This window comes from Streptomyces sp. NPDC001914 (genome assembly GCF_042891215.1).
Classification (GTDB): domain Bacteria; phylum Actinomycetota; class Actinomycetes; order Streptomycetales; family Streptomycetaceae; genus Streptomyces.
Window position 1 is genome coordinate 267,955 of the sequence record NZ_JBIASW010000004.1, and the last position, 57,256, is coordinate 325,210.

Below are 57,256 nucleotides of genomic sequence, written 5' to 3' on the forward strand. Positions count from 1 at the left end.
CGCCGGCGTCCTCGGCCCCGAAGCCCTGCCGCCCCGCCCGTTCCTCGACCTGCTCAACGAGTACGGCTCGCCGTGGGGCCTGCGCGAGGAAGGCTGAGACCTCGGGCGTGGCCCATGGCACACGGCGGGGGCGCCGTCACAGGCGGAAGGTGCGGTATGAAGTCTGCTGTGCATGATCAGACTCCACCCGCGACCGTCCGCGTGTTCATCGCCCTCGCCCCGCCCGACCACGCGAAGGAAGAACTCGCCCGGGAGCTGCGCCCCGCGTACGGCACCCACCCTCAGATGCGGTGGAACCGCATCGAGGACTGGCACATCACCCTGGCGTTCCTGGGGGAACTGCCGGTCGCCACCGTTCCGCTCCTGCGGCCGCCCCTCGCCCGCCTCGCGGCGGCCCGCCGGCCGCCGTACCTGGCGCTGCGCGGGAGCGGCGACTTCGACGACCGTGTGCTGTGGAGCGGGATCGACGGAGACCTCGACGAATTGCACACGCTCGCCGCGGATGTACGCACGACCGTGAAGGACTGCGGGGTCGTCTTCGAGGAACGGCCCTTCCGCCCGCATCTGACCTTGGCCCGGGCCCGCAGGGGAGACCGGTCCTCGGCCGGCGAAATCGCCCAGGGGCTCGCCGAGTTCAGCGGGGGGCAGTGGCCCGCCGAACGACTGCACCTGGTCGGCAGCAACGTCGGCCGCAGCAGCGGGCCGATCCACTACCGCGACATCGAATCGTGGCCCCTCGGCGACGGGAACTCCCCCGGCTCCTGAGGGGCCGATCCTCCTCGCTACTCGTCGGAGTCCGGCTTGTTCCGCGCCGCCGCGTAGGCCTGCGCCGGAGTCATGGGGACTCCGTTCAGACTGACCGTCTTGTACGGGCTGACCGAGGCGCATTTCTCGGCCCCGCCGGCGGTGGAGGCGTGGGCGTCGGCCACCGCCGCCTTCCTGTCGTCCGAGGCGGACGACGACGAACCGCCGGGGTAGGTGGTGCCGCCGGGCCAGTCGCTGCCGACCACCAGGACCAGCCCCGGGCCCGTGCCCTGCTTCAGATGCGAGGCGGGCAGCCCGAGGGCCTTGGCCGCCGTCTGCGCCCGGCCCTTCTCACCGGTGCCGTAGGTGAGAGTCGTGGTGGTGGCGGAGACCGGCGCGTTGGCCGTGGTCGTGCCCGGGCTGAAGCCCTTCCCGGTGAGCGCGGCCGCGACGACCGAGGCGCGGCCGGTGATCCCCGTGCCGTTCTGCACGGTCACGGCGACCTGCGAGGCGGGAACGGCCGAGGCGGAAGGCTTCTTGGTCGCGGAGGCCGCCGCGGACTTCTTGCCGGACCCGGTGGTCAGCGACTTGTCGTCGGCGATCGTCGCGAACAGGCTCTTCGCGCCTGCCCCCACCACGACACGGTTCTTGTCGTACGGATCGGGGGCCGTCTGCATCGTCGTGAAGGTCATCCGCTTCGCCGGGACCTTGTCCAGGTCGGAGGCGAGCCCGATCAGCTTCTTCACGGTGCCCAGGCCCTCGTCCACGGTCAGGGCCTTGGTGGCGGCGTCCGCGAGGTGGTAAACGGCGCTGGGGTTGGTGAGCGTGCCCGCGCTCTTGAACTTGCGGATCATCGCGCTGAGAAAGATGTGCTGGGAGACGGTACGGCCCAGGTCGCTGCCGTCGCCGAAGCCGTGCCGGGAACGGACGAACTGCAGCGCCGCGACCCCCTTGAGGGTGTGCCTGCCCTCCGACAACTTCAGATGCGAGTAGGTGTCGTACACGTCGTCGCTGACACAGACGGAGACACCGCCGACCGCGTCCGACATCTTGACCACGCCGGAGAAGTCGAGCTTGACGAAGTGGGTGATCGGGATGCCGGTGAGCTGGTGGACCGTGGCCACCTGGCAGGCCGGGCCGTACTGCAGCGCGCTGTTGATCTGGCCGTAGTAGCCGGCCGTCGACTTTCCGCTCTCGCTGTCCTTGCACGCCGGGACACGGGTCATCGTGTCGCGCGGGATGCTCATCACGGTCGCGTTGGAGCGGTCCGCGGACACGTGCACCACCATCTGCACATCGGCGTTGCTGCCGGTCTGCACCCCGGTCCGGGCGCAGCCGCCGCCGAGTTTGCAGTCCGCCTTGCTCGTGCGCCCGTCCGAGCCCATCACCAGGATGTCGATCGGGGTGCGGCCGAAGGCGTCCGCCTTCTCCGTGCCGCCCTTGCCGTCCAGGGGGAGCGTGTCGATGTTGCCGTTCAGGTGCTCGTAGAACCACCAGCCGACGCCCGCCGTGCCCAGGACCAGGAGCGCGAGACATATCCCGGCGACCTTCAGGACCCGCCTGCCGCGCCCCGCCCGGCGCGCCCGCCTGCCGCCGTGCGAGCGGGTGGTGCCTCTGGACGTGAACCTGTCGCCCGGGAGTCCGGTCCCGTCGGGCCGCGTTCCGCGTTGCCCTGGAACCTGGGACGTCCGGTCACGTGTCGTCTGGCCGCCCGAGCCGTCCCACAGGTCGCTCATCTCCCACTCCCATGAACACTCGGGCCCGTCAGCCCCGTCCCTGAGAGGTACGGCGGCGTGTACCGCGGTCTACGGGCGGATGAAGCGGGCGGTCTGTCCGGGTTGCATAGTTGCGCAATCTAACAAGGTGAGTGCTCGGTCGGCAGGAATCCCCCGGCGTTTCGCGGGTGAGGCATGTCATGTCACCGGTGGGGCCCTTGATGGAACCGTCTCCTCAAGGGAGACGTCTGGCCGGGCCTTTTCGTTGCCCGGATGCCGGGATTCGGCCATGCGGGAGCTCTCCATCGCCTCAGAACCGACGGTTCTGGCCACCGTGATGTCCGGGACGCGACCGCCACAGGAGGGGAGCCTCATGCGCTGCATCTGCTCCGGTTCGCGCCTCTACCCCTGTCCCGGTCCCTGGCCCTGCCCCTGTTCCCGCTCCTGCGCTCCTGCCGCTCCTGGCCTACGTTCAGGCCGAGTTGGGCTCAGCCGCCGTTGGCCCGTGCCTCACGCGCGGGCATGTGGGCGGGCTGCGAGCGTGCGGTGAGCTGACGGATCATCACGCGGACCACGGTGACGATGTCGGGATCGTCGACGTAGTAGACCTGCCGTCGGCCCTCACGGCGGGACCGCACGAGGCCGGCGAGCTTCAGTTTGGCCAGATGCTGACTGACCGCGGGCAGCGCGCCGCCGACCCGGTCGGCGAGATGCGTGACGTCGCATTCGCCCTGCGACAGTGCCCACATGAGGTGCAGCCGGGCCGAAGAGGCAAGCAGCCCGAACGTGGCGGCCGCGTCGGCGAGAACCTCGGCGGACGGATCCTCGACACCACCGGCGTTCCCGGTCACAGCCTTCACCCGCTCACTTCACGGCCTCACTCGTGCGCCGGCCCAGTCTAGGACCGGGTACCCGGCAACCCCGGAAGGTCCGGAGCGCGCGGCCTGACGATCCGTCATCGTGCCGTACAAAACGGCGAGTCGTGAGTCTGGAAACGCCCACCGGTGGCTCAACGGCACGCTGTCGCCGAGGCCGGGAGGTATCCCTGGGGGCGTCGATCCACTGGACGAAACGGACCCATCATGCCGACCCGGCTTCCCCGCTCCCTCGTACGCCACCGGCGCGTCTCCGCGCCGGCCCGGCGGCGTTCCCGGCTCACCGTCCTGCTCTCCGCCACGCTGCTGGCTCTGACTCCCGTCGCACCGGCCCTGGCCACACCCACCGCCGTCAGTGACGCGCAGCGTCCGACGGACGGTGCTCCGCCGTTCGCGAAGACCCTGACACCCGATCTGATCGCCCTGATGCAGCGGCTGCGCATCCCCGGGGCGGTGGTGTCGATCCGCACTCCGCAGTGGGGCACCTGGACCAAGACGCTCGGCACGGAGTCCCTCAGGACGGGCAAGCCGATCAAGGCCGACGAGCACTTCCGGGTCGGCAGCATCACCAAGACGTTCACCGCAACGGTGATCCTGGAACTCGTCGACGAGGGCCGGATCAAGCTGGACGCCCCGGTCTCGCGCTATCTGCGCGGTGTACCGAACGGGCGCAACATCACCATCCGCCAGCTGCTCCAGATGACGAGCGGCCTCTACAACTACAGCGAGGACCTGCGCTTCAACCAGGTGCTCGACGACCGTCCCGAGACGCAGTGGACGCCCGAGGAACTGCTCGCGATCGCGTTCCGCCACCAGCCGTACTTCCCGCCGGGGCAGGGCTGGCACTACTCCAACACGAACTACGTCCTGCTCGGGCTGATCGCCGAGAAGCTGACCCACCGGCCTCTCACGTCGCTGCTGCGTGACCGTGTCTTCCGCCCGGTCGGCATGCCGCACACCAACCTGGCCACCGACACGGCCTTCCCGTCACCGCACCCGCGCGGCTACCAGTTCATCAGCAACGTGGACAGCCTCACCGCGCCGGTGCTCACCGGGAAGGACGCCGCCTGGGCCGACTGGTCGGCGGGCAACCCGATGGACGTCACCGATGTGAACCCCTCGTGGGCCTGGGCGGCCGGCGGTGGCATCTCGACGCTGGACGACCTGCTGCGCTGGGCTCCCGCGCTCGCGGACGGAAAGCTCCTCAGCCCGCGGACCCAGCGCCAGCGGCTGCGCTTCGTCCCCACCTCGGACGTGCCGGGCACACCCACGTACGGCCTGGGGATCGTCGACTTCTCCGGATTCCTCGGCCACGACGGTCAGATCCCCGGCTACAACAGCTTCGTGGGCTACGACCCGACGCGGAAGGCGACCGTCGTCGTCCTGGTCAACCTCAACCAGTCGCCCGACGGCACCGCGCCCTCCGACGAGCTGACGAAGCTGATCCTCTCCAAGGTGTTCGACGTCTCGCCGTCCTGAGCCTCGCACCATGACGACACGGGGCCGGGCCGCCGACGCGGCCCGGCCCCGCTCGACTTCCGCCTTCCGTCCGGCGGGGAGACGGGCCTGGACCATCCGGAGCCGGACGCCCCGGAAGACCTGGCCCTCCTGCTCGTTCACCGCATCCTCACCGGTGTGCCGGGTGCCCGTACCAGTCGCCGGCGGCCACGTCTGCCAGGCCGCTGTCACCCGTGGCCGTCGGGCGTACGGCGAGGAACTGGTCCACCCCCATGCGCCGCTCCTCGAAGGCCAGGGCTCCACCCACCAGGTACAGCCGCCAGACGCGGGCCGTCTCCTCACCGACCAGGCCCACGAAGTCGTTCCAGCGTTCCTCCAGCGTGCGGTGCCAGGCATTGATGGTGCGCACATAGTGCTCGCGCAGCGACTCCACCGACCGGACCTCCAGCCCCGCCGCCTCCAGCAGACCGACGGTCTCTCCCATCGGCCGCATGTGCATGTCCGGCGCGATGTACGCCTCGATGAACGCACCACCGCCCGGTGCGGTCACGCCACGCGACATCTGCTGCACCAACACACGTCCCTGTGGACGGACCAGGCGGTGCAGGGCGGCGGCGAAGGCGGGGTACTCGTCATCTCCGACGTGCTCGCCCATCTCAACGGTGGCCACGGCGTCGTAGGCGGAGCCGGCGATGTCCCGGTAGTCCTGGCACACCACCTCCACCCGGTCCTCCAGCCCTCGCTCGCGCACTTGCTCCCGCACGTATATGGCCTGCTCCCGGGCCAGCGTGACAGCAGTGACCTGCGCCTGGTGCTCCTGCGCGGCGTACAAGGTCAGCGAGCCCCAGCCGCAGCCGATGTCGAGGAGGCGGGCGCCGGGGACCAGGCCGAGTTTGCGGCAGATGAGTTCCAGCTTGGCCCGCTGCGCATCGGCTGGGCTGACCTCGGAGTCCGCGCCGGTCCAGTAGCCGCAGGAGTACGCCATGGTCTCGTCGAGGAGGAGGCGGTAGAAGTCGTTGGACAGGTCGTAGTGATGGCTGATGGCGGCCCGGTCGCGGGCCTTGCTGTGCAGGCCGCCGCGCAGCCGGGCCTGCGAGACGGGTGCGGGAAGACGCGGGCCGACAGCTCCGATCCGTGCCGCCTCTGCCACCGCGCGCGCCCAATCGGTCGGCGAGAGCCTCGGGGCGTTCAGCCCCCGCTCTCGCACGACGGCCCACAGGGTGCGCAAGCCCTCGGCCAGATCGCCCTCCACGTCGAGTTCCCCAGTGACGTAGGCCTGGGCGAGGCCGAGTTCGCCGGGCTGCCACAGCAGGCGGCGCAGTGCGCGCTGCGAGCGCACGACGACCACTGGGGCGTGAGCAGGGCCGGCCTCACTGCCGTCCCAGGTACGCAGACGCACCGGCAGCGGGCCGCCGAGCACGTCCTCGGCAAGGGCGGCGAGCCGGTGCGCAGGACTGGTACGGGTGGGGGTGCGGGTGATCGTCATCACGCCGGGTTCTCCTTGGTGAACAGGTAGTCAGTCGACGGTCACTACGACGGAATGCCATCCGCTGGCGCCGTCAGGGATCGTGCGGGTGCGTTGGTCGGTCTGCACGGTGCCGGTACGGTCGGTGGCCCGTACGGTGAGGGTGTGGCTGCCCGGGGTGGCCGGCCAAGCGAGCGACCACTGCCGCCAGGTGTCCCGGGTGTCCTCGGCGGCCAGATGGGCCTGCTGCCAGGGCCCGTCGTCGACGCGGACCTCGACCTTGTCGATGCCCCGGTGCTGCGCCCAAGCGACTCCGGCGACCATCACTGTGCCCGCTTTGGGCCGGGCGAACGGCTTGGGAGTGTCGATCCGCGATTCGGTCTTGATCGGCGCCTTGCGGGCCCAGCCCCGCTTGACCCAGTAGGGGTCGTAGGAGTCGAAGGTGGTGAGCTCGATGTCCTCGATCCACTTGCAGGCCGAGACGAACCCGTACAGGCCCGGGACCACCATCCGCACCGGAAAACCGTGTGCGAAGGGCAGTGGCTCGCCGTTCATGCCGAGGGCGAGCAGCGCATCACGGCCGTCCATGATGTCCTCGACCGGGCTGCCGATCGTCATGCCATCCACGGAACGGGCCACCAGTTGGTCCGCCCGGCCGCCGCGGGACGGCGGCTTCACCCCGCACTCCGCGAGCAGTTCGGCCAGTCGTACGCCAATCCAGCGGGCATTGCCGACATACGGGCCGCCGACCTCGTTGGAGACACACGTCAGAGTGATGTCCCGCTCGATCAGTCGCCTGTGCAGCAGGTCGTCGAAGGAATAGGTGGCCGGGCGACGCACCCCTTTGCCGTGAATACGCAGCCGCCAGGCGGTGGCGTCCACCTTGGGCACCACCAGCGCGGTGTCCACCCGGTAGAAATCCTTGTTCGGGGTGATGAAGGGGCTGACCCCGTCGATCCGCAGCACGGCCCTCTTCGGCAACGGCCGCGCCGACGAGACGGGATTCGGCAGCACGATCTTGTTCCGTGAGACGACGGCGTCCTTGCCGCGAGAGGCGTTCAGTGACCGTCCGACGGCACCCACCACGGCCGAGGCTGCCGCAGCGGAAGCGGCCGCAAGGACGAATCCCCGCCGGTCCCAACCAGCGGAAGCAGGACCTGCCGCTTCCCCGCTCAAGGCGCCGGACTCCCCGGCCCTCGATCGGGCGGGCGCGGTGAGGCGGCCGACCAGAACGTACAGAAGCAAAGCCCCTGCAACCGCTCCTACGAGCGAGGGCAGCGCGTCGGTGAAGCTGGTGGAGTCGGGCCGACTGATGGCGGCCGCTGCCCCGACGAGCCCGAAGAGAGCGACCCCAGCGGCTCCGACCAGCCGAAACCGCACCGCCAGCACTCCCAGCGCCAGGGCCAGCACAGCAAGCACGGCAAGGATGCCGAGCTGCAGTACCAGCTTGTCGTTGGTGCCGAAGTGACGAATCGCCCAGTCCTTGACCGGAGCGGGCGTCGCATCGATCGACGCGCCCCCTACGGCGATGACCGGACTGGACTGCGGACGCACCGCCGCAGCCACCAGTTCGGCCACCGCCAGCGACGCGAAGCCGGCCAGTGCGCCGCACAGGGCGCCCAGCACCTGGCGCGGCCAACCCGGCCGTACTCGCTGATCCTTCTCTTCGTCTCTCACTCAGAGAGTCCGGTTCTGTCCACCGGACGGATTGGTCCCAGACCTGATCAGGTGAAAGAAGACCTCGGACCGATCCAGGGGCCCGTACACCCATCGGACAGCTCTGCCGCGACGGCGCCGGTGCGTCACATCCCGGTGGTGCCACAGGCGTTCCCGAGGCAGGGCTCAGCAAGCCGATCATCCGACGGTGTTGCCGCAGGCGTTGACCGTGATGTCGACCGGGACAACGCATACCGATGCTCACCAAGCCTTTTGTTCTCCAGCTGCGGATTCTCTGCGAGAGATGTCAGTGCGCCAGCGGTTCCCCGAGGAAGAAGGCATCGTGTCGGTCGTACAAGAACAGGGCGGCAAGCCGACGACGTCGGCGTTGTGGCTGCGGCACTGCCCTCGGCAGCCGTGTGCGGCCATCATCACCCTGCATGGAGGACGGGCGGAGGACTGTCAAGCCTCCCAGCCCTGGCACTTGGCCGCACTGAGGATGCGCCCCGTACTCCGCGCAGCGGCCTCCGCCATGCCCCTCGACGACCTCGTTCTGGCACACGTGCGCTACCGCCACCGCGGCTGGAACCAGGAGGATCCCCTGAACGACACCTACCGTGCGCTCAGCGAGCTGCAGCAGGTCGCGGGGCCGGTACCGACCGTCCTCATCGGGCACTCCATGGGAGGCAGGGCAGCCCTGCGGGCAGCATCTCACCCACAGGTACATGGCGTCCTCGCACTCGCACCCTGGCTGCCGCAGAACGAACCCGCCACGCAGCTGAGCGGCAAGCAGACTGTCGTCGTGCACGGGGGACGCGACCGGATGACCAGCCCTCGCGCCTCCGCCGACTACATCGAACGGGCCCGGGCGACCGGGGCCCGCGCCGGCATCATCCTCGTCCGCAACGGCGACCATGCCATGCTCCGCCGCTCCCGCCTCTGGCACCGCACGGTCACCACCCTGGTCACCGACCTCCTGCACCCGCACAGACAACCTTCCGACCTGACAACCGCCAGTTACACAGCAACCGACCCCCTCATGCTTTGACGTGCTCCTCGTCGTGAAGGGCGAGGATTCCGGTCTTCCCCGCACGACAAGGTCCACCTTGACTCAACACGGTTTCATCTGGCTCCTGGCACAGCCGTCACAGCGCCGCGGCCCTGGCGAAGAGACGTTGTGAAGGCCGGCGGAGCGGCATCCCTGGTGTGGTTCCGCCCTGTCCTCTGGGGCCTGCCGTACAGATGAGAGCCGTCGGAGTCAGGGTCCGTCCGAGCCGCCCACGAGGGCCAGCAACTGCGGCCATGTGGACGCGAATCCGGGGTGCAGGCGAAGCGTGCCGATCTCCGCGGGGAGGCACCACCGGTAGGCGGAGCCTTCGCCGTCGCCACGGCGCGGGGAGAACGGCTCGGTGAGTTCCGCGACGACGGTGTGGTAGGCCCAGCCACCATGATCGTCGACGAAGGTGTGGACCGGACGGAGCGCCGGAACATCGCCCAATTCCTCGCCGAACTCCCGGCGGGCCCCGTCCCACGGGCTCTCACCGGCGTGCAGCGCGCCACCCGGAGTGCTCCACGTGCGCCCGTGGTGGACCCGCCAGGACCGGCGCTGGAGCAGGAACCGGCCGTCCTGGCACAGGAGCAGTCCCGCCGCTCCGTGCGGGCCCCAATGGCGGCACCCCCGCCGGTCCCTGACGTATCCGCGACCGCTGTCGGCCATGCTGACTCCCTTGCTCCACGGGACGCGGAGCGTCCCTGATCATCGGTGGGACCGACGGACTCGCCGGTGACGGGCCCGGTCGCGGGCACGCGGGCGCCGGACACACCGTCACCGTCGCGGACGCACACCCCTGGACGCGCATCCCGTGTTTAGGCCACGCGACGCGGGAACTCGGCAGGGGAAGGGGACGCCCGCGGACGACGTCCCGTTACCGGAGGACGCCATGATCATCCTCGGAGTCATCCTGCTTGTCATCGGCCTCATCGCCGGTATCGGAATTCTTTGGACCATCGGGATCATCCTGGTCGCGATCGGCGTCCTGCTGTGGATCCTGGGCGCGGTCGGCCGTGAGGTCGGCGGACGACGTCACTACTACTAGGCGGGCGCGTGACGGGCGGCTCGCGCGCCACTCGGGGCCCGGCACCTGCCGGGCCCCGAGTGTGGCCGGCGAGGACCGTCAGTCGCCGATCAGCTTCGTGTACTGAGCGGCCGAGAGCAGGTCGCCGGTGGAGTCGCCCCCACTCGGCTTGATCTTGAACAGCCAGCAGCCGTAGGGGTCGTCGTTCAGTTCCTCGGGCTGGTCGAGGACGTCCTGGTTCGCCACGGTCAACTCGCCGCTGACGGGAGCGAAGAGGTCGGTAGCGACCTTGACCGACTCGATCGTGCCTACGGCATCACCGGCCTCGACCTTCTTGCCCACCATGGGCAGATCCACGAACACGAGGTCCCCGAGCTGCTTCTGCGCGTGATCGGTGATCCCGACCGTCACCGTCCCGTCGGCTTCGAACCGCGCCCACTCGTGGTCGTCCGTGTACTTGAGGTCCTTCGGAACGGTTGACATGACAGCCCCTTTCAGAACACAGCGTGATCACTCGGTGGCACACTGCCATGCCGTGACGTGCGACAACGGCTTCCACGCGGACCGGCCGCCGAAGGATGGATTCGCCACCACGCGACGGCACGCAGACCCGTCCTCCAGTACGGACCCGATCCTGGAATGATCCGGTGCCATGACCGCGATACCTCCCGCCGATCAGGCCGCCCCGGACCGCGACGACTCGTTCCCGGCCCCGGACAAGGTCCGGGCGGGCCGGACATGGGCCGGCCGGACATGAGCGAGCGGGACGCGAGCGCTACGACCGCGGCGATCGACGCCGTGGACTGGGCGGCCCTCAGGCACGCCTACGGGACGGCCGACGACGTGCCCACCATGCTGCGGAACCTCCGGCGGCCGGAGAAGGCCGCCGAGGCCGCAGACGATCTGCTGACCCACGTCCACCATCAGGGCGGCGGAGTCTATTCGTCGGCACCCGCCGCACTCCCCCACGTCCTGGCGGCCGCCGCGGACCCGGCCGTCACCTCGGACGTCCGGGGTGACCTCCTCCACCTCGTACGGTCCCTGGCCCGGTCGGGCAACAGCGCCGAGCCCCGCTTCGTCACGTCCGGCTGGCCCGGCGCCTGGGACGTCGCGGTCACGGACCTGCTGCCGCTGCTCAACGCCCCGGTCGCGGAGCACCGTACGGCCGTCGCGCGCTGTCTGGCCGAGGCCCGCAGCCGGGCGGACGAGGCGATCGCCGCTCTGCGGGCGCGCTGGGCCGTCGAGACCGCGCCACGGACACGGCTCCAGCTCATGGACTCGGTCGGCTCACTGGCCGCCCACGCCGGTGAGCAGCGCGACGCCTCCCTCGACTGGCTGCGGTCACAGATGAACGGCGCCGCGCCCTCCGTACGACTGACGGCCGTGCAGGCGCTGCGCCGCGCGCTTCCGGAGGCGGATGCCGGCGACTGCGTACGGGCCGTGTCCGACGTCCTGTCAGGCAGCGAACCCGACACCTGGCGGCCGGACGGCACCACCACGGGGACCGTGGTCTGGGCGGTCGGCCTCCTCGGAGACGACCCCACCGCCGTCAACGGCGCGACACGCGAACTGCTCCGACACCGGGACCCCACGGTGCGCGCGGGAGCGCTGCGGGTCGCCGCCCAGGCCATCAGCCGCCGGCGTTCCGCCGTGGCCGATCTGCTGCCGGACGTGGCCCGTTCGCTCGACGATCCCGAACCGGACAACCGGCTCTTCGCCGCGCGGGTCCTGGGCATGTGCGGGCGAGCGGCCCGCCCCTGGGCGGACGCTCTGGCGGCCATGAGCACGGACGCCGGCGAAGCACATCCACAGGCCCGGACCCACGCGCTCTGGGCACTGTCGCGACTCGGTGACGCGCGGTGCATTACGCCCCTGGCGCGGCGCCTGGGCGACGCCGACCCCGGTTTCGCCTTTCACTCGTCCCACGCCGACGGCTGGTGGACATACGCGCTGGGCCTGAACGATGTCGCCGCGGATCTCGGAGCCCACGCCGACGACCTGCTGCCCCCGCTGCGGGCCCGTCTCACCACCGCCACCGGCCTCGACGAGCGCCGCGCGATCTGCCGGTTGCTGACGGCGTGGGGCGACGCCTCCGCGCCCGCGATCCCGGAACTGCTCGCCCTCCTGGACACCGACGCCGCGGTCTGGGCGCTGGACGCCCTCGCCGCGATCGGGCCGGCCGCGGCACGGGCCGTCCCCCGTGAGCGAATGCGCGCCCTGCTCGAAGCCCCGCCCGCGAACCAGCGGTTCGCGCCCCGCTGTCTCGCGCTCGCCTACGGACGGCTCACCGGCGACCGCGATCCCGCGCTGAGGCTGCTCCTTCCCGAGCTGGACGGGCCCTACGGGCAGGAGAGCGCCGCCGCGCTGCTGGCGGAACTGGGCCCGGCGGCAGCGCCGTACGCCGGACGGCTGCGCGAACTGCTGCCCCGGCACGTCCACGGCTGGCTGCCGCTGCGCGTCGGCGAGGCGCTGTGGCGGATCACCGGGCGGACCGACGAGGTGGTCCCGGCCCTGGTCCGGGCGATCGCCCCGTTCGCCGAGCGCGGCGGCGCCTATCCGGCGGTGATCGAGACGGTGAGGCTGCTGGCGCGGATCGGGGCGGACGCCGCCCCCGCCCGGCCCGTTCTGAAGGCGTTCCTCGACGCCGACGAACGGCCCGTGCGGCACGGCACCTGGCGTTCCGTCCCGGAGGACGACGCCCTGTGCGACGCGGCACGCGCCGCCCTGCTCGCCACCTCCGCACCGGGTGGTGACGACCGAGGACTTCCGGGCTGCAGCGACTGAGGGTTTCCGTGCCACGGCGACTGACGGCTTCCGGGCGGCAGGGACTGAGGGTTTCCGTGCCACGGTGACTGACGGCTTCCGGGCGGCGGGCTCCCGCCGGCCGGGGCCTGCCGCACGGATCGGCCCCGGACAGCAAGAAACCCTGTCCTGCTCACCGCGGGACAGGGTTTCGTCAGAGCGCCGGGCAGGCCTTGCACCTGCATTTCCCCGCAGGAAGCGGGGCGTCTTTCCTTGGACCACCAACGCATCACCAACCGGAGCGACTTCCTCCGACCGGCTCTGAACAAATAGTAGCGCACAGATGTACGGGCGATGTCCCCCGCCCAGCCCGGTGCCCCCGCCCCCCGGCTCGGGGAACGGTCAGGGCGGCCCGAGAGGCGTGTTCGTCCACCAATCGCGCCGGTACGACTAATCCGTCGCCGCAGGACGGCGGGCAATCCTGGGTCATACTCCGCATCGCCCCTCACCCGGCATATGCCGTTTTAACCATGCCTCCAGGGCCCAAATGCGCGAGCCCGCAGACGCGACCCGCCCCCGCGAAACACCCTGTTCACAAACCCGGAGGGACCGCGCCGGGCTCGCCCGCACCCGCGACGGCTCGGCGCACCGGTCCGGTCCGGTGATCCGGTGTGCGCCTCCGCGCTGTCGACGATCGACGGCCTCATCGTCACGCCGGGGGCGAATATCTTCGGAAAAGACTTCTTTCGCGCCGTTGTGGTCGAACTATCGCTTTCCCAATACTTCGAGTGGTCGCAGCCCTCCCCAGGGTTCCGGTCACCGCCCAAGACGCACGGCCCGCTCCCGCTCCCCGGGCCGGCGCACCTCCCCGCTCCCCACTCCCCGCTCGCCCTCTCCGCCCTCCAGGCCGGTCGGATCCCCGCTCCCCTGTGCCGACCCGCCTGTAGACGTCCCTGCCCTGAGGAGAAGTCCGATGGACAACCGGTACGAGGCCTACGCCTACGCAGACCCGATCTTCTACGACTCGCCTCGACGCTGGGGCGCTCAGGAGGAGTTCGCGGCCGTCAGCCGGCCGCTGCCCGCCGGCTGGGAGCGCGGCGACCTGGAGATCTGGGCGGTGGTGCGCCCCCAGGACGTTCAACTGCCTTCGCAGGGCTGGAAGATCCACGTGTCCTCGTGCGCGGAGGACGCCGAGGCGGTACTGGAACAGGTCTACGACTACTGCCTGCGCGAGCACATCACGTTCAAGTTCCTGCGCGGGCTGCCCATCCTGCAGATGCAGAACTCCAAGTACTCCCCGCGCGGTTCGAGCGGAAAGTTCTGCACGCTCTACCCCGTGGGCGACGCCGAGCTGCGGCGGTGCCTGGACGGTCTCGGACCGCTGCTCGCCGGCCGCCGCGGCCCGTACATCCTCAGTGATCTGCGCTGGGGCGAGGGACCGCTGTATCTGCGCTACGGAGGATTCGCCGAACGCCACTGCCACAACGACGCGGGTCAGCGGGTGCTGGCCCTCGAGAACCCGGACGGCCGGCTCGTCCCCGACGTCCGCGGCGCCGGATTCTCGGTGCCCGACTGGGCTCCCGTGCCCGACTTCGTGGAGGGAGCCATCGCCGAGCGCAACGCCCCGCAGGCGAGCTCCCTGCCCTACACCGTCGAGCGGGTCCTGCACTTCTCCAACGCCGGTGGCGTCTACCTGGGCCGCAGGAGCGCGGACAGTCCTCAGGTGGTGCTGAAGGAGGCCCGGCCCCACGCCGGGCTGGACCAGCGCGGAGTGGACGCCGTCACCCGGCTGCAGCAGGAGCACGACATGATGGCCCGGCTGGCGGGCCTACCCGGGGTCCCCGCACTGCACGAACTGCTGACCGTGTGGGAACACCGTTTCCTGGTCCAGGAGTTCGTGGAGGGACAGTCGCTGAGCGAGTGGCTGACCGCGAAGTACCCGCTCATCCATCCGGACGCCGACGACACGACGGTCGCCGAGTACACCCGCGAGGTGATCGCGATCGTGGACCGGATCGAGCACGTCCTGCAGGGCATGCACGCCCGCGGAGTCGTGTTCGGAGACCTGCACCCCCGCAACCTGATCATCCGGCCGGACGGCGACATCTGTTTCATCGACTTCGAACTCGCCAGCCCTGTCGACGCGTTCGTACGCCCGGCCCTCGGAGCCGCCGGCTTCACCGCTCCGCGCGGATACACCGGACCGGAGATCGATCTGTACGGACTGGCCGCGATCCGCCTGTGGTTGTTCCTCCCGCTGGCCCAACTGCCCACCCTGGACGCGGGCAAGGGCACCGAGCTCGCCGACGTCATCGAGCGCCGGTTCCCCGTCCCGCCCGGCTACACCGCCGAGATCCGCCGCATGCTGGCCCCCTCCCCCTCGGACGGCCGCACCCCCAGGCCCGAGCTGGGCCTGCGCAGGGCCGAGACACAGGCCCTGCTCAGCGGCCCGCGGGCCGACTGGCCGGCCATCCGCGACTCCCTCGCGGCCGGCATCCGGGCCATGGCCACCCCCGACCGCGTCGACCGGCTCTTCCCCGGCGACATCGCCCAGTTCACCCAGGGCAGTCTGGGCCTGGCCCACGGAGCGGCCGGAGTTCTGTACGCCCTGCACGCCACCGGCGCCGGCACGCAGAGGGAACACGTCCAGTGGCTCGTCGAGGCCGCACGTACCCGCCCGGCCCAGCCGGGTCTCTACACCGGCGGACACGGCGTGGCCTACACCCTCGACCTCTTGGGCGAACGGGACGCCGCGCTCGACCTGTTGGGGCGGCTCGGCCGCACGGCCCCGGACAGCCCGCCGGGCCCTGACCTGTCGTCGGGCCGCGCCGGCATCGCCCTGACCCTGACGCACTTCGCCACGGCCACCGGCGACCAACAACTGCTGGACGACGCCCTCACGCACGCACGGACCGCGGCCGACGAACTGGAGAAGGAGGGCCCGTCGAGCGGGCGCCGCAAGGCCGGCCTGATGAACGGGGCGTCCGGAGCGGCCCTCGCCCTGGTCCGCCTCCACGAACACACCGGCGATCACACGCTCCTCGAACGCGCCCAGACTCTCCTCGAACTGGACCTGGAGCGATGTGTGACCGCGGCGGACGGAACCGTCCAGGTCCTCGACGAGTACCGGGTACTCCCCTACATCGAGACCGGCAGCACCGGCATCGGACTGGTCCTGGACGCCCTCCTCGGCCATCACCCCGACAGTCCGACAGCGCGCTTCCGGACCCCGATCAGCCGCGCCGCCGAACCCGAATTCATCATCCAGCCGGGCCTGTTCAACGGCCGCGCGGGTCTCCTCGGCTACCTCGCCCTGACCCGGCCCCGGTCACACGCTCCGGGCCCGTGGCACTCACCGCGCCCGCGCACCCCGGACGACGCGGAGGCGGCCGCCCACCACCAGACCGCGCTGGACCGCCACCGCAGGCTCCTGGCCCTCCACCAGATCTCGTACCAGGGCCACCTCGCCTTCCCCGGCGACCAGCTCCTGCGGCTCTCCGCGGACCTGGCGACCGGCTCCGCCGGAGTGCTCCTGGCCCTGGGCACCGCCCTGGCCGGCACACCCTTCCTCCCCTGGACCGGCGGAGCGGGCCCGGTCCAGGCGGGCCCGAGCTCCCCTCCGGCCGTGGCGGGCCACCGCCCGGCCCCCGCCGGTCACGCGGTCGGCCCCACCTGACCGCGTGACCGCGACGCACAAGTCGCAGCCGGACAAACCGTGTTGCGCCCTCAGACTCCCGGCCGCCCGGCCGGGTGATCCACCCGTCAGTGAATGAAGGAGAACAGCCATGATGATCCTCGACCTGCAGACGATGGACCTGCCCGAGACCGAGGCCACCCCGATCGACGACACCCTCGCGAGCACCAGCTCCCTGAGCGTGCTCAACTGCGGCACCAGCACCGTGAGCACGATCCTCTGCGTCTAGCGGGGGCCGCCCGGTAGAGGGCGGACGCAGCACAGCCGGCCGGGCCACCACCAGGGGCCCGGCCGGTCGCCCGCCCACCTCCCCGATTCCTCCCTTCGCCAGGGGTGCGCCCCCTCGCGACACCGCTCCGCCCACCAGAGAGGTTCCCCGTGGCCGACGAGCCCGCTCCCCGCGATCACCGCACGACGGGCCCCCTGCGGCTGCGCCGTGAACTGACCGCCGAACCCGGCCCGCTCACCGCCGCACTCCTGCTCGCACTCGCCGCCACCGCCGCCACACTCGCCCTCCCCCTCTTCCTGCAGGACGTCATCACCGACTTCTCCAGCCATCGCCCGCTCGCCGACGACATCGGCCTGATGTGCGCCGCCGCCGCGGCCGGCGCCCTCACCCAGGCCTGCTCCGGCTTCCTGCTCGCCCGGATCGGCGAACGCATGGCGTACAGGCTGCGCATCACCTTGATGGAACACGCGTTGCGGTTGCCGCTGCCCGTCGTCCGGACCCAGGGCACCGGCGAACTCGCCGCCCGGATCACCTCCGACGCCCTGCTGCTGCGCCAAATCGTCGACGTGGCGAGCCAGTTGCCCCTCGCCACCGTGACCATCGCCGCGACCCTCGGGGTGATGGTGTGGATCGACTGGGTCCTCACCGTGGTCACCCTCGTAGCCCTGACCGCCCTCACGCTCATGGTGACCCTGGTCCTGCGCCGGATGCGGGCCAACGTCAGCGGCCAGCAGGACGCGGTCGGACACATCGCCCAGCGCTTCACCGCCAACCTGGAGGCGCTCACCACGATCAAGGCCAACCGGGCCGAACCCCTCGCCACCCGCGCCCTCGCCGAGGACGCGGAACGGCTGCGGTCCATCTCCCTGGAGGGCGCCCGGCTCGGCACACTCATCCCCGCCGTGCTCACCCTCGGCAACCAGCTCGCCATGATCGCCGTGATCCTCACGGGAGGTGCCCGTCTCGCCGCGGGCGACATCACCGCGGCGGCGTTCGCCGCGTTCCTCCTCTATCTGCTGCAGGCGATCCCGTCCGTCAACACGCTGGCCACCGGTCTCGGCCGGCTCCAGTCCGGTCTCGCCGCCCGCGACCGCTGCAACGGCCTGCTGCTCCTGCCGCCCGAGGACGACACGACCGAGGACGACCAGACCGCTCCCACCCCGCTGCCCGACGCCCCGGCCGTCGCGTTCGACTCCGTCTCCTACACCCATGCCGGAGCCGGGCGGCCCACCCTGCGCGGCATCTCGTTCAGCACCGCCCGCACCGGGCTCACCGCCGTGGTCGGCGCGTCCGGAGCCGGGAAGACGACAACCCTCTCCCTCATCGACCGGTTCATCCGGCCCTCATCGGGCACCATCACCGTCCTCGGTCACGACATGCGCACCTGGCCCCTGGACGCCCTCCGCGCCCGCATCACGTACGTCGACCAGGCCTTCACCCTGCTGGAGGCCACCGCCCGCGAGAACCTCCAGCTCGGCCGCGCCACCCCCGCCACCGACGCCGAACTCGCCACCGCCCTCGACGCCGTCGGACTCACCGACGACATCACCCGCCTCCCCCAGGGACTGGACACCCTGCTGGGCCGCGAGACCGACCTGTCCGGCGGCCAGAGGCAACGCATGGCGCTGGCCCGGGCCCTGCTCTCCGACGCCGACATCGTGCTGCTCGACGAACCCACCAGCCAGCTCGACGGCCTCAACGAACAACGCTTCCGGACCATCATCGAGAAGCTGGCGACGACCCGGGCGGTCATCGTCGTCGCCCACCGGCTCACCACCGTGCAGCACGCCGAACACGTGATCATGCTCGACCAGGGAACCGTCACCGACACCGGCGACCACCCCGCGCTCCTCGCCCGCTGCGCCCCGTACCAACAGCTCATCGCCAGCCAGGCCATCGCCGGATCCTGATCCGGCGGAGGGCGGCACCGCATCGAGGCTGAGCGCCTTTGGACGGCACCGCCCGGCGCGGCACCGCATCGAGCAGGATCGGAGAAGCCGTCGACGCCGAGCCGCGACTAGCGTGATCCGCATGACTTCCATCGCAGCCATCACCCTCGAAGTGGACGACACGACCGCCGCCGAGCAGTTCTACGCCACTGCCTTCGGACTCGGCTCCGGGCTGCGCCTGCGCGCCGCCGAGGCGCCCGCGGCCGGCTTCCGCGGCTTCACCCTGGCGCTCACGGTGTCCCAGCCGGGCGACGTCGTGAGCATCGTCGACGGCGCCCTCGCGGCCGGCGCCACATCGCTCAAGCCCGTGTCGAAGTCCCTGTGGGGCTACGGGGGCGTGGTCCAGGCCCCGGACGGCACGATCTGGAAGGTCGCGACCTCCGCGAAGAAGGACACGGGTCCGGTCACCGGCACCATCGACGAGCGAGTGCTCCTGCTGGGCGTCGCGGACGTGAAGGCGAGCAAGCGGTTCTACGTCGAGCAGGGGCTGACCGTCGCGAAGAGCTTCGGCGGCAAGTACGCCGAGTTCACCGCGGACGGGCCGGACCGGTTCAAGCTGGCGCTGTACAAGCGAGCCGGCCTGGCCAAGGACCTCGGCGTCACCGACGACGGCAGCGGCGCGCACAGGCTCACCCTCACCGGTGCCACCACCGCCTTCACCGACCCGGACGGCTTCACCTGGGAAGCCGCCTCGCTGACACCCACGCGGTCCTGACCGCCGCACCGGGCGCGTCGGCCCTCGGCCGGCACTCCCGCGCGTACGCCACGGGGCCGTACGCTGTCGGCGTGGCACGCAGGACACCGCCGCGCCCCGTGGACGTGGAGAAGCTGTTCCCCGAGGTGGCGCCGCTCCGCAGAGAGACCGTGAGGCTCCACCCGCGTGCGGGTGAACCCACCTGCCGGGACAGCTCGGTCGGCGGTCCTCTGCTGTGGCCGGCCGAGGAGGCGTGGCCCATGTGTCCCGAACACGAGGGTTCGCCGCTGGTGCCGGTCGTCCAGATCTTCCGCGACGCGGTTCCCGGCATCGTTCCGTTCCCCGACGGGTGCGATCTGCTCCAGGTCCTGTGGTGCCCGCGGAAGCACGGTGGCGGTCGCTGGGTCGTTCCCGAGGTGCGCTGGCGTGAGGCCGGAGCGGTCGGCGAGGTGCGGGCGGCTCCCCCGGGTCCGGCCGAGAAGAGGGAGAGTTACGTCCCGCGTCCGTGCGTCGTCCATCCGGAGACGGTGACGGAGTACCCGTACTGGGACCTGGACGACGACCTCTGGGACGAACTGGAGTTCAGGTTCCTGGACTTGGACCAGGAGACGGGCTGGGACTACCAGAGCCACCTGTCCACGGCACCGGGCACGAAGCTGGTCGGATTTCCCGGCTGGAGCCAGGACCCGAGGTGGCCTGACTGCGCGGAGTGCGGGACGCGCATGGAACACCTTCTGACCGTGGAGAGCACCGAGGGCGACGCACTGTCCCGGCGCGCCTGGACCCCCGTCGAAGACGAAGGGGTGCGCTACGAGGGGCCGGGTCTGGTGCTCGGCGACCTCGGTGGCGTGTATCTCTTCGAGTGCCACGCCTGCCCCGGCCGCCCGTTCAGCCACCGCTACGACTGCCCATAGAGAGCTACTGGCCCTGTTGACAGGGGACTTGGCGACCGGAGGGATCCGGATAGCCCGGAAGAATCCGGAAGAATCCGGAGGGGTCCGGAGGGATCCGAAGGGGTCCGGAGAGCCATACTGTCCACCGCCCGCCGCTCCGGTCAGGCGACGCGTTCCAGGCCCGCCTTCACCGACTGACGGGTGCCGTCCCGTTTGGTCGTCTCGTAGGCGAAGTCGACCGTGTCGCCGGGGCGCAGCGTCAGGGTGATGCGGCCGTTCGTGACGCAGTTGCCGGACTGGATGCTCTCTCCGAGAATCACCTGGTCCGTGCCGCCGACCGCGGTCAGGGTCACGGTGCCGTAGCAGTCGGTGGACTCCATCGCGTAGTGGACGCTGCCGACCCGCTCCCGCAGTGTGCCCTGGTCGAGCTCCACGGTGACGCGGTAGTGGTCGGTCTTGGTCGCGTCGACCTCCTCGGCGTAGCCCTGCCAGCGTCCGAGGAACTTCTCGGGCAGGCCGGCGGGCGTCGGAGCGGTGGCGGTCGGTGCGATCAGGGCCCCGTCCGCCTCGCCGGGGGCTCCGGACGCCGCGGGCGTGTTCGGAGGGACCGAGCCACTGGGAGCCACGGAGGCGTCGGGCACGCCGGGCGTGTCCGAGGCGGGCGACGCGCCGCCGAGCGACGGGCCGGAGGCGCGTTGCTCCACATCACCGCTCAGCTGCACGAACAGTCCGATCAGGGCCGCGACGATCGTGGCCGCGGCGCCGATGAGGGCCACGAAGAGCGCGCTCCGGTGGGAGTCACCAGGGCCCTGACGGACGGGGCGCCGCAGCCTCGCGTAGGGATCCGGCGGGGACTGCTGTCTGGACATGGCGGGGCCTTCGATGCGTGGTTCAGGGAAGATCAGGCCATATTGCCGCCTAGACACCGTACTTGTGCGACTTTCAGGCAATTCCACCGAATTGATCATGCCGAATCGATCCGCCTCGGGCGCCGTTCCGGCGGGGAGTCGTACGCCTGTCCCGAGCGACCCAACACCGACCCAACACCGACGGCTCTCAGGAGCCGGCCCCATGGACACGGCATCCAAGCCCGGCCAACGACTGACCGGTGACGGCCGAGGCTGCAAGGATGCGGCCATGGAGCAGATGTTGAGTCGGCAGGAAGCGTCGGAGGCGGTCCAGGAGCACGGGTGGCGCTACTTGCTCGGCACCTTGCGCACGTCGGTCCGCGTCGGATCGCTGGTTCAGGCGACGGGCCTGGCGGCGGACGTCGTCGCGGCGTGCGGCGACGAAGCCGACCGCCACCTTCGGATCGACGTCCGCCCCGACCGGGTCGTGTTCACCCTGCAGTCGTCGGACCGCGCGGCGGTCACCACCCGGGACGTCGAACTCGCGCACCGGATCTCCGCCGCCGCGGACAGGTCCGGGCTTCCGACGGAGCCCGAGATCGCAACGGCGGCGCCCCGGTCCGTCCAGGTCCTGGAGATCGCGATCGACGCACTGGACATCGCCGGGATCCGGCCCTTCTGGAAGGCGGTGCTGGGCTACGCGGACGAGCCGGGCGCCGAGGGACCCGAGGCTCCGCTCGTCGACCCGGTCGGACAGGGCCCGGCCATCTGGTTCCAGCAGATGGACCAGGCACGCCCGCAGCGCAATCGCATCCACTTCGATGTCTGCGTTCCGCATGACGAGGCACAGCGGCGGCTCGAGACCGCCCTCGCGGCCGGAGGCCGTCTCGTGTCCGCGACCCGCGCCCCCGCTTTCTGGGTACTCGCCGACCCGGAGGGGAACGAAGCCTGCATCACCACGTGGCAGGGTCGGGACGGCTGAGACTTCCTGGGCGAGGCGAACCGCTACGGCCTGCCGGACTCCAGCCCGTCAGCGCACCCCGTCAGCGCGCCCGGCCGCCAGGCGGGCCTCGAAGCCGTCGAGGAGGGCCCGCAGCCCGAACTCGAACGACTGGTCGGGGGCTCCGGCGTATTCCGTGGCGGCCGTGGTGTCGAGGCGGCTCCGCAGGTGTGGGAACTGCCGGGCGGTCTCGGTGGCGCGGCTCATGGCTTCGGCCATCAACTCCTCCGCGTCCTCACCGCTCTTGTTCAGCCTGCGGTTCAACGACACCCTTGCGGCGGACCCGAGAGTGCTGCCGAGCACGAAGGCGAGGGCCGCGGCGGCCGCCCGGTCCGCGTCCGCGGCGGCGAAGCCGGCCTTCTCGTAGACGGCCAGGCTGAAATCGTTGTGCCGGGCCTGGGCGGGTCCGTAGAGGAGATGACTGCCGAACGCCTGGACGAGCCAGGGGTGCCGGTTGAGCATCGCGTAGACGGCGGTGGCATGGGCCGCCGCGGCCGTACGCCAGTCCGCGCCGTCCAGGTCGGGCACCTCGGCCTCGCTCCACACCGCGTCACCGGCGAGCCGGACCAGGTCGTCCTTGTTCTTGATGTGCCAGTAGACGGCCGTGGCGGCCGAGCCGAGCCGTTGCGCGAGGCTGCGCATGTTGAGGCCGTCCAGCCCCTCGTCGTCGAGCAGGTCGATGGCGGCACGAACGATCCGGTCCGCGGTCAGCGTGTCTCGTGGCATGACGCCCACCTTACTTGCACTTAGTTCATGAACCGTCTTGCACTTTGTTCAAGTCATCCCTACGCTCCTTCTTGTACTTAGTTCAAGGACCCGAGGGGGAGAGATGTCGCAGGACAGGCTGTCGGAGTTCGTCTCGTCGCAGGCCACGGAACTCGGTGTGCCCGGTGCGGCCGTCGGGGTGCTCCTGAAGGGCCGGGAGATGTACGCCTCGCACGGGGTGACCAGTCTCGCCAACCCCTCGCCGGTGGACGAGAACACGCTGTTCCCCGTGGCCTCGGTCTCCAAGACCTTCACCGCGACCGCGCTGATGCGCCTGGTCGCCGAGGGGAAGGTGGACCTGGACGCGCCGGTGCGGCACTACGTCCCCGAACTGCGCCTCGCCGACGAGCGGGCCGCGGAGCGGATCACCGTCCTGAACCTGCTGAACCACACCGCGGGGCTGGACTGGAATCTGATCGACGACGGCAAGGGGGACCGCTCACTGGCGGGCCTGGTGGAGAAGCTTCCCGGCCTCCCGCTGATCGCGCCGCCCGGGACCCGCGCCTCGTACAGCCAGGCCGGTTACAACCTGGCGGGCCGGATCGTCGAGAAGGTCACGGGCCTGCCGTTCGAACAGGCCATGGCCTCGCTCGTCCTGGAGCCGGTGGGCCTGACGGACACCGTGTACGGACTCGCCGAGGCGATGGTCCGCAAGTTCGCCGTGGGCTACAACCGCTCCGATGACGGCGAACTGCGCGTCGCCCGGCCCTGGAACGCGTTCAAGGAGGGCGCCCGCGGCGACAACCCCGGCGGCGGGCTCGCCTCCTCGGTGAGCGACCTGCTGCGCTGGGCCCGGTTCCAGCTCGGCGACGGTGACGGTGTGCTGCCCGCGGCCGAACTGCACCGCATGCGGGAGCGGACGGTCGCCCTCCGTGGCAGCACCCTCGGCGAGGGATTCGGCATCTGCTGGTTCCTCCACGACTTCGACGGCCTTCAGGGGATCGGCCACGGCGGTTCGGGCAACGGGCAGTTCGCCGAACTGCTCATCGTGCCCGAGCGCGATTTCGCGGTGGTCTCCCTGGCCAGCCTCGGCCCGGACGGCTACCCCTTCAACCAGTCCGTCGTGCGGTGGGCGCTCGAGCGGTACCTCGGCGTCACCGAGAAGCCTGCGCAGCCGCTCCCGTACGACGCGGCAAGGGCCCGGGAGGTCGTCGGCCGCTACGAGATCGACGCCATGAACCTGGACATCGCCGTCGACGGAGCCCGGCTCACCCTGGGCGTCGGCATCAAGCCGGAGCTCCGCGAGGCGTCCGACGAGGAGATGCCGCCGGACCACCCGGCGGCGGCCATCGGCTTCCTTCCGGGCGACGGCGACGAGTACGTGATCACCGAAGGCGGCCTGGAGGGACAGCGCGGCTACTTCTCCCGCGCCGCCGACGGAGCGATCACCGGGGTCGACATCGCGGGCCGGCTGTTCAGCCGGGTCGCGCGGGCATCCTAGGCGGCAAACGGCAGCTCGCGCCGGAAGACGGCCATGTCCCGGCCCGGGCCGTTGTAGTCGTCGGTGATCCTCACGTCGAAGCCGACACTGCGGTGGAAGGCGATCGAGCCGGTGTTCTCGACCGATGTGATCGCCTTCAACCGCCGCGCACCCTGGAGTTCGGCCGCTTCGGCGAACGCCGCGTACAGGCGGCGCCCGAGCCCGCTGCCCCGGGTGTCGTCCCGGGTGGCGATCAGATGGACATAACCGGTGCCGTCCGGCGTGACGAACCCGAAGACGTACCCGCGGATCCCGTCCTCGGCGCGGGCGACCAGACAGGTCGGCCCGAACTCCTGCACCAGCGCCAGCAGATGCAGCGAGCGGAGGTCCCGTTCACCCCAGTAGCGGGAGTGATCGGCGACGACCTGGTGAAAGTCGGCCACATCAGCGGGCGTTATGTCGATTCCCATGAACGACGATCCTGACAGACGCCGGGGGCCCGGCACCCAGCACCCAGCACTCAGCACTCAGCACTCAGCACTCAGCACTCAGCACCAAAAGGATTCGACGCCGGTCGCCGTGGCAGTCGATCATCGGTCCATGCCACTGAGAGACACCCTCGCGCGCGTCGACGCGGACCTGGCCGCGGGCCGGGTTCCCGTCGCGCGTCAGCGCCTGCGCGGGCTCGTGTCGTCGTTTCCGGACGACCTGACCCTGCGGCGCCGCCTTGCCGAGATCTACCGCCTGTACGGAGAGCCCGCGGAGGCGGGGCGCTGGATGTATCTCGAATCCGACCGGGACACGGCCGAGACCTCGGCCTTCGAGGCCAGGTACGAGACCGCCGAGCTGCGCATGCGCGCACTCGCCTGGCGCGGTGCGGAGTCGCTCGCCTCGACGGACTTCGCCAGAGGGCAGTTGGAGGCGGTGCGTACAGCGTGTTCCGACTCCATGGGGCGTCCCGTCGACTGGGACACCGCGCCGCGGGACACGAAGGCCGACAGCACCAACAACCCTGTCGCCGACTTCCTGGCGGGAGCCGGGTGCCTGGTCGCGGTCGTGGCGTTCCTCGCGATCTGGGTGAACGGCCTCGTGGCCCTCTTCGACTGACGGGACCGGATCGGCGGCGGGGTGGGCACCGCGTCGCCGATCCCTCAGCGCGCCGGGTTCAGGCGGTCACAGGAAGCGCCACAAGTGGTCGGCCGTGCCGTTGTCGTCGTACTGGACCACCTGGGCGCTGTTGGCGGTGGACATGCGGTCGACGCCCAGGACCTTTCCGCTGTTCTTGTTGCGGACGCGGTACCAGCCGTCGCCGTTGTCGACGAGCGCCCACAGGTGGTCGTCCGTTCCGTTGTCCTCGAACTGCACGACGATCGCGCTGTTGTCCGTCGACATGCGGTCGACGCCGAGCACCTTGCCGCTGTTGCCGTTGCGGATCAGATGCCAGCCGTCGCCCTTGTCGATGAGCTGCCACGCGTGATCGCCGGTCCCGGTGTTGTCGAACTGCACCACGCGTGCGCTGTTCTCGGTCGACATGCCGTCGACGGCCAGGACCTTGCCGCTGTTCTTGTTGGCGAGTCTGCGGAAGGGCGGCTCCGGCGTCCAGGCCCGCCCGTCCGGGGCCGCCGTGGGGAAGGACGTGACGCGAAGTCGCGCCGCGCCCATGGGGATGAGGGTGACCGTCTCGACCGGCGCGTCGCTGCGGGCGGGCGAGTCCTGCAACGGCGCCACGACATGTTCGTCGTCCGCGACCCACTCCGGGATCCTCCGGGCCCGCGCCGAGATGGACACGGGCGTGGCGCCGGGAGTGAAGGGCTGGTCGGGGACTGCGGTTCCACTCTGCGCCGGGGTCAGTGACGTCTCCGGCAGGAGGCCGTAGTTCCACGGCGTGGTCGCGTGGACCTCGTACGCCGGGAACCTGTCGTCCCCCGCATAACGGTCGTAGCGTTCGCCGATCTTCAACGAGTAGGTGAGGGGCCCCTGTTCGACGCTGACCGCGCCGTGGAGGCCGGGCCATGAACGCAGGTGCGCCTTCTGCGGCAGGCGCAGGCGCACGGTGTCGCCGTCGCGCCAGGTGCGGTCGATCCGTGCCCAGGACGGGCCGTCCGTGGCGGTGACCGGCTTGCCGTTGACCTGCAGTTGGGGCCCCGTGCACCAGCCGGGGACGCGCAGTTGCAGCGGGAAGCGCACCGGACGAGGGGTGGAGACGGTGAGGGTGATCGTGTCCTGGAAGGGGTATCCCGTCTCTTCGGTGACGGTGACGCTCGTTCCGCCGGCGACCGTGGCCTTGACGCGGCTCGGCGCGTAGAGCGCGGCGACCAGGCCGCCGTCCGCGCCGGCGAGCCAGAGTTCCTCGGTGAAGTAGGGCCAGCCCATGCCGTAGTTGTGGAGGCAGCACCGGTACTGGTCGACACCGGCCTGGAAGGCCTGCATGGCGAAGCCGTTCTGGAACTGCCCTTGTGTCTTGGGGCGGTTGTCGAGGTCGACGCTGTTGCCGCTGGTGATGTAGTGGATGGACTTGCCGTCGGGATCGAGGGAGGCCGGGAGCATGTTGAAGGCCAGGTCCTCGCAGCGGTCCGCCCAGACCGGGTCCCCGGTGATCCGGGTCAACAGCTCGTGGCTGGCCATGAATTCGACGATTCCGCAGGTCTCGAAGCCCTGACGCGGGTCGGCGAAACCGGGACGGACATTCTCGTCTCCGGCCAACCCGCCGCCGGGGAAGCGCCCGTAGGCGCCCATCACCGTGTCGTAGGCCCGGTAGGTGGCACTCACGAGGTCCGCGGAGCCGGTGAGTCGCCCGTACTGCGCGGGCTCCCGGAATCCCTGGGCGATGTTGACGTTGTGCCGGCTCGGTGTGGCGCCGGTCCAGTCCGCGCCGTAAGCGTGCATCTTGGCGGCGAGGTCGAGCAGGAACGCCTCGCCCGTTCGGCGGTGGAGCCAGACGGCGATGTCGAGGCCGTCGCCCCAACGGTAGGACACCCAGCTCGTGTTGAAGGCCCCCGGCCCCTGGGCGTTCATGTAGCGGAGGAAGCGGACGAGGAACGGCACGATCCGCTGGTCGTGGGTGTACTCCTCGTGCGTCCGCAGTGCCTGCAGCAGCGGCAGGAAGGGCCAGAAGTCCGGTCCGCCGTTGAGTGCCGTGCGCAGTCCCCGGGGCCCGAAGAAGCCGTCGCTCTGCTGGGTCGCGAGGATCCCGTCCACCCACTCACGCGACCGGGTCAGCGCGTGCGGGTCGCCGGTGGCAATGGCCAGCGGGATGTAGCCGCGCAGCCAGTACGGCACCTCCTCCCAGGCGTCGTGCTCGGGATGCACCCAGCCGGTCGTGGAGAGGTCGAGGAAGTGCGAGAGATTCTCGTACGTGCCGCACAGACCGGCGAGCTGCAGCCGGAGTTGGCCGGCCAGCCAGCCCCGGGCGGTCACGCTTCCGGGCGGCAGCTTCTGGAACGCGTCGGCCGGCACCGCCTCCGTTCGCGGCCGGGGAGCGGCGGCCGCCGGCCCCGCGAACGTTCCGCCGAGTGCCGCGGCGCCCACCGCGCCGGAACCCAGGGCGAGGATTCTCCGTCTGCTCACTGACATGAAGGTGACCTGCCTTCCGAAAGGGGTCCACTCGCAGTGCGACAACGTTGTCTGCATCTCTACAACGTTGGAAAACAGCGCCGCGGACATGACAGCATGACGGGGTCCGGCTGTCCAGGAGTCGTCACGGACGATCCCGGACCGTCCGATCCGGGGCACGTCAGGTTCGGGCCGCGACCAGGCATGTTGAGTTCACGGACATCCTGGGTTCGTTGCGGGATGTCGTTCACACCGGCGGACGTGACCCGGAACGGGCGGCGGCTCCCCCGCGGTCAGGGGCGGCTTTCGATCATCGACATCAGCAGACGGTGGGTCTCGTCGTCGGCGGCCGCCACGAGTCCCCGGCCCGAAGGCCCGATCGGGCCCCCGTCGATCCCTGTGACGACACAGCCCGCGGCCCTGCACAGCGCGATACCCGCGGCGAAGTGCACGCTCCCGGACAGATCGCCGCCGTCCGTCACGTACGCGGCCCTCTTGCCGGCGGCGACCCAGGCCAGGGCCAGCGTGGTCGACCCGACCCGGGGCCGGAAGCGTTCCACGAAGGCGGGCCGGGCCAGCAGGTCCACGGCGCGGAAGCCGGGCGCGCCGGGGAACGGCGGGTCCAGGTTGACGTCCACGAGCCCGGTGGCGGACGAGGGCGCCAGTCGGGCATCGGCACCGTCACGCCGGACCCACGCGGTTTCCCCGTCGGTGAAGAAGACCTCGGCGCCGAACGGGTCGGCCACCGCGGCGGCACCGCCGCGCAGCGCCACGTTCACGGCGACCAGCATGGTGCCGGCGGCGTAGTTGAGCGTGCCGCACAGGGGATCCACCAGCCACCGGCGGGCCGCCCCCGCCGCACCCTGCGGGCCGCTCTCCTCGCCGAGCACGGCGTCGTCGGGCCGGGCCTCGCGAAGGATGCCGAGGATGGTCTTCTCGGCCTCCAGGTCGGCGGCGGTGGCGAAGTCTCCGCCGCCCTTGTCGATGCGCGTGAGGCGCCGGCCGTACAGGGCCCGCACCACGTCCGCTCCGGCGGAGGCGGCGGCCGTCGCGACCTCGGTGTCGTCAAGTCCCGCAAACGAGTTGATCACGACCGCACGATATCGGCGGTGGCCCGGACTCCGGTGGGGCGGCCGGGATCTGTGGGGCTCCGCGGTCGATTGTCAGTGCCCGGCGCTAGCGTTCGCTGCACAGTCGCACTCTGCCCTGGACGACTGACCTGGGCGAAGTGTGCTCTCATCTGGTGTTCTTGACGCGGAAGGCTGTGGCTCGTGGGGTGGGTGTCGGCGGGTGACGGGTATGAAGTCGCCCTTGTGGAGGGGCGGGTGGCGGCGCGTGCCACCTCGGGCCGGGCGGCGGGGCGACAGCTCAAGTCGCTGCCGCGCGCGCTCAAGGACCACCCTGAGGTGGACCGGCTGCGGCGGTTCGCCGAGTGGCTGGACCGGCATGCCACGGCGTGTGTGGCACAGGTCGACGCGTGGATGGTGTCGTCGCTGCCCGTGCCCACCGGGCTGCTGGCCCGCGTGTGGCCCGACGAGGCCTGGCAGTCGGCGCTGCGCGATCTGGTGGTGGTCGGCGACGACCCCGACGACGTGGGCTTCCTGCGCGGCGCCACCGACGACGGCGAACTGCGACTGGTGGACCTGGACGGCGAGACGGTCCGGATAGCCCCGCGCACGGTCACGCTTCCGCACCCGGTGCTCCTTGCGGACCTGGACGATCTGCGCGACTTCGCGGCCGAACTGGGCATGGTCCAGCGCGTCGAGCAGATCCACCGGGCCACGTGGCGGCAGCCCGAGGACCTTCGCGCCAAGGCCCATGAGGTGCGGGATTTCGCCGGGGGCTCGTTCAGTTCCCGTTTCGCCCTCGCCGCACGGGCCAGTTCGCTCGGCTACCGCGTGTCCGGGGGGTACGCGACCGCCCGGGTGCGGGACGGCGGACGCAGTCTCGAGTCCTCGGTGTGGATCGGGGAGCCGTACTGGGACAGCGAGGTCGAGACCGGGGCGCTGACCTGGCGGGACCAGGACGGCCGCGCCCTGCCGCTGGGCGAGGTGGGACCGGTCGCCTGGTCGGAGGGGATGCGGATGGCCGCGGCGCTGTACGCGGGCCGGGTCATCGAGGAGGGCAAGAACGCATGAGCGGGGGGACGCAGGTGTCGTACGAGGAACTGCTGACGGCGGGCGCGGTGCTGCCGCCCGACACGGAGGCCGGTGAGCTGGGCGTACCGTTGACGGCGCGGACGTACCGTCACCCGGGCCTGGACGACCGGGTCGTGGTGCGGCTGGTCGCCGCTGAACTGGGGGCGGCGGAGGACCTGGCCGCCGGGTTCCTCGGTCTGGAACAGGACGCGGAACCCGTCGTCGTCGGGCTGGGGCCGCGCCAGTCGCTGGGCTTTCCCGAATGGGTGCTGGTGCACCACCCCAAGGACGGCCACCACGCCCTGCGCGTGGTGCCGGACCTGGAGCGCGCCGGGCGGCAGGCCAAGTCCCGTCCGAAGGCCGCCCTGGACGCCTTCGTGCAACTGGGCGAGCGGCTGGCGGCCTCGGTGCCGCACTTCCTGCCGACGTTCTACGAACAGGCCGGGCGCGTGTTCCTCGCGGAGGAGAACGCGACGTACGCGGCCCAGCTCTTCACCCGGGCCCGCAAGGCCGAGGCGGAGCACGGTCTGACGGTGCAGGAGGACCGGCTGGACGCCGTGTTCCTGGAGTTCGCGCTCGCCGGGGCCCTCCCGGTCAAGGTGCTGTCGGCGTACGCGAGGGAGCTGGCGGCTCGTGTGCCGGCCGAGGACGCGCTGCGGCGCTTCACACGACTGTGCCTGCGCCGTACGGCGGGAGGGCTGCCGCCGTCGGTGCAGATGGCGAACGACCTGCGGAAGCTGGCCCGGGCGGCGGGCCGGGACGCCAACCTCACCGAGCAGGAGTACGTCTCCGAACTCCTCGCGCTTCCGGCGACCCTGCGCGCGGCGGCCGGCTGGTGGAAGGGACACCGCGCGGCGCTGGTCGCACTGGCCGCGCGCGAGCCGCGTGTGCGAGGTGCCCTGCTCGATCTGATGCCCGCCGCTCACGACAGTGACATGCCGCCGATGTGGCTGGAGCTGCTGGAGGCCTCCGGCGCCACCGCGGGTCTGTGGGACGCCTCCCTGCCCGAGGAGCAACGGCCGCAGGACGGTGCCGCGGGCTGGCTGGAGAGGTTCCTGAACTACCGCCGGCGGGCCCGGTCGTGGCGTGACCCCAGTCGCATGGCCGAGCTGTATCCCCTGGTGGAACGGGCGGCGGAGCGCCTGCGGACCGAACTCGCCGCTTCCGGTGCCGCGTTGAGGGCCGTGGACGACCTCGACCTGATCGACCTGCTGTTGTCGCTGGACGTTCCGGTGGCCGCTCCGCGGAAGGGTGACGCGCTGCTGCTGTCGCAGTGGGCCCTCGGCGAGGGGCGCCGTGATCTGGTGTCGGTGGCCGCCGACGACCGCTTCCACGGCGCGTTCCGGCGGGGCGCGGACCGGTTCGGCGACGACGACCAGTCGCGGCGGGCGATCGCCCTGCTGGCGTCGTCTCCGGGTGGCGGTCCCCTGCTCGCGGACTGGGTGCGCACGGTCGTACGGCGGTTCACCGCGGTGGGTCTGCCCCAGCTGCCCGAGGCGCTGGCCCGGCTGAAGTGGCTGCCCGCCGAGGCGCTGGCCCTCGCCGAGGACGAGGTGCGAGCCGCGGCCGCGACCGATCTCGCGCCGGTCCTCGCGCGCACCCTGCGGGCGGGACTCTTCGACGAACTCGGCTGGCCCGCCTGGGAGGACGCGGTCGCCTCCCTCGTCCCCAAGGCCGACGTCGAGGACGTGGTCGTCGCCGACGCCTGGCCCCACCTCATCGTGGCCGGGGCGGCCCAGGCCCGGGTGATCGGCGCCGAGGGCACGCTGCTCACCCACGACCTGCGCGTCCCGGCGAACAGCGGCTGGGGCGATCCGGGCTTCCACCACGTGGACGGAGAGCTTCTCGTCTACTGGAACGACCGCAACGACGGCCTGCGCGGCTACTGGCACCCCCGGCCCGACCGCCCCGTGTCCCTGGAGGGCGCCCGCAACACCCGGGGCACCCGGATGGACTGGTATCAGGGCACCGGACCGATCACCCTGGCGCTGCCCGGCGGCGGCCGTACGACCGGTGGCGGCGTCCTGCACGCCGGGGACACCACCCTGCCCGAGGAGCGGCAACTGCTCTGCGACGGCGTGTCGTACTGGGTGTGGAGCTCGGACGGCGGCACCCACGACTGGTACGAGTACGACCCGGCGACGGGTGAGCGCGGCCGGATGAGCAGGCCCGCCTTCTTCGCCGACGCCCTCCGCGACGCCCCGCAGGGCAGCACGTTCGGCGGGGGCCGGCTGAGCCCGTCGCCGACCGCCGACGCCGGCCCCGCTTCCGCGCCCGTCGGGGGTCTGGTCGGTCTGCGGGCGGTGAAGCTGCCCGACGGCTCCGTCCGGACCGAGGATCTGGCCGGACACACCGTCACCCTGCCCCCGGACGTCGGCCGGCCGTCGACTCTGGTGGTCTTCCCCGGAGCGGCGGAGGCGCGCGCCGTAGTCCGCGGGAGCTGGAGCCTCGCCATCGTGGACGCGGACGGCGTCACCACCTCGGTGGCCAAGACGGACCGCGCGCCCGGAGCCTTCGGCGAGGGTTCTCTGCTGCTGCCGCCCGTGCAGTACTGGGAGTGTCTGACGGCCCGCGATCCCGAGGGCTCCGCGTCGCTGCGGCACGTCGACCGCGACACGGCGGCGGCTCTGCTGTCCGCAGCGGGGGACGAGGACAAGGACGTCCTCCTCGACGCGATCCGCTCCCTCCTCCCGGTCACCCACACCGCGCTCGTCGCGGGGATCGCCGGTGTCGTCCGGCACGCGGGCGGTCAGCAGGCCGTCCTGGACGCGGTGGCCGCCCGGCTCACCCGTGCTCTCGACGGCGGCCCGCAGGAGGAAGGCCCGGCCGGGCCGCCCGACACCGTGCTCCTCGACGCCACGAACGGTCTGTGCGGCACCACCCGCTCCTGGTGGAACCGGGACGACGAGGCCGACACCGTCTTCCGGGCCCTGCGCGAGATGAAGCGTGCGGCCGGGCTCTCCGGCACTCCCACGGCCGAGGGACCGGCGGCACTCCTCCACCTCGACGGGCGACGGATTCCCGTCGGCCAGCCGCACTTGGAGACGCTGCTCGACCGCGTACCCGCCCTGGCCTTCCGGGCCGCGGCGTGCACCACGGCCGACGAGCACCGTGCGGCCCTGCGGGCGCTGCTCGCCGAGTTCGACGCGCTGGATCTGGTGTCGGGCGCCGAGTCCTCGCACTGGCGCGCGGTCGAACTGCGCCTGGGGGCGGGCGTGCTGCGCACCCCGTCGGGCGAGTGGCGCGAGGGCGCGTGGAACGGCCTGCTGCCCCTGGGCGACGGCTCGTTCATCGCCGTCGTGGGACGCGTGTCCCAGGGCGAGGACGGCTGTGTCTTCACCGGCTTCTTCCACGATCCGGCCGGGCGATTCGAGACCCCTGAGCCCTACGAGCTCCAGAAGTCGGCCCCTCTGGGAGGGGCCGGGCACGCGGGCCGGCTCGGCGCGTTCCTCGCGGAGCTGTCCGCGCGCGGCCCCGCGCCCTGGTTCTCGCGGGCCGCGGAGGAGTTCGCGCGTCTGACGGGTGTCACCGACACCATGGCCCGGCTGATCGTGGCCGGTCTGCCCCAGGTCGACGTCTATGAACGGTCGTTCCTGACCGCGCAGGCCTGCGCGGCCATCGGGGTGAAGGCCGCACCGGCGGCCGTGGCCAAGGAGGAACTGCACCAGGTCGCTCCGGAGATCCGTGCCGCGGTCGTGGCCGCGCTGCTGCCCGCCGAGCCGGAGCGTCTGTGGACCGAGGGACCGGACTGGGCCGCCGCGGCCGACGTCTGGAACAGCAGGGTGGGCCGACGGGCCGCCGTGCCCGAGGAGTTGCTCAGCGACGCGGTGCGTGCCTTCAAGCACGGGCAGTGGAACGTCCGCCAGGCACTGCCCGCGATCCTCGACCCGGCCGGTGAGCCGCGGCTCACCCGCGACCTGGAGTGGGCGGTCGACGGCGACCGGGTCAAGAGCGTCGACAACGGCACACCCGGATTCGCCGGACCGACCCTGATCGGCTTCGTCGGACTCGCCGCCTGGCTCGCTCACCGGCTGCCCGCCGGCGATCCGATCCGGGCCGCGCTGCCCTCCGCGCTCGCCGCCGTCCGCGACCGGCTGTCCCACCCCGGGCTCATTCTCGACCTCAACCAGTACGTCAGCATCACCGCCTTCCGGAAGACGGCGGGCGCGCCGACCGAGGTCGGCAAGGGTTTCGAGCGGTACGGCGCCGTCGTCCTCGCCACGCACGACGACCAGCCCTCCCCCGCCCTGCGGGTCTCGCTGCTCGACGAGGCGGGCCAGGACCCGTATCTGCCCGCGCTGCGGGCCGAGGGCCAGCGCCCCTATCAGGTGGAGGTGGCCCTCAGACTGGCCCGCTCCGCCCGCTTCGAGGCCCTGCTCGCCGATCCGGGCGACCCGCAGGCGGGCGAGCGGGGCAAGGACGGCACCTGGTGGCCGCAGGACCCGACCCGCTCGGTGCCGGACCTGGTGACCGAGGCCGCCAAGGAGTACGGCCTCGGTGAGGACGCCGCCGCGCTCTATCTGATGCTGCTCGCGATGCCCGATCCGACGGACCGGATGACGGCCCGCTGGACGGGGTGGAAGCCGGCCCGGCTCAAGGCGGCCCGTGCCGAACTGGCCGCCACCGACCTGGTGGTGGAGGCCAGCCGCACGAGGGCCGGACGTTCGCTGTTCCTGCCCGGCGGCTGGGTGGTCCCGAAGGCGCCGCGCGTTCCGCTGGAGCAGTGGAAGCGTCCGCTGTACGACGACCTGCTGTGGAACGAGGAAGCCCTGCTGGCCGTGATCGTGCCGGCCGAGCCGGTCGCGGATCTGTACCGCAGGGTCTGGCAGCAGGTCCGTGAGGGCGGCGGGCCCCGGTTCGAGGAGTTCGCGGTGCGACCGGGCCGGCGCCGCTGACGCATCGCCGGGGCCCGTGACGACCTTCGGCACGGGCCCCGGCACCTTCCGCAACCCACGACGCTCCGATGCGTGCCCGACGCACCGGTGGTCCTCCGCCACGCACGGGGCGCCGGTACCCACCGAACGCCCCGGCCGCCGTCCGCCACTCATGGGGCGCCGGTGGCTACCGAACACCCCAGCCACCGTCCGCCACTCACGGGACGCCGCCACCTACCGAACACCCGGCCACCGTCCGCCCCTTACAACGCGGCCACTCACCGAACGCTCCAGTCATCTTCCGCACCTCACGACACACGTACCCATCGAGCAAGGAACACGCATGTCCTCGACCGACACGGCGACAGCCCTTCCGGCGCGGCAGACCCTGCCCGCCGAGGAGAGCCACGCCACCGAACTCGCCTTCCTCGCCGCCCACGACTCGGGTCCCCGCCCGCCCGGCTGGCGGCTGACGCCGCGCGCCGTCATCACCTTCGTGTGCGGCAGCGGCGGCGAGCCCCTCGTACTCCCCGAGCACCACGACACGCTGCCCGACAAGCTCGTCATCGCGCCCAAGTTCGTCGGCGAACGTGCCCTGGTCGAGCGCTGCGTCGTCACCCTCGCCGGAGAGCGCGGCCTGCTGCTCGTCGGTGAGCCGGGGACGGCCAAGTCCATGCTGTCCGAGCTGCTGTCCGCCGCCGTCTGCGGCACCAGCGCGCTGACCGTCCAGGGCACCGCGGGCACCACCGAGGACGCCCTGCGCTACGGGTGGAACTACGCCCTGCTGCTCGCCCAGGGCCCGACGCCGACGGCGCTGGTCGACTCCCCGGTGCTGGCCGCCATGCGCGCCGGGCGGGTGGCCCGCGTCGAGGAGATCACCCGCTGTCTGCCCGAGGTCCAGGACGCGCTGGTCTCGATCCTGTCCGACCGGCGGATGAGCGTGCCCGAACTGGCCGGCACCGACGACGCCCAGGTCGCGGCCGCCCCCGGGTTCACCGTCATCGCCACCGCCAACCTGCGCGACCGCGGCGTCTCGGAGATGTCGGCGGCGCTCAAGCGCCGCTTCAACTTCGAGACCGTGCACCCCATCGCCGACGTCGACGCCGAGACGGCGCTCGTACGGCGGCAGGCCGTCGCGGCCGTCGAGCGGGCCGGTGCCGCGTTCGGCGTCGACGACGCCGTCCTGGACGTGCTGGTCACCGTCTTCCGCGACCTCCGGGCCGGCCGGTCGGCCGAGGGCTGGGACGTGGAGCGGCCCGGCACGGTCATGTCTACGGCCGAGGCGGTGCAGGTCGCGGTCTCCCTCGGGGTGGCCGCCGCGTACCTTCCCGGGGCCGACTCTCTCGACCTGGTCCCCGGTCATCTGCTGGGCGTCGTCCGCAAGGACGACCCCGCCGACCACGCGCGTCTGCTCGGCTACTGGGACGGTCCGGTGCGCCGCCGCGCCGAGGACGGCTCCGCGCTGTGGCGCCGGCTCTGGGACCTGCGGGAGAACCTCCGGTGACGTACACCCAGGATCCACGGGCGGCCGTCACCGCCCTCGCCGGCTCCGTGGCGCCGTACCTGCTGGGGGTACGGCACCACAGTCCGGCGCTCGCCGCGGCGGTGCCCGCCCTGCTCGACGCGTCCGGGGCCGAGGTCGTGTGCGTGGAGCTGCCGGCCGACTTCCAGGCGTGGCTGCCGCATCTCGCCGCGCCGGGCACCGTCGCACCGGTCGCGCTCGCCGGAGCCGGTGAGAACGGCCGGCTCGGCTTCTACCCCTTCGCCGACTTCTCCCCTGAGCTGGCCGCGGTCCGCTGGGCGCGGGAACGCGGAGCGGACGTCGTGTGCTGCGACCTGCCGATGTCCGATCCCCGGTGGAGCGGCGACGGCCCCTTCCCCTCGGGTGACACGCGGTCCGCGGTGGCCGAGGAGATCCCCGTGACCGCGCCGGTCTCCTTCGGAAACGCGCTCGCCGCCTCCGGGACCGGACGTGAGGGCGACGATCTGTGGGACCGCTGCGTCGAAGTGCTCGCCCCGGGCTCGACCCACGAGGAGATCCGCCGCGCCGCGCTCGGTGTCGGCTGGGCGCTGCGCTGCGATGCCGAGGCCTCGGGCGGCGCACCGGCGCTGGACCTTGCCCGTGAGGCACACATGCGGGAGACGATCGCCCGTGCGTCGGCCGACGGGCGCCGGGTCGCGGCCGTCGTCGGCGCGTTCCACGCCCCGGCGCTGACCGCGAGCGCCCTGGCGGCGGACATGGAGCAGGGCACCGGCCCGGACTCGGACCCGGGTTCCGGTTCGCCTTCGGCCTCGGCCTCAGCGTCGGCTTCCGGTTCAAGTTCACGTTCAGGTTCGAGCTCAGGTTCAGGTTCAGCTTCCGGCTCAAGGTCGAGTTCAGCTTCAGGCTCAGGTCCAGGTGCCGTCGATGTGGTCCCGACACGGGTCGACCGTGGCGCTCGTACGAACGATCCGGATGTCGTCACCTCGCTCGTCCCTTACGCCTTCGATCTGTTGGACTCCCGCTCCGGGTACCCGGCCGGCATCCGGGACCCGCGCTGGCAGCAGGCCGTGTTCCGGGCCGGAGGGGACCCCGAGCGGGTGCGGGAGGCGGCCGCCCGGGTCGTCACCGACGTGTGCCGGGAACTGCGTGCGGCCGGGCACCCGGCCGGCACGGGCGAGGCCGCCGAGACCCTGCGCATGGCGGACGACCTGGCACGCGTGCGCGGACTCGCGGCACCGGGGCGCGGCGAGGTCATCGAAGCGCTGACGAGTGTGATGGGCCAGGGCGAACCGCTGGGCCGCGGCCGGGCCCTCGCGCGGGCCCTCGAAGTGGTCCTGGTCGGCACCGAGCGGGGGCGGATCGCCCCGGGCACACCTCGCTCCGGGCTCGGTCCGTGCGTGGAGGCGGAGGTCACCGCGCTCCGGCTGCCCGGCCCCGACGATCCCGCGGCGCGCGAGCTGAGGCTCGACCCGCTCCGCTCGGCCCTCGACGACCGCCGTGAGGTCCTGCTCCAGCGCCTCGCCGTGTGCGGCGCGGGCTACGGCGAGACCGTCGCGGTGGCCGGTACGGGCGACGGGTCCGCGCTCACCACGCGTTGGCGGGTGTCCTGGACGCCGGCCGTCCCTGTACGGCTGGACCTGGCCGGGATGCGGGGTGTGACCCCGGCCCTGGCCGCCGAGGGCACCCTGCGGGAGACGTACCGCCGCGAGTCCGCGGACGGAGGTCCCACCTGCGCCCTCGTCCTCGCGGCACTCGGCGCCGCCGCCCGCTGCGATCTGCCCTCGCTCGTGTCGGAGCGGCTCGCCGATGCGGCCACGCTCTTCCCCGCCACGGCCACGCTGCCCGAACTCCTCGCCGCGCTGGACCTGTTGGAGGCGCTGTGCCGCGGTCATCTGCCCGGCACCGGCCCCGAGACCCGGCGGACGGCCGCCGAACTGGCCGCCGAACTGCTGGAGTCGGCGGTCCGCACCCTGCCCGGACTCGCGGGCAGTGACCGGCCGGAGGACACGGCCGCCCTCGTCGAACTCGCCTCGCGCGCCGGTGAACACCGCCTCGGACTGCGGATGGACGACGCCCTCGGCACCCTGGCCCGCACGGGCTCACCGCTGATCCAGGGTGCCGCGCTGGCCGCCCGGGTGCTGCTCGACCTCGACGACGCCGCCGTGCTCGGCGCTCGTACCGCGGGCTGGATCGACACGGCGACCGGCCCGGAGGCGCGGCAGGCGCTGGGCCGCCGTCTCGGTGGGCTGCTCAGTGGCGCGGCCGCGTTGCTCCAGTCGGCGCCGACGGCGCTCGACCCCCTGCTCGACCGGGTCGACACGCTCGGCGACCAGGACTTCCTGGACCGGCTGCCCGCCCTGCGGGGAGGCTTCGACACACTCACTCCCGCGGGCCGCGACCGCCTCCTGCACACCGTGACCGAGCGGCTGGGTGACCGTCTCGACCTGTCGCTCACCGCGTCGCCGCACCTCCTCGCGCTGTGGACGGCCGCGGACGCTGCGGGGCTCACGGCTCTGCGCGCACTGGGCCTGCCGGCGGATCCGAACGTCGCGGAGGCGGACGACTCCGGGTTCCGTGCGATTCCCGGCCGGACCGGGGCCGAGGACACCGTGCCCGCTCCCACCGCGCCATCGCACTCCGCGACCCCGTCCGCCGCCACGGCCCCGTCCATCCCGTCCGCCGCCACAGCCCCGTCCGCCCCGTCCGCCCCTGTCCGGATCACGCCCGCCGACCGCTGGCGGCTGCTTCTCGGCCGGGAGACCGACAAGCTCCCGCAAGGCGCCCGCCGCTACGCGCACGCGCTCGACGAGCTGTACGGCGCCGGCCGTGGCGAGGGCTCCTGCGACCTCGGCGGCGAAGGCGGTACGCCCGGCCAGGGCGGCGGCCGGGAGGCGTCCTTCCCGACCGCCCGCGAATGGGCAGAGGAACTGGAGGCGCTGTTCGGAGCACAGGTCCGCGAGGAGGTGCTGGCCCGCGCGGCCGACCAGGGCCGCAGCGACGTACTGGCGGAACTCGACCCCGCCTCCGTGCGCCCGTCCGTCGACCTGCTGACCTCGGTGCTCTCCCTCGCCGGCGGGATGCCCGAGAAACAACTGGCCCGCCTGCGCCCGCTCGTACGCCGTCTGGTCGACGAACTGGCCAAGGAGCTCGCGACCCGGATGCGTCCGGCCCTCACCGGGCTCGCCACGCCCCGCCCCACCAGGCGGCCCGGCGGACGGCTCGACCTGCCGCGCACCCTGCGGGCCAACCTCGCCCACACCCGCCGCACGGCCGACGGGCGAACCGTCGTGGTGCCCGAGCGGCCGGTGTTCAGCACCCGCTCGCGCAAGGAGGCGGACTGGCGTCTGATCCTCGTGGTGGACGTGTCCGGGTCGATGGAGGCCTCCGTCATCTGGTCGGCCCTGACGGCGGCCGTCCTCGGCGGTGTGCCCACCCTGTCCACGCACTTCCTCGCGTTCTCGACGGACGTCATCGACCTGACGGACCGGGTCGACGATCCGCTGTCGTTGCTCCTGGAGGTGCGGGTCGGCGGCGGCACCCACATCGCGGCCGGGCTCCGCCACGCCCGCTCCCTGGTCACCGTGCCCAGCCGGACCCTCGTGGTCGTGGTGAGCGACTTCGAGGAGGGCTATCCGCTGGGCGGTCTCCTCGGCGAGGTCCAGGCCCTGGCGAGCTCCGGGGTGCACCTGATGGGCTGCGCCGCTCTGGACGACACGGGCACCCCCCGCTACTCGGTGCCCGTCGCGCAGCAACTCGTCGCGGCCGGCATGCCCGTCGCCGCGCTCAGCCCCCTCGCCCTCGCCCGCTGGGTGGGCGACCGTCTCCGCGGAGAAGCCCGTTGAACGCCGAACTGCCCCCGGTGGCGCCCGATGTGGTCGCCTCCGCCGTGGAGGGCCTGACCAGCAGGCTGCGCAAGAAGCTGGACGCCGCGATCACGTCGTACGCGGCCCTGCCGGTCGTGACCGACGGCGTGGTCCGGCGTGTCCGGTGCGGTGAGGACGCGGAGGTCACGCTCACCCCCGGCGGGTCCGGCTCCGTCACGGACGCGGCCCAGGCGGTGTGCAGTTGCCTGCTCGCCCCCAGGTGCCTGCACCGGGCCGCCGTCCTCGGCGCCTGCCCGCTGGCCGATCCGGAAGCCGAAGCCACGTCCGCGGGTGACGGCGCGGAGCCGGAGGGCTCCGAGACGGTCGCCGCCACGACCGGCGCCCCGGCGCCTGTTCCCGATGCCGGCGCCTCCGCCACGGCCGCCGACCGCGCGTCGCGCACCGCTGATCCCGGCGGGTCGCACACCGCTGATCCCGCGGGGGCGCCTGCCGGTACCTCCGCCGCCGCGCCCGTCGCCGAGGCCGGCACCGGGTCCGAGGAGCCCGTCTCCCTCACTGGCGTCCAGCGGGCCGCCGCGGCCGAACTGTGGTCGGCAGCGGCGGCGTTGCTCGCCGCCGGGGCGCCCGCCGCGGGCGCGGTCCCCCAGGCCGAGTTGCTGAGGGCCGCGCACTCGGCCCGGCTCGCCGGGCTGCACCGCGCCGAGGCGGCCGCGCTGCGGGTCGTACGAGGGCTGCGCGGCGCGCGTGCCCGTCAGGACGGCCACCGGCTGGCCGACCTCGTGGCTCAGGTGCGGGAACTGCTCCTCACCACGGCTCTGTTGGGCGCGGAGGCTCCGGGGCCGGCGCTGATCGGCACCGCCCGCCGCGCCTACCGGTCGGGCGGCAGCCTGCGCGTCCACGGGGTCTGCAGTGAGCCGGTGATCGCCGCCACCGGCTACAGCGGAGTCGTCACCCATGTCGTCTCCGACGACGGCCGCTGGTATTCGGTCGCCGACGTCAAGCCCGGCGGACCGGCGCGTGCCCAGGGCGCGGCCACCGCGACCGTGGCGCTCGGTTCGGGAAACCTGGATCACGCCCAGCTCTCCCGGGGCGGGCTGCTGATCTCCGGCGCCACCGTGTCCTCGGACGGCCGGCTCGGTTCCGGCAAGGGGGTGCGGGCCACTCCGCTCACGGGTGGGTCCTGGACCTCGGGTCCGCTCGCGGCGCTCTTCGAGCGTCCGCTCGCCGAAGCCGTCGCCGAACGGCTCGGCGCGGCACCGGACGCCGACCCGGAGCGCGCCGAGCAGGCGGCCCGCGAGCTGGTCGGCTGCGACCTGGTCCTCGTCGGGGCGGTCGGGGATCACTTGATCGCCCGGGAGCTGCCCGCAGGACGGCCGGACACGGAGGGCGTCCTGATGCGACTGGCCCCGGCCGCCGACCACCCGGGGCTCGCCCACACGGCCAACTTCCGCAGGCTCGCTTCCCGGCAGGGACTGCGGTTGCGGGTCGTCGGCCGCCTGGACCCGGATCGTGCCGCCACGCTCCGCCCGCTGGCCGTCGCCCCGCTGCCGGGCACCGAGGCGACGCTGCGGCTGCCGGCGGAGTGGCAGGGGCACGCCGACCTGGGCTACAACCGGCTGGAGGGCTCGCACTTCCCGTCGCCCGACGTCCTGGGCGCGGCCGCGCTCGCCGCTGGGGACGGACCGGGCACCGAGGTGCCGGACCCCCTGGCGCAGGCCCCGCTGTGGCGGCTGCGGCGGCTGGTCGAGGTCGCCGTGTCGGGCGGCCGCAGGGCCGTCGCGGAGCCCGCGCGGGACGGTGATCTGCGCGGGGACGGGGCGGCGCTGCGGCGTGGTGGTTTCAGGACGGCGGCGGATCTGGCGGCCGGCCTCACCTCGGAGGCCGACCGGCGCACCCGTGACGTCTTCGGCCGCACCGGCGGGGTCGACCCGGAACGCTACGCACGGGCGTGGCTCGCCGCGGCCGTCTATCTGGCGGGCGTCGAACGGGCCTTGGTGCAGGCCACCTGGCAGCCGACGGCCGGTTCGCGATCGGCTTCCTGATCAGCCGTTCTGCCGTGGCAGGCGCACCACCTGGACGAAGAAGTCGTCGATCTGGCGGACGGCGGCGATGAACTGGTCCAGGTCGACGGGCTTGGTGACGTAGGCGTTGGCGTGCAGTTTGTAGCTGCGCAGGATGTCCTCCTCCGCGGCCGAGGTGGTGAGGACGACGACCGGGATGTGGGACAGGGCCGGGTCCGACTTGATCTTCTCCAGGACCTGACGGCCGTCGTACTTGGGCAGGTTGAGGTCGAGGAGGATCAGGTCGGGCCGGGGTGCGTCGGTGTGGGCGGCGCGGCGGTAGAGGAAGTCGAGTGCCTCCTCGCCGTCGCGCACCACGTGCAGGGTGTTGCCGATCTTGTTGTCCTCGAACGCCTCCCGGGTCATCAGCTCGTCGCCCGGGTCGTCCTCGACGAGGAGGACGTCGATGGGGGTGCCGGCGGGAGTTGTCATATCAGGGCCTTGTCCTCGGTGCTGTCGTGAAGGGCGTCCGCCGGGTCGGCGGACGGGATGGTGAAGCAGAAACGCGTGCCGTCGGTGTGGGTGGTGTCGATCCAGATGCGGCCGCCGTGGTACTCGACGATCTTCTTGCACAGCGCGAGGCCGATGCCGGTTCCACCGTAGGCATCGCGGGCGTGCAGCCGCTGGAAGATGACGAAGACCTTCTCCTCGAACTCGGCCGGGATCCCGATGCCGTTGTCGGTGACGCAGAAGCGCCAGGCGCCGGAGTCCTCCGGGTCCGGCTCACAGGTGACGCGGACGTGCGGGGGCCGGTCGGGGTGGCGGAACTTGACGGCGTTGCCGATCAGGTTCTGCCAGAGCATCGTGACCAGGGTCGGATCCCCGACGACCCGGGGCAGTTCGTCCGGCCGGTCGACGCTCGCGCCGCTTTCGGTGATCGAACTGTCCAGGTTGGCCAGTGCCTTGCTGAGGGCCTGGTCCAGATCGACCGGAAGGCGGGCGTCGTTCACGCGGCCAACGCGCGAGAAGGTGAGCAGGTCGTTGATGAGGATCTGCATGCGTTTGGCGCCGTCGACCGCGAAGTCGATGTACTGCCGTGCGCGGTCGTCCAGTTGGTCGCCGTAGCGCTTCTCGAGGAGCTGGCAGAAGGAGGCGACCTTGCGCAGGGGTTCCTGAAGGTCGTGGGAGGCCACGTAGGCGAACTGTTCGAGCTCGGCGTTGGAGCGGCGCAGTTCGACCGCCTGCGCGTCCAGATCGGTCTTCTGGCGGGCCAGGATCTCCCGCTGCTCGCGGGACGCTCCCAGCTCGGCCACTATGCGCTGCCGCATGTTCTCGACGTCTCCCGCCACGGCGGTGAGGTCGAGGGGGCCGCCGGCGGTGATGACATGGTCGAAGTCGCCCTGGGCCACCCGGCGTGTGGCGATGCGCAGATCGTCCAGCGGACGCGTCACCAGTGCCCGGATCAGGAAGGTCAGCACCACTCCGGTCAGCAGGAACACCACGACCATGGCGGCAAGGACCGAGTCGCGGACCTTTCGCGCGGTGCTGAGCTGGTCCTGGCCGTGGTCGACCGCCGCCTGCAGCCCGGCGATCTGCTCGGACGACGCGCCGCGGATGCCGTCGAAGGACTTCTTGCCGCGTTCGGCGGTCGCTGCGTCGATCGTGCGGGGCTCGCCCGGTGTGATGGCGTCCACGAGGGGTTCGGCGTAGGTGCGCCGCCAGTCGGCCGCCCGCTTCTCGACCGTCTCCAGTTCGTGGAGGAGTTCGGGACGGTCGCCGATCAGGGCGCGCATCCGGGCGGCGGCGTGCGCCTCGTCCTTCTGACCCTGTACGTACGGGTCCAGGAACTGGCGGTCGGCCGCGATCGCGTAACCGCGGATTCCCGTCTCCTGGTCGACCAGGGCCGACTGGAGCCGGTACGCCTCCGTCTGCGCGGGCTCGACGTCCATCAGCAGATGGTCGGTGACCTCGGCCGTGCTCCGGAGCAGTCCGGCACCGACCACGGCGCCCACGACCACCAGCAGCGCCATGAGCGCCAGCACCAGCCTGATCCAGCCCTCCACCGTCAGCCGGTGTCCGGCCCATCGTGCGCCGGTCATGTTCGTCGTCCCGTCCTCGAAATCATTGTTCTCTCGTGCGCTCTTCACCCTCATCAGCTCCAGCGCAGATGGAGCACGGCGACGTCGTCGGCCAGGCCACCCTGTGTCTCGGCCAGGGCCTCGGCCCGGTCGATGAGTCCGTCGACGAACTCGGCCGGGGGCAGACCGGCCAGCTCACGGGCCATCGCCAGCAGCCCCTCCTCGCCCAGCCGCTCCGTGCCGCGCCCGACGCGCCCCTCGAAGAGTCCGTCGGTGAACAGCACCATCGCCGCGCCCTCCGGGAGCGCCACTTCCTCCACGGGCCAGCGTGCGCCGCCCGGAATGATGCCGAGGGCCGGACCGCCCCGGACCTCCACCCACTCGACCCCGCCGGCCCCGCACAGCAGCACGCCGTGATGACCCGCACGTACCAGCCTGACGCTTCGCCGGCCGGGACTGACACTGAGGACGACCAGGGTGGCGAAGACGCCGTTCCTCGCCCGCTCGGCCAGAAGGATCTCCTCCAGGCGGCCCACCTGGTCGGCGCCGGTGACACCGCTGAGCACCAGGGTGCGCCAGGCTATGCGCAGCGCGACCCCGAGGGCGGCCTCGTCCGGACCGTGCCCGGAGACGTCGCCGATGAGGGCGTGCACGATGCCGTCCGCGCTCTGCACGATGTCGTAGAAGTCGCCGCCCAGCAGCGCGTGGGCGCGGCCGGGCCGGTAGCGGGTCACGACCTCCACGCCGTCCCCGCGCAGCAGCGGGCGCGGCAGGAGCCCCCGTTCCAGGCGGGCGTTCTCCTGGGCCTGCATCTGGCTGGCCTGAAGCGCCGCGGCGTCGCGTTCGGCCTGCTTGCGCTGGATCGCGTAGCGGACGGCCCGTCCGAACAGCTCGGGCTCGACCCTGCCCTTGACCAGATAGTCCTGTGCGCCGGCGGCCACGGCGGCCAGTCCGGTGCCCTCCTCGGCGAGTCCGGTGAGGACCACGACGGCGACGTGTTCGGCGTGCTCACGCACCGTCGACACGGCTTCGAGGCCCTGCGCGTCCGGGAGGTGCAGATCGAGCAGCACGCAGTCCGGGACCTCGGTCGCGAGCACGTCGCAGGCCTCGGCCATCGAGCGCACCCAGCGCAGGCGCATGCCGAGGGCACTGTCGGCGACCATCTCCTCCACGAGCAGCGCGTCGCCCGGGTCGTCCTCGATCAGCAGCACCGACGGCTCTTCCGTTCCCCAGGCCGCGGCGCGCTCCAGCTCGGGAGAAAACACGCCGGCAGCCCCGGGCTGCGACGTCATCATTCAATGATCCCCTTCACCCGCCACCACTCCGCCGCTTCATGACGGACAACTCCGCGAGCATACTCACGCCCACCTCGACATACGTGAGGAGGACTTCATGGTCGGCACACCGAGGGAAATTCGTTACCACGCCAAGCGGGAAGGGATCACACTCGGCACATGAGCGATATGGGGGCGTTCCGGGAGACGGTGACCGCGTGGGCGGCCGGTGGCCCGGGAGACCTCGCGGGCGAGCTGGCCGCCGAGCTGCCGGTGAAGACGGTCGTTCTGCTCGAAGGGCCGAGCGATCTCGCGGCGGTCGACGCGCTCGCGCGCATGCGCGGCCGGGACCTGGAGGCCGAGGGAGTGTGCCTCCTGGCGATGAACGGTGCCATGAGCGTGGGGCGCTTCGCCCGTCTCCTCGGCCCACCGGGTCTGGGCCTGCGTCTCACGGGACTGTGCGACGAGGCGGAACGGGGCTACTACGCCCGCGCCTTGGAAGCGGACGCCACTGACGCCACTGACGCCACTGACGCCACTGACGCCACTGACGCCACTGACGACGCCACTGACGTGAGCATGGCGGGGCGGCGGAGGTTCTTCGTCTGCGCGGCCGATCTGGAGGACGAACTCATCCGCGCGCTGGGCGTCTCCAGAGTGGAGGAGCTGATTCGCGCCGAGGGCGATCTGCGCGCCCTGCGGACCTTCGTCCGCCAGCCGGCACAGCACGGCCGCTCCCCGGAGCGGCAATTGAGGCGTTTCCTCGGCACGAAGAAGGGCCGTAAGATCCACTACGGCCGCGCCCTCGTCCAGGCCCTCTCCCCCGACCGCGTACCCGCCCCGCTCGACGACCTGCTCGCCGACGTGTGACGATCCCGACACCTCGACCGCGGGCGAAGGGGATGATGGCCGTCATGACCCTGTCGACCGCGTTCACGGCGTTGTTCGGTGTCGAGCACCCCATCGCCCTCGCTCCCATGGGTGGATCGGCCGGCGGTGAGCTGGCGGCGGCCGTCTCGCGTGGAGGCGGACTCGGTCTGCTGGGCGCCGGAGGCGGCGATCCGGACTGGCTGGCGCGTGAGCTGCCGATCGTGGCGGGGGCCGGGAGACCGTGGGGTGTCGGGTTCCTGACCTGGGCGGTCGGTACGGCCGTGAACGAACAGGCGCTGGAGTACGGCCCGGCCGCGGTCATGTTCTCGTTCGGCGATCCCGGCCCGTACGTCGAACGGGTCTGTGCGGCCGGCGCGGCCGTGATCGTCCAGGTCACCGATCTCGACGAGGCCGGGCAGGCGCTGGAGCTGGGCGCCGACGTCATCGTGGCGCAGGGGACGGAGAGCGGCGGGCACGGAAGCCGGCACGGGCGGTCCACACTTCCCTTCGTACCCGTCGTCGTAGACGTGGCCGAGGACGTACCCATGCTGGCGGCGGGCGGGATCGCGACACTTCCCTTCGTACCCGTCGTCGTAGACGTGGCCGAGGACGTACCCGTGCTGGCCGCGGGCGGGATCGCGGACGGCCGGGGTGTCGCGGCCGTGCTGGCTCTGGGCGCCGCCGGGGCGGTCATCGGCACCCGCTTCCAGGCCACGGCCGAGGCGCTTGTCGACCCCTCGACCGCCAAGGCGCTCGTCGACGGGCGTGGACAGGACACGGAGCGAAACCGCGTCCTCGACATCGCGCGGAACTCCCCTTGGCCGTCGAAGTACACGGCCCGCACCCTGGGGCACCCCTACCTGGACCTGTGGCGGGGCCGGGAGGAAGAACTCGCGGCGGACCCCGCGGCGGCACGCCTGGCCTATCGGACCGATGTCGAGAGCGGGAACGTACCCGCGCTGCCGGTCTGGGCGGGAGAGGGCGTCGACCTCGTCACCGACCTGCCGCCCGCGGCCGACCTCGTAGCCACCCTCGCCACCGAGGCCTGGCAGGCGCTGGGGCGAGCGGGACGCGGCTGACCGAGGCGGCGCTCCTGTCGAGGTGTCCGCTGCCGTTGCGGGGGGACACCTTCTCTTCTCCCTCCCACTCACTCACTCACTCGCTCACCACGCCATGCACGACTTCGCGAAAGACGGGAAGTCGTACTGACGGAATGTAACCATTGCCCGGGAAGCCCTTCGGGCCCGCCCTCCTACCCTCCTCGACCTCTGTCCCCGTCGATCCCCGTCGATCCCCGTCGATCCCCGGCACGGTGCCACCGTTCGCGTTCGCCCCCGCTCGCTCCCCCATCGCCGGAACAGGAGCACGCCCATGCGCCTCTACGCCCAGACCCCAGCGCGCCGGAGCCGTCAGGTGGTCGCCGACCTGATCGCCGTGGCACTGATCGCGGTCGCGGTGAAGTTCGCCCTGGTGGTCCACCACGCGATCATGCTGCTGGCCGAGCCGGGGCGTGAGGCCCAGAGCGCGGGCGACAGCCTCTCCAACGGTCTCGACGACGCCGGCGACGCGGCTTCCAAGGTGCCGCTCGTCGGCGACACCCTGAAGAAGCCTCTCCGGTCCGCCGCCGACGCCGCCACCGGCCTCTCGGATGCGGGTCAGTCGCTGGAGGACCTCGTGGGCCGGGTGGCCCTGCTCGCCTCGATCGCCCTGATCGTGCTCTCGGTGGCCTTCGTCCTCGTGCTGTGGCTTCCGCCGCGCGTCCGCTGGATCCGGCGCAGCACCACCACCCGCCGCCTGCTGGACGCTCCCGGCGGCGCCGACCTGCTCGCCCTGCGTGCTCTGACCGGACCGCAGCGCGCCCTCGCCGCGATCCCCACCCCACCGGGCGGCCTCGCCGACGCCTGGCGACGGGGAGATCAGCAGGTCATCGCGGAGTTGTCCATGCTGACGCTCAGGCAGGCAGGCCTGCGGCCCTGACGTGCGAAAGCGAGGGCACGGGCAGGGCGACAGCGGTGCCGGCCGCCGACATCGAAAATCGGTCGCGGACCCCCTCGTCCACGGATAGACAAGGGCGATGACTGGCAACGACTCCGGTACTGATCAAGTGGCACGGTCCGGCCTCGTGGTGACGGTTCCCGAGGCCGAGCCCGCCGTTCAGGCGTGGCGGGACCGGCTGGACCCGTCCGTCGGCTCGGGCATGCCGGCCCATGTCACGGTGCTCTTCCCCTTTCTCCCCGAGGGCCGCCTCGACGGCGACACGCTGGCCGCCATCAGTGATGTGATCGGGCGTCACAGGCGCATCGAGGCACGGTTCGAGCGGTGCGGGCGGTTCCCGGGGGTTCTGTATCTCGCCCCGGAGCCGGCCACTCCGTTCCGCGCGCTCACCGAGGCCGTCGTGGACCGTTGGCCCGAAACCCCGCCCTTCGGCGGGCAGTTCGCCGACATCGTGCCGCATCTGACCATCGCACAGGGGCAGGACGACGCCGTCCTGGACGAGGCTGAGGCCGGTCTTCTGGACCGGCTCCCTGTCGTGACCCGCGTGGCGTCCGTCGACCTCATGGTCCATGACGGATCGCGGTGGCGGCAGCGGGCTTCGTTCGCGCTGGGGTGACCGGGGAAGGGGAGAACGGCAACGGTGTCTCGCGAGAGCTTCATGCCAGTTGCTTGTGCATGACGATGCAGGGCCGGCCGTACTGGCGGTCCGTACGGCGGTCGATCTCATGCCAGCCGAGGGAGCTCCAGAAGGCCAGGGACGCCGGGGTGTTCTCCAGGACCGCGAGCCTCAGGCCTTCCCTGCCCTCGCGTCGGTACCGGTCCTCCACCAGCCCGGCCAGGCGTCGGCCGATCCGCTGCCGGTGAAGATCTCCGTGCACCAGCAGCAGCCCGATCCACGGGTGGCCGTCGGTGGGGTGACGGTCGAGCAGGCACAGCAGTCCGACGATCCGGCCTCTTTCGTTCCGGGCGAGCAGGACCTCGCAGCCCTCGGTGCCCGCCTCTTCCCGCAGGTCAGCCTCGACCTTGCCCGCCGGAACCGCCTCGGGGTCGTACTCGCCGGCGGCACGGCAGTACTCGGGGTTGCTCGCGTAGAGGTCGACCACCTCGGCGATCTCGTCCGGGGTGAAGCGAAGCGGTGTGAGGGAGAGCTGTGCCATGCGGGCAGGGTAGTGCCGGACTTCTCCTGCGACCGGGCACTGCCTCGCCCGTGCGAGGCGGCTCCGTCCCCCTCAATCCCGCGGAGTCGCGAACTTCCGGCGCGGAAATCGTGCGCCGATCACCGCGTGCGGAGTGTTCTCGACGTACACGGCCAGGTGCTCGAAGGAACCGTAGAAGCCACCCCCACCCATGGCTTCGCGCTGCTCGCACTCGGCGCGGACATGCCGTTCCAAAGCCCGCCAGGTGAATTTGATTCCGTGGTAGTGCATGGCGACGGCGGCGTCCTCGTCGATGACTCCGGTGACGACCAGAGCCCCCAGTTGCTGATAGAAGCCGCCGACCAGATAGATGTGCTCCCGGGCCGAGCGGGGCAGACCCGTTCAGCGCCAGGTGGCATGACGCAGGTCACATTCGTTCGTGTCACAGGCGGGCGGGCTGTCTCGTCTCGGGGGTGTAGTCACCACCGAGACGAGGAGTCCACGATGGAAGCGCGACTGAACTACTTCGCCGACCCGACCGCCGGCAAGGCTCTCAAGTACCTGATGTCGGCCGGGAAGGCGATCAAGGACTCGGCGCTGCCGCCCGCGACTCAGGAACTGGTGTCGCTGCGGGTCAGCCAGATCAACGGATGCGCCCTCTGCATCGACATGCACACCAAGGACGCCGCGGCCGCCGGTGAGACCTCGGTACGGCTGCACCTGGTCGCCGCCTGGCGAGAGGCCACGGTGTTCACGGAGGCCGAGCGTGCCGCTCTGGAGCTGGCGGAGGAAGGCACCCGGATCGCGGACGGCGCCCACGGGGTCAGTGACGAGGTCTGGGCACGCGCCGTCAAGCACTACGACGAGGAACAGCTCACGGCCCTGGTGATGCTGGTTTCCTTCATGAACGCGGCGAACCGGCTGAACATCATCGCTCGGACGCCGGCCGGTGACTACGAGCCGGGGCAGTTCCACTGAACAGGATGGAACGAGACGGAACCGGATCGGCGACCGGGCAGGGCAGGAGCGAGGGAAAGGGCACCCGCGTGAACAAGGCCGAGGAGTTCGAGGAGCTGCGGCCGCTGCTGTTCTCGATCGCCTACCGGATCCTGGGCAGCGTGAGCGAGGCCGAGGACGCGGTCCAGGAGACCTGGCTCCGCTTCGACCGCTCCACGACCCTGCCCGACTCGGCCAAGGCCTTCCTCTCGGCCACGGTGACGCGGGTGTCGATCGACGTGCTCCGCTCGGCACGCGTACGGCGGGAGCAGTACGCGGGTCCCTGGCTGCCCGAGCCGCTGCTGAGCGATCCGTACGAGGACCCGGAGCGCTCGGCGGAGCTCGCCGACTCCGTGTCGATGGCGGCGCTGCTCCTGCTGGAACGGCTCAGCCCGCTGGAACGGTCGGTGTTCGTGCTGCGGGAGGTGTTCGCCTTCGGGTTCGACGAGATCGCCACGGCGGTGGGACGTTCGGAGGCGGCGTGCCGGCAACTACTGGTGCGGGCACGCCGCCACATGAAGGCGGGCCGGCCGCGGTTCGAAGCGGACCGCAAGGAGCGGCAGGAACTGGCGGAGCGCTTCTTCGACGCGTTGAGGGACGGCGACGTGGACGCCCTGCAGGGTCTGCTGGCGGCCGACGTGCAGATGGTCGGGGACGGCGGGGGCAACGCCCCGAACCTGGCCCGGGCGGTGGTCGGCGCGGAGAAGGTGGCCCGGCTCCTGGCGTCCGTGTTCCCCGTGCTGGCCAAGGTCGACATCACCTTCGAGCCGCACGAGGTCAACGGCCAGCCCGGCGCGGTGTTCCGTGCCCCGGACGGCAAGATCCTGCACACGCTGGCCCTCGACGTGCTGGACGGCCGGATCCAGGCCATCCGCTCGGTGCTCAACCCGGACAAGCTCGGCCACCTGGGCCCGGTCGCCGACGCCTGGGCCGTGCACCGCGAGGTGAAGGAGGCCCGCCGCCGGACGGACTGACGCCGTCGGTCCGTCCGGCGGGGCGGCCCCCCACGGAATGCAGCCGAGCCGTACGAGGAACGCCCTCAGCCACCCGGGCATCTCGTCCGCCGGGCCGTACGTGTGGGTCGTCGAACCGAAAACGATTCGCCCCCTCCGGACGGCGACGGCTACCCTGCGCGACGTGAACGACCTCCGCGTGTCCTCCCGCCGTCCCTCATGAGCCTGACCCGAACCCTGATCGACGTCCGGCCACTGCGTACGTCCCCGGCCTTCAGGCGTCTGCTGATCGGCCGGACCGTGTCCACGCTGGGCAGCTTCATGACCATGGTTACCGTCATGTACCAGGTCTGGGACATGACGCACAGCACGGTCTGGACCGGCGCGGTGGGGCTGGCGCAGGCACTGCCGATGGTGGTGTTCGGACTGGTCGCCGGTTCCTGGGCGGACCGCGGCGACCGTCGGCGGATCTACCTGGCCGCGACCGTCGGACAGGCGGCCGTCTCGCTGCTGCTGGCCGTGCAGGGCTTCACCGGGCATGTTCCGGTGGCGGGCGTACTCGCCCTGGTCGCCGCGCAGTCCTGCTGCTCGGCCATCGGCGCTCCCGCGGCGGGTGTGTTCGTACCGAGGCTGCTACCCAAGGAACAAGTGGCTGCCGGGCTCGCGCTCCAGCAGGTCACCGGCCAGGCCATGATGCTCGTCGGCCCGGCCCTAGGCGGAATCCTGCTCGGCTGGGCCGGCATCGGCCCCTGCTATCTCTTCGACTCCCTGTCCTTCGGGCTCTCCTTCTACGGCGCGTTCGGGCTGCCCGCTCTGCCGCCCGAGGGTGCACCCGCCCGGGCCGGGTTGCACGGCGTGCTGGACGGGCTTCGCTTCCTGACCGGGCACCGGGCGGTGCGCGGCGCCCTGATCACCGACCTGGCCGCCACCGTGCTCTCGATGCCGACGAGCCTCTTCCCGCTCGTCAACGCCGAACGGTTCGGCGGCAGTCCGCGCACCCTCGGTCTGTTCCTGTCCGTGCTCGCCGTGGGCGGCATCGCGGCGTCCGCGCTGTCCGGGACCATCACACGGCTGGGGCGTCCCGGACCGGTGATGCTCTGCGGAGCGGGGCTGTGGGGCGGGGCGCTCGCCGCTTTCGGTCTGATGCGTGATCCGTGGGCCGGGCTCGCACTGCTGGCCCTCGCCGGGGCCGGGGACGCCGTCTCGGTGATCTCGCGCAGCACGATCGTCCAGACGCACACCCCGGACGCCCTGCTGGGCCGGGTGACGGCGGCCGAGCAGATCGTCGGCCAGGCGGGCCCCAACCTCGGCAATCTGCGCGGCGGTGTCGTCGCGGGCTGGACCTCGGGGGCGACCGCCCTGGTCAGCGGCGGTCTCCTCTGTCTGTTCGCCGTGCTCTGGGTCGGCGCGAAGACACCGGACCTGCGCGGCGGGTCCGTGCACGAGGTCGGCACCGGATCGGCGGTCCCTGTGCCCGTGGACGTCCCCGTACCGGACGGGTCATGACCGGCGGGGCCGCTTGTCGGCCGGCGGGAAGGCAAGACCGGTCGGTGTGTTGAGGCCGGAGGCCGGAAGCGTGACCTGACCGCCGCCGGCCTCGCCGACTCGTACCACCCGGTTGTTGAAACCGTCGGCCACGTACAGGCCGCCGCGGCCGTCCAGCGCGAGACCCAGCGGATCGCTCAGGCCGGTGACCGGCACCGTGCTCTGCGTACCGCCGCGCGCGGACACCTTGACGACGCGGTTGTTGCCGCTGTCCGAGATGTAGAGGTCGCCCGCGGCGTTAAGGACGAGGCCGGTCGGCTGGGACAGGCCGACCGCGGGAACCGTGGTCTGGCCGCTGCCGTCCGCCGCGACCTTGACCACGCGGTCGTTGACGAAGTCGGAGATGTACAGGTCGCCGCGGGCGCCCAGGGCGAGGCCCCAGGGGTGGAGCAGGCCCGTCGTGGGGACGGTGGTCTGACCGCTGCCGTCGGCGGGGACCTTCACGACACGGTCGTTGAAGCTGTCGGCGATGTAGAGCGTGCCCCGGGCGTCGACGGCGAGACCCAGCGGGCGGGAGAGGCCGACGGTCGGCACGGTGGACTGCGCGCCGCCCTTCTCCTCCAGCTTCAGCACCCTGTTGTTGCCCGTGTCGGAGACGTAGAGATCGCGGGCCGCGTCCCATGCCAGACCGGTCGGGCGTACGACACCGTCGACGGGCACCGTCGTCTGGCCGTCGCCCCGCGCCGCGAGTCTCACCACGCGGTTGTTGCCGTAGTCGGAGACGAACAGCGGGGGTCTGGCCGGTGAGGGCCCGTTGTCCTGCGCCGCTCCCGCCGGCCCTGTGGGCAGCGCGCACAGCACGAGGACTCCCGTGGCCGCCGCCAGCCGGCGGGCCCATCCCGCACGGCGGTCGGCCCGTGCGTACGTGCGTGTTCGTGCTTCCGTCGCCCTGTTCCCCACGATTCACCCCTCTGCTCTCGACGGCCGACGCGTCGGCCGGCCGTCCGTGGACACGTGATCGATGCCTTCCCCCGTCGCGCGACGCGTCCCACCGCCGTCGCCCGCTCGGCCGACCGCCGAGTGCGAAGAGCTACCGTGCGCCTGCGCGACGGACGCCGGGCGAGGCGCTTGAATACCGGAGCGTGACTACCGAATCTCAGCGTTTCACCGTCCTGCTGGTCCCCGAGTTCGTCGAGAACAAGGACGGCGTCTCCGCCCGGGACGCGGCCGTGCGATCGGCGACCGTCGAGGCGACCGGCGAGACAGGTGAGACGGGCTACCCGCGCTACGCGGGCGAGGGCATCGTGGCCGACATCGACCCCCGTTCGCGCACGGTCGAGGCGGTTCTGGTCGACGGCTCGGAACTGGACTACGGACTCAGCGCCCTCGTCGCCCCCTGACCGGCAACAAGGGCGCGTGGCCCGACACGACAACGGCCGCGGCGATGAGTTCCGGGCGGCCGACCGGTCCTTGTCAGGAAGAGGAAGGGAGTTCCGCCATGCCGACACAGGAACCCGCGAAGCAACCCGTCACCGAGCTCGACGCCCGCTACAGCTCCGCGCTCCAGCCCCGCCCGGGAGCCGCGGACGTCACGGCCACCGAATGGGCCGAGGCCCGGCGGACGATGGAGGCCGCCGAGATCTTCTGGGTGTCGACCGTTCGGGCGGACGGCCGGCTGCACGTCACCCCGGTGATCGCCGCCTGGTACGAGGGGGTGTTGTACTTCTCCACCGGTCCCGCGGAGCAGAAGGCGAAGAACCTCGCCCACAACAGCCACTGCGCGCTGACGACCGGCGGGAACTCGCTCACCGAAGGCCTCGACCTCGTCATCGAGGGCGAGGCCTCACGGGTCACCGATCCGGCCGTCCTGGAAGAGGTGATCACGGCGTACGAAACGAAGTACGGGGCGCACATCACCTCCCCGGAGGGCACCTTCCACAGAATCGGGAACGCGTTCCGCAAGGGCGACGCGGTGGTGTACGCGGTCGCGCCGGCCACGGCGTACGGCTTCGGTCGCGACGACGGGGTCTACACCCACACGCGGTGGACCTTCTGAGCGGCCGTCTCATCGGCTCCTCGACTCGGAGCGCTCAGGTCACGATCCATTCGTCGTCCCGGGACACGGCCCACCCGAGACGGACGGCGCCGTCACCGACCCCTTGGACCATGAGGTCGGTCGGACGGACTCCGTCCGGGACGGTCAGGTCCGGCAGACGAAGCCTGTGGAGCAGCTTTCCTGTGCGGGCGTCGAGGACGAGAAGGTCGGCCTGGAGGTCCCGTTCCTGGTCCTCGTACTCGTCGAGGACCGTCGAGTTCTCCACGACGTAGACCCGTCCGTCGGCGATCGCGGCCGAGCCGAACGAGAAGCCCTCGGCCGCTCGGCGCTCCCAGGCCCGTTCGCCGGCCTGTGTGTCGTACGCCGTCAGCAGGGTGCTGTGGAAGGTGCCCGGCGGTTCGTCGTCCCCTTCGCCGATGACGACACTGCCTTGTGCGTCCGGGGGAAACCAATCGTCGCTGGTGAATTCTGCCCGCGGCTCGGCGCCGTTCCTGTCGACGGCCAGGAGCTGGATGAGGGGCGCTCCACCCGCTTGTCCGGTGTCCGTCGGGGCGACCGCGACCAGCGTGTGGCCGTCGGCCCTGCGCACGTGCTGCCGGACTGGACGCCTCCACAGCTCGGCTCCGCTGCGACTGTCGACGCCGATCAGGATGCCGCTCTGCTCGTCCGAGGCATCGCAGTTCATGTTGACGACCGTCAGGTGCTCCGCCATGTCGTGGACGTCCCAGGGTGTCGGGTCCGTGCAGGACGGGGAAGCCTCCTTCATCCTCCACAACACGTCGCCGTCACGCTCGGAGAAGGCGGTCACCGCGCCCGAGGTCTCCACGAAGATCCGGCCCGCGCCGATGTCGAGGCCACGAAATCCTCGACTGGTGAGATGTGCGCGCCACCGTACGGTCCCGGTGCGCAGATCGATGGCCACCAGCTTCCCGTCGTCGAACCAGGCCGCCACCGTGTCGGCCGACACCTCGACCGACACCACGTCGGGGTCGCCGAAGGGTTCGTAGCGCCAATACTCCTTGCCCGTGCACGCGTTCAGGGCGACGAGGGCGAAGTCGGTCGTCTCGACGGCCAGTCCATGGACGATCGCCACGGGACGATGGGACCGGTGCACGACCTGCGTCGGTGCGGCCGGCGCCGCCGACCCCAACGGCTTGGGAAACGGCCCCTGGCTGCCTGTCACCCGGTCGTGTTTGCCGGGGCCCTCGATCAAGAGGCCGATGAACATGGCGACCAGCACGGCTCCGACGATCATCAAGGCGTATCGCCGCTCCGCCGGGTTCGGCTCTCCCGGCAGACGTGTCTCCCCCGTCACCCGCTCTCCCCCACCGTCAACCGGCAGCCCCCACGGTCCGTCGGTCCGGTGATCCTCCCGCTTCGCTTCCGGAGAACACAAGGGACGCGGCACGGGGACGTGCCCGGCTCAGCCCGCCCGGGCGACCTGCTCGTCCAGCGCGTCACGGAGCCAGTCGTGGATGGCGCCGGGGGTCGGTTCGGGCGAGGCCGTGATCTCGGCGGTGAGATCCCAGTAGTGGTCGATACGGGGGTCCGCGGCCAGTTGCCCGCTGAGTCCCCGGCGGAACGCGGGCGTGTCCCGCGTGTCACGGGAGCGGGCGTAGGCGGAGACGAAGCAGTCGAGCGCCTCGCCCGCTCGCGGTGACGGCTCCGCGCGCACCTGCGGCGACGCCAGCGCGTACGCCTCGACGAGACCGTCGTAGAGCACGGCCGGACGGCCTCCGCCGGGCCGGTGCGCCGCGGGCCGGCCATGGCCCGTGCCGGGGCAGGGGGCGGTGACGAAGGCGTGCAGCCGTGTGAAGGCCAGCACCTGGGCCGGTGTCGGACCATCGGGGAGCTGCGGAACGGAGTGGTCGACGATCGCGGAGACGAGCCGGGCCGGGAGCCGTGGTGGCAGCCAGCGCCGCCAGAAGCGGGCCAGCGGCGCGGTGCTGGGCGGGACGGACACGGAACCGATCAGCCGCAGGCGAGCGGCACGCTCCTCGGGGGCGCAGTCCTGGAGCAGTTGGAGGGCCGCCTCCTGCCAGCGCAGCGCGGTGAGTCGCGAGCCGATCTGCCGGAGCTGTCCCGCGACGACGTCCTCCAGCGTGTCGTCCTGGTCGAGGACCCGTTCGACTTCGGGAACCGGCAGGTCGAGGGTGCGCAGCGAGCGGATCATGTTCAGCCGGTCGAGCGCTTCCGGGCCGTAGCGGCGGTGGCCGCCGGAACTGCGCGCGCCTTCGGGCAGCAGGCCCCGGTCCGAGTAGAAGCGGACCGTCTTGACGGTGACTCCGGCGCGCTCGGCGAGCTCTCCGATGCTCCACAT

Annotated in this window: 47 protein-coding genes (2 of these 47 running past the window's edge); 28 read left to right on the forward strand and 19 right to left on the reverse strand. The window is 71.8% G+C overall.

The genetic code is table 11. The annotated features are described in order from the left end of the window. Positions 1-97: the 3' portion of a saccharopine dehydrogenase family protein gene (locus ACFYYF_RS13810; protein ID WP_388774974.1), read on the forward strand. 1,127 nt of this gene lie to the left of the window's left edge; 97 of the gene's 1,224 nt are visible here — the last part of the coding sequence; its start codon lies beyond the left edge, outside the window; the stop codon is at positions 95-97. A 71-nt stretch (positions 98-168) separates the two neighbouring features. Beyond that, positions 169-765 carry an RNA 2',3'-cyclic phosphodiesterase gene (gene thpR, locus ACFYYF_RS13815; RefSeq protein ID WP_388774976.1) on the forward strand — a complete coding sequence of 199 codons (597 nt, stop codon included), beginning with the start codon at positions 169-171 and terminating at the stop codon, positions 763-765. Between the two features lie 17 nt (positions 766-782). On the opposite strand, the gene ACFYYF_RS13820 is transcribed toward thpR, so the two are convergent. Next, a complete protein-coding gene (locus ACFYYF_RS13820; protein ID WP_388774978.1) occupies positions 783-2,480 on the reverse strand; it encodes an LCP family protein in 1,698 nt (565 codons plus the stop codon). Positions 2,481-2,947: 467 nt separating this feature from the next. Further along, positions 2,948-3,310, reverse strand: coding sequence for an ArsR/SmtB family transcription factor (locus ACFYYF_RS13825; protein ID WP_388774981.1), 363 nt, complete (start codon positions 3,308-3,310; stop codon positions 2,948-2,950). Positions 3,311-3,541: 231 nt separating this feature from the next. Here ACFYYF_RS13825 and ACFYYF_RS13830 point away from each other — a divergent pair, with 231 nt between their 5' ends. Beyond that, the gene (locus ACFYYF_RS13830; protein WP_388774983.1) at positions 3,542-4,813 is read left to right on the forward strand and encodes a serine hydrolase domain-containing protein; all 1,272 of its coding nucleotides are present in this window, start codon (positions 3,542-3,544) and stop codon (positions 4,811-4,813) included. Between the two features lie 148 nt (positions 4,814-4,961). Here ACFYYF_RS13830 and ACFYYF_RS13835 read toward each other — a convergent pair whose 3' ends face one another. Then, the gene (locus ACFYYF_RS13835) at positions 4,962-6,278 is read right to left on the reverse strand and encodes a class I SAM-dependent methyltransferase (protein WP_388775717.1); all 1,317 of its coding nucleotides are present in this window, start codon (positions 6,276-6,278) and stop codon (positions 4,962-4,964) included. A gap of 30 nt (positions 6,279-6,308) precedes the next feature. After that, positions 6,309-7,934, reverse strand: coding sequence for a sulfite oxidase (locus ACFYYF_RS13840; protein ID WP_388774986.1), 1,626 nt, complete (start codon positions 7,932-7,934; stop codon positions 6,309-6,311). Positions 7,935-8,217: 283 nt separating this feature from the next. Between ACFYYF_RS13840 and ACFYYF_RS13845 the strand changes: the two genes are divergently transcribed. Beyond that, the gene (locus ACFYYF_RS13845) at positions 8,218-8,961 is read left to right on the forward strand and encodes a dienelactone hydrolase family protein (protein WP_388774989.1); all 744 of its coding nucleotides are present in this window, start codon (positions 8,218-8,220) and stop codon (positions 8,959-8,961) included. A 210-nt stretch (positions 8,962-9,171) separates the two neighbouring features. On the opposite strand, the gene ACFYYF_RS13850 is transcribed toward ACFYYF_RS13845, so the two are convergent. Further along, the gene (locus ACFYYF_RS13850) at positions 9,172-9,630 is read right to left on the reverse strand and encodes an NUDIX domain-containing protein (RefSeq protein WP_388774991.1); all 459 of its coding nucleotides are present in this window, start codon (positions 9,628-9,630) and stop codon (positions 9,172-9,174) included. Between the two features lie 223 nt (positions 9,631-9,853). Between ACFYYF_RS13850 and ACFYYF_RS13855 the strand changes: the two genes are divergently transcribed. Further along, positions 9,854-10,009, forward strand: a complete 156-nt coding sequence (locus ACFYYF_RS13855; RefSeq protein ID WP_167347422.1) for a DUF6131 family protein — start codon at positions 9,854-9,856, stop codon at positions 10,007-10,009. 78 nt (positions 10,010-10,087) lie between these two features. On the opposite strand, the gene gcvH is transcribed toward ACFYYF_RS13855, so the two are convergent. Then, positions 10,088-10,471, reverse strand: coding sequence for a glycine cleavage system protein GcvH (gcvH, locus tag ACFYYF_RS13860; protein WP_388774993.1), 384 nt, complete (start codon positions 10,469-10,471; stop codon positions 10,088-10,090). 270 nt (positions 10,472-10,741) lie between these two features. On the opposite strand from gcvH, the gene ACFYYF_RS13865 reads away from it, so the two are divergent. The 6 genes from ACFYYF_RS13865 to ACFYYF_RS13890 all read left to right on the forward strand — a co-directional run bounded on the left by ACFYYF_RS13865 (position 10,742) and on the right by ACFYYF_RS13890 (position 20,210). Next, a complete protein-coding gene (locus tag ACFYYF_RS13865) occupies positions 10,742-12,772 on the forward strand; it encodes a hypothetical protein (RefSeq protein WP_388774996.1) in 2,031 nt (676 codons plus the stop codon). Positions 12,773-13,703: 931 nt separating this feature from the next. Next, positions 13,704-16,406, forward strand: a complete 2,703-nt coding sequence (lanKC, locus tag ACFYYF_RS13870; RefSeq protein WP_388774998.1) for a class III lanthionine synthetase LanKC — start codon at positions 13,704-13,706, stop codon at positions 16,404-16,406. Positions 16,407-16,515: 109 nt separating this feature from the next. Beyond that, positions 16,516-16,653: a SapB/AmfS family lanthipeptide gene (locus tag ACFYYF_RS13875; protein WP_107065889.1), complete on the forward strand. Its 138-nt coding sequence runs from the start codon at positions 16,516-16,518 to the stop codon at positions 16,651-16,653. A gap of 149 nt (positions 16,654-16,802) precedes the next feature. Beyond that, entirely contained in the window at positions 16,803-18,563 is a 1,761-nt protein-coding gene (locus tag ACFYYF_RS13880) for an ABC transporter ATP-binding protein (RefSeq protein WP_388775001.1), read from the forward strand. A gap of 121 nt (positions 18,564-18,684) precedes the next feature. Further along, entirely contained in the window at positions 18,685-19,317 is a 633-nt protein-coding gene (locus ACFYYF_RS13885; RefSeq protein ID WP_388775004.1) for a glyoxalase, read from the forward strand. Between the two features lie 71 nt (positions 19,318-19,388). Further along, on the forward strand, positions 19,389-20,210 hold the full coding sequence (locus ACFYYF_RS13890) for a DUF1963 domain-containing protein (protein ID WP_388775006.1): 822 nt from the start codon (positions 19,389-19,391) through the stop codon (positions 20,208-20,210). Between the two features lie 140 nt (positions 20,211-20,350). On the opposite strand, the gene ACFYYF_RS13895 is transcribed toward ACFYYF_RS13890, so the two are convergent. Beyond that, positions 20,351-21,058 (reverse strand): hypothetical protein, encoded by a 708-nt coding sequence (locus ACFYYF_RS13895; RefSeq protein ID WP_388775009.1) that lies wholly within the window; start codon positions 21,056-21,058, stop codon positions 20,351-20,353. Positions 21,059-21,326: 268 nt separating this feature from the next. Here ACFYYF_RS13895 and ACFYYF_RS13900 point away from each other — a divergent pair, with 268 nt between their 5' ends. Then, positions 21,327-22,019, forward strand: coding sequence for a VOC family protein (locus ACFYYF_RS13900; RefSeq protein ID WP_388775012.1), 693 nt, complete (start codon positions 21,327-21,329; stop codon positions 22,017-22,019). Between the two features lie 48 nt (positions 22,020-22,067). Here the strand turns inward: ACFYYF_RS13900 and ACFYYF_RS13905 are convergent, their stop codons facing one another. Further along, positions 22,068-22,763 carry a TetR/AcrR family transcriptional regulator gene (locus tag ACFYYF_RS13905; protein WP_388775015.1) on the reverse strand — a complete coding sequence of 232 codons (696 nt, stop codon included), beginning with the start codon at positions 22,761-22,763 and terminating at the stop codon, positions 22,068-22,070. Positions 22,764-22,866: 103 nt separating this feature from the next. Here ACFYYF_RS13905 and ACFYYF_RS13910 point away from each other — a divergent pair, with 103 nt between their 5' ends. Continuing rightward, a complete protein-coding gene (locus ACFYYF_RS13910; protein ID WP_388775018.1) occupies positions 22,867-24,243 on the forward strand; it encodes a serine hydrolase domain-containing protein in 1,377 nt (458 codons plus the stop codon). Here ACFYYF_RS13910 and ACFYYF_RS13915 read toward each other — a convergent pair. After that, positions 24,240-24,692, reverse strand: a complete 453-nt coding sequence (locus ACFYYF_RS13915; RefSeq protein WP_388775020.1) for a GNAT family N-acetyltransferase — start codon at positions 24,690-24,692, stop codon at positions 24,240-24,242. The two genes, ACFYYF_RS13910 and ACFYYF_RS13915, sit on opposite strands and share 4 nt — an antisense overlap. A gap of 130 nt (positions 24,693-24,822) precedes the next feature. On the opposite strand from ACFYYF_RS13915, the gene ACFYYF_RS13920 reads away from it, so the two are divergent. Further along, positions 24,823-25,329, forward strand: a complete 507-nt coding sequence (locus ACFYYF_RS13920) for a DUF6584 family protein (RefSeq protein ID WP_388775022.1) — start codon at positions 24,823-24,825, stop codon at positions 25,327-25,329. A 66-nt stretch (positions 25,330-25,395) separates the two neighbouring features. On the opposite strand, the gene ACFYYF_RS13925 is transcribed toward ACFYYF_RS13920, so the two are convergent. Both ACFYYF_RS13925 and ACFYYF_RS13930 read right to left on the reverse strand, forming a co-directional pair. Beyond that, positions 25,396-27,795: a beta-L-arabinofuranosidase domain-containing protein gene (locus ACFYYF_RS13925; protein WP_388775025.1), complete on the reverse strand. Its 2,400-nt coding sequence runs from the start codon at positions 27,793-27,795 to the stop codon at positions 25,396-25,398. A gap of 272 nt (positions 27,796-28,067) precedes the next feature. After that, positions 28,068-28,865: an inositol monophosphatase family protein gene (locus tag ACFYYF_RS13930; RefSeq protein ID WP_388775028.1), complete on the reverse strand. Its 798-nt coding sequence runs from the start codon at positions 28,863-28,865 to the stop codon at positions 28,068-28,070. A gap of 180 nt (positions 28,866-29,045) precedes the next feature. Between ACFYYF_RS13930 and ACFYYF_RS13935 the strand changes: the two genes are divergently transcribed. The 5 genes from ACFYYF_RS13935 to ACFYYF_RS13955 all read left to right on the forward strand — a co-directional run bounded on the left by ACFYYF_RS13935 (position 29,046) and on the right by ACFYYF_RS13955 (position 42,135). Continuing rightward, positions 29,046-29,912, forward strand: a complete 867-nt coding sequence (locus ACFYYF_RS13935) for a DUF4132 domain-containing protein (RefSeq protein ID WP_361679882.1) — start codon at positions 29,046-29,048, stop codon at positions 29,910-29,912. Next, positions 29,909-34,807, forward strand: a complete 4,899-nt coding sequence (locus ACFYYF_RS13940; RefSeq protein WP_388775031.1) for a DNA-binding protein — start codon at positions 29,909-29,911, stop codon at positions 34,805-34,807. Before ACFYYF_RS13935 ends, ACFYYF_RS13940 begins: the two co-directional genes overlap by 4 nt. Positions 34,808-35,129: 322 nt before the next feature. Continuing rightward, on the forward strand, positions 35,130-36,290 hold the full coding sequence (locus tag ACFYYF_RS13945) for an AAA family ATPase (protein WP_388775034.1): 1,161 nt from the start codon (positions 35,130-35,132) through the stop codon (positions 36,288-36,290). Then, entirely contained in the window at positions 36,287-40,111 is a 3,825-nt protein-coding gene (locus ACFYYF_RS13950) for a DUF5682 family protein (protein WP_388775036.1), read from the forward strand. The genes ACFYYF_RS13945 and ACFYYF_RS13950 overlap by 4 nt, the downstream gene beginning before the upstream one ends. After that, entirely contained in the window at positions 40,108-42,135 is a 2,028-nt protein-coding gene (locus tag ACFYYF_RS13955) for a hypothetical protein (RefSeq protein ID WP_388775038.1), read from the forward strand. Before ACFYYF_RS13950 ends, ACFYYF_RS13955 begins: the two co-directional genes overlap by 4 nt. On the opposite strand, the gene ACFYYF_RS13960 is transcribed toward ACFYYF_RS13955, so the two are convergent. Genes ACFYYF_RS13960 through ACFYYF_RS13970 form a run of 3 tightly spaced genes read right to left on the reverse strand, consistent with a single transcriptional unit; the run spans position 42,136 to position 45,463 of the window. Beyond that, positions 42,136-42,585: a response regulator gene (locus ACFYYF_RS13960; protein WP_388775041.1), complete on the reverse strand. Its 450-nt coding sequence runs from the start codon at positions 42,583-42,585 to the stop codon at positions 42,136-42,138. Further along, positions 42,582-44,192: a CHASE3 domain-containing protein gene (locus ACFYYF_RS13965; RefSeq protein WP_388775043.1), complete on the reverse strand. Its 1,611-nt coding sequence runs from the start codon at positions 44,190-44,192 to the stop codon at positions 42,582-42,584. The genes ACFYYF_RS13960 and ACFYYF_RS13965 overlap by 4 nt, the downstream gene beginning before the upstream one ends. Before the next feature lie 53 nt (positions 44,193-44,245). Next, positions 44,246-45,463, reverse strand: a complete 1,218-nt coding sequence (locus ACFYYF_RS13970) for a PP2C family protein-serine/threonine phosphatase (RefSeq protein WP_388775045.1) — start codon at positions 45,461-45,463, stop codon at positions 44,246-44,248. Positions 45,464-45,625: 162 nt separating this feature from the next. Between ACFYYF_RS13970 and ACFYYF_RS13975 the strand changes: the two genes are divergently transcribed. From ACFYYF_RS13975 to ACFYYF_RS13990, 4 genes are all read left to right on the forward strand, one after another. Then, complete coding sequence (locus ACFYYF_RS13975) at positions 45,626-46,315, forward strand: TOPRIM nucleotidyl transferase/hydrolase domain-containing protein (RefSeq protein ID WP_388775048.1); 690 nt, start codon at positions 45,626-45,628, stop codon at positions 46,313-46,315. Positions 46,316-46,359: 44 nt separating this feature from the next. Next, the gene (locus tag ACFYYF_RS13980; RefSeq protein WP_388775051.1) at positions 46,360-47,394 is read left to right on the forward strand and encodes an NAD(P)H-dependent flavin oxidoreductase; all 1,035 of its coding nucleotides are present in this window, start codon (positions 46,360-46,362) and stop codon (positions 47,392-47,394) included. Between the two features lie 292 nt (positions 47,395-47,686). Next, entirely contained in the window at positions 47,687-48,292 is a 606-nt protein-coding gene (locus ACFYYF_RS13985) for a hypothetical protein (protein ID WP_361679909.1), read from the forward strand. 97 nt (positions 48,293-48,389) lie between these two features. Further along, the gene (locus tag ACFYYF_RS13990; RefSeq protein WP_388775054.1) at positions 48,390-48,926 is read left to right on the forward strand and encodes a 2'-5' RNA ligase family protein; all 537 of its coding nucleotides are present in this window, start codon (positions 48,390-48,392) and stop codon (positions 48,924-48,926) included. Positions 48,927-48,966: 40 nt separating this feature from the next. Here ACFYYF_RS13990 and ACFYYF_RS13995 read toward each other — a convergent pair whose 3' ends face one another. Continuing rightward, the gene (locus ACFYYF_RS13995) at positions 48,967-49,467 is read right to left on the reverse strand and encodes a GNAT family N-acetyltransferase (protein ID WP_388775056.1); all 501 of its coding nucleotides are present in this window, start codon (positions 49,465-49,467) and stop codon (positions 48,967-48,969) included. 72 nt (positions 49,468-49,539) lie between these two features. Further along, a complete protein-coding gene (locus tag ACFYYF_RS14000) occupies positions 49,540-49,737 on the reverse strand; it encodes a hypothetical protein (protein WP_388775059.1) in 198 nt (65 codons plus the stop codon). Positions 49,738-49,950: 213 nt separating this feature from the next. Here ACFYYF_RS14000 and ACFYYF_RS14005 point away from each other — a divergent pair, with 213 nt between their 5' ends. From ACFYYF_RS14005 to ACFYYF_RS14015, 3 genes are all read left to right on the forward strand, one after another. Then, the gene (locus ACFYYF_RS14005) at positions 49,951-50,424 is read left to right on the forward strand and encodes a carboxymuconolactone decarboxylase family protein (RefSeq protein ID WP_388775062.1); all 474 of its coding nucleotides are present in this window, start codon (positions 49,951-49,953) and stop codon (positions 50,422-50,424) included. A gap of 68 nt (positions 50,425-50,492) precedes the next feature. After that, positions 50,493-51,416: an RNA polymerase sigma-70 factor gene (locus ACFYYF_RS14010; protein WP_388775720.1), complete on the forward strand. Its 924-nt coding sequence runs from the start codon at positions 50,493-50,495 to the stop codon at positions 51,414-51,416. Between the two features lie 198 nt (positions 51,417-51,614). Next, positions 51,615-52,901, forward strand: a complete 1,287-nt coding sequence (locus ACFYYF_RS14015) for an MFS transporter (RefSeq protein WP_388775064.1) — start codon at positions 51,615-51,617, stop codon at positions 52,899-52,901. Here the strand turns inward: ACFYYF_RS14015 and ACFYYF_RS14020 are convergent. Further along, complete coding sequence (locus ACFYYF_RS14020) at positions 52,896-53,840, reverse strand: hypothetical protein (protein WP_388775067.1); 945 nt, start codon at positions 53,838-53,840, stop codon at positions 52,896-52,898. The two genes, ACFYYF_RS14015 and ACFYYF_RS14020, sit on opposite strands and share 6 nt — an antisense overlap. A gap of 182 nt (positions 53,841-54,022) precedes the next feature. Here ACFYYF_RS14020 and ACFYYF_RS14025 point away from each other — a divergent pair, with 182 nt between their 5' ends. Next, entirely contained in the window at positions 54,023-54,280 is a 258-nt protein-coding gene (locus ACFYYF_RS14025) for a hypothetical protein (RefSeq protein WP_388775069.1), read from the forward strand. 98 nt (positions 54,281-54,378) lie between these two features. After that, complete coding sequence (locus ACFYYF_RS14030) at positions 54,379-54,936, forward strand: pyridoxamine 5'-phosphate oxidase family protein (RefSeq protein WP_388775071.1); 558 nt, start codon at positions 54,379-54,381, stop codon at positions 54,934-54,936. 34 nt (positions 54,937-54,970) lie between these two features. Here the strand turns inward: ACFYYF_RS14030 and ACFYYF_RS14035 are convergent, their stop codons facing one another. Together ACFYYF_RS14035 and ACFYYF_RS14040 are read right to left on the reverse strand one after the other, a co-directional pair. Beyond that, positions 54,971-56,251, reverse strand: coding sequence for a PQQ-binding-like beta-propeller repeat protein (locus ACFYYF_RS14035; protein WP_388775074.1), 1,281 nt, complete (start codon positions 56,249-56,251; stop codon positions 54,971-54,973). A gap of 108 nt (positions 56,252-56,359) precedes the next feature. Then, positions 56,360-57,256 carry the 3' portion of a MerR family transcriptional regulator gene (locus ACFYYF_RS14040; RefSeq protein ID WP_388775076.1) on the reverse strand. Its footprint extends 15 nt past the window's final position, so the window shows 897 of its 912 coding nt (coding positions 16-912); its start codon lies off the right edge, out of view; its stop codon occupies positions 56,360-56,362.

What these genes read in the sequence shown, in the direction of transcription:
- ACFYYF_RS13820 (WP_388774978.1), bottom strand. Translation starts at nt 2,480, where the DNA reads ATGAGCGACCTGTGGGACGGCTCGGGCGGCCAGACGACACGTGACCGG.
- ACFYYF_RS13830 (WP_388774983.1), top strand. Translation starts at nt 3,542, where the DNA reads ATGCCGACCCGGCTTCCCCGCTCCCTCGTACGCCACCGGCGCGTCTCC.
- ACFYYF_RS13835 (WP_388775717.1), bottom strand. Translation starts at nt 6,278, where the DNA reads ATGACGATCACCCGCACCCCCACCCGTACCAGTCCTGCGCACCGGCTC.
- ACFYYF_RS13845 (WP_388774989.1), top strand. Translation starts at nt 8,218, where the DNA reads ATGTCAGTGCGCCAGCGGTTCCCCGAGGAAGAAGGCATCGTGTCGGTC.
- ACFYYF_RS13850 (WP_388774991.1), bottom strand. Translation starts at nt 9,630, where the DNA reads ATGGCCGACAGCGGTCGCGGATACGTCAGGGACCGGCGGGGGTGCCGC.
- ACFYYF_RS13855 (WP_167347422.1), top strand. Translation starts at nt 9,854, where the DNA reads ATGATCATCCTCGGAGTCATCCTGCTTGTCATCGGCCTCATCGCCGGT.
- gcvH (WP_388774993.1), bottom strand. Translation starts at nt 10,471, where the DNA reads ATGTCAACCGTTCCGAAGGACCTCAAGTACACGGACGACCACGAGTGG.
- ACFYYF_RS13865 (WP_388774996.1), top strand. Translation starts at nt 10,742, where the DNA reads ATGAGCGAGCGGGACGCGAGCGCTACGACCGCGGCGATCGACGCCGTG.
- lanKC (WP_388774998.1), top strand. Translation starts at nt 13,704, where the DNA reads ATGGACAACCGGTACGAGGCCTACGCCTACGCAGACCCGATCTTCTAC.
- ACFYYF_RS13875 (WP_107065889.1), top strand. Translation starts at nt 16,516, where the DNA reads ATGATGATCCTCGACCTGCAGACGATGGACCTGCCCGAGACCGAGGCC.
- ACFYYF_RS13885 (WP_388775004.1), top strand. Translation starts at nt 18,685, where the DNA reads ATGACTTCCATCGCAGCCATCACCCTCGAAGTGGACGACACGACCGCC.
- ACFYYF_RS13895 (WP_388775009.1), bottom strand. Translation starts at nt 21,058, where the DNA reads ATGTCCAGACAGCAGTCCCCGCCGGATCCCTACGCGAGGCTGCGGCGC.
- ACFYYF_RS13900 (WP_388775012.1), top strand. Translation starts at nt 21,327, where the DNA reads ATGGAGCAGATGTTGAGTCGGCAGGAAGCGTCGGAGGCGGTCCAGGAG.
- ACFYYF_RS13905 (WP_388775015.1), bottom strand. Translation starts at nt 22,763, where the DNA reads ATGCCACGAGACACGCTGACCGCGGACCGGATCGTTCGTGCCGCCATC.
- ACFYYF_RS13910 (WP_388775018.1), top strand. Translation starts at nt 22,867, where the DNA reads ATGTCGCAGGACAGGCTGTCGGAGTTCGTCTCGTCGCAGGCCACGGAA.
- ACFYYF_RS13915 (WP_388775020.1), bottom strand. Translation starts at nt 24,692, where the DNA reads ATGGGAATCGACATAACGCCCGCTGATGTGGCCGACTTTCACCAGGTC.
- ACFYYF_RS13920 (WP_388775022.1), top strand. Translation starts at nt 24,823, where the DNA reads ATGCCACTGAGAGACACCCTCGCGCGCGTCGACGCGGACCTGGCCGCG.
- ACFYYF_RS13925 (WP_388775025.1), bottom strand. Translation starts at nt 27,795, where the DNA reads ATGTCAGTGAGCAGACGGAGAATCCTCGCCCTGGGTTCCGGCGCGGTG.
- ACFYYF_RS13940 (WP_388775031.1), top strand. Translation starts at nt 29,909, where the DNA reads ATGAGCGGGGGGACGCAGGTGTCGTACGAGGAACTGCTGACGGCGGGC.
- ACFYYF_RS13945 (WP_388775034.1), top strand. Translation starts at nt 35,130, where the DNA reads ATGTCCTCGACCGACACGGCGACAGCCCTTCCGGCGCGGCAGACCCTG.
- ACFYYF_RS13960 (WP_388775041.1), bottom strand. Translation starts at nt 42,585, where the DNA reads ATGACAACTCCCGCCGGCACCCCCATCGACGTCCTCCTCGTCGAGGAC.
- ACFYYF_RS13965 (WP_388775043.1), bottom strand. Translation starts at nt 44,192, where the DNA reads ATGACCGGCGCACGATGGGCCGGACACCGGCTGACGGTGGAGGGCTGG.
- ACFYYF_RS13970 (WP_388775045.1), bottom strand. Translation starts at nt 45,463, where the DNA reads ATGACGTCGCAGCCCGGGGCTGCCGGCGTGTTTTCTCCCGAGCTGGAG.
- ACFYYF_RS13975 (WP_388775048.1), top strand. Translation starts at nt 45,626, where the DNA reads ATGAGCGATATGGGGGCGTTCCGGGAGACGGTGACCGCGTGGGCGGCC.
- ACFYYF_RS13980 (WP_388775051.1), top strand. Translation starts at nt 46,360, where the DNA reads ATGACCCTGTCGACCGCGTTCACGGCGTTGTTCGGTGTCGAGCACCCC.
- ACFYYF_RS13985 (WP_361679909.1), top strand. Translation starts at nt 47,687, where the DNA reads ATGCGCCTCTACGCCCAGACCCCAGCGCGCCGGAGCCGTCAGGTGGTC.
- ACFYYF_RS13990 (WP_388775054.1), top strand. Translation starts at nt 48,390, where the DNA reads ATGACTGGCAACGACTCCGGTACTGATCAAGTGGCACGGTCCGGCCTC.
- ACFYYF_RS13995 (WP_388775056.1), bottom strand. Translation starts at nt 49,467, where the DNA reads ATGGCACAGCTCTCCCTCACACCGCTTCGCTTCACCCCGGACGAGATC.
- ACFYYF_RS14000 (WP_388775059.1), bottom strand. Translation starts at nt 49,737, where the DNA reads ATGCACTACCACGGAATCAAATTCACCTGGCGGGCTTTGGAACGGCAT.
- ACFYYF_RS14005 (WP_388775062.1), top strand. Translation starts at nt 49,951, where the DNA reads ATGGAAGCGCGACTGAACTACTTCGCCGACCCGACCGCCGGCAAGGCT.
- ACFYYF_RS14015 (WP_388775064.1), top strand. Translation starts at nt 51,615, where the DNA reads ATGAGCCTGACCCGAACCCTGATCGACGTCCGGCCACTGCGTACGTCC.
- ACFYYF_RS14030 (WP_388775071.1), top strand. Translation starts at nt 54,379, where the DNA reads ATGCCGACACAGGAACCCGCGAAGCAACCCGTCACCGAGCTCGACGCC.